The following is a 57,671-nucleotide window of genomic DNA, read 5'->3' on the forward strand; positions in this document are numbered from 1 at the left end:
GGTCGACTCGACGCGGAAGCGACTGCGTTCCTGCTCGGCGAGTGCCGAAAGCCCACGGTGAGTGACCATGACGCCTTTGGGGACGCCGGTGGAACCGGAGGTGTAGATGACATAGGCCGGGTTGTCCAGGGACACCGCAGCCAGCAGCTCCGAGGCATCTATCCGCTGATCACCGATCTGTTCGAGGGTTGCGAGTGTCTTTGCCTGATCGAGCAGAACGGCGTCTGCCTCGTCGGGGACGACACCCACATGCTCGGCGGTGGTGAGAACGACGCCCGCTCCCGAGTCGTTGATCATGTGGTGCACGCGGTCGACGGGATACGCCGGGTCGACGGGTACGAATGCAGCGCCGGACCGGGCAACCGCCCAGATCGCGACCACGGATTCCAGTGAGCGTGGTAATGCCAGGGCGACAACGGATTCCGGACCGACCCCGCGGCTGATCAACAGTCGTGCAAGCCGGTTGGCGCGGCGGTCCAGATCGGAGTAGGTCAGATGGCGGTCGCCGAAAATCAGTGCAGTCCTCTGCGGTTCGTCGACGTACTTCCGCTCGAGCAACGTCGAGAAGTGAACCTGCTCGGGAAGTTCCGGTGCGACGGCGCGAATCGTGTCGAGATCACTCACGAGATCGATGTCGCCGACCGGCGTGTGCGGTGATTCGGTGACAGCACCGAGAATCCGAACCAGGTGTCGAGCGAAACCTTCGACGGTCGACTCGTCGAACAGGGCGCTGGCGTAGGTGAACCCGGCCTCGATTCCCGCCGGCCGGCCGTCGTCGTCGAAGGTCTCGGCAAGCGTGAGTTGCAGATCGAAATTCGAGACGGCGGATTCGAGTTCGAGGACCTCGACGTCCAAATCCGTCAGACGAACTGCTGGCCGAGTGGTGTTCTTGAACTCCAGCATCACCTGGAACAACGGTGAATGCGACGTCGACCGCTCCGGAGCCAGCGCATCGACGACGCGCTCGAAGGGGACGTCTGCGTGAGCGAAGGCGTCGAGGTCGGTGCTGCGAACTCTGGCCAACAGATCGGTGAACGAGGCGGCGGGGTCGACGTCGGCGCGCAGGACCAACGTGCCGACGAACATACCGACCATCGGATCCAGCAGGGCATTTCCGCGCCCGGCGATCGGTGAGCCGATCGTGATGTCTTCCATGCCGGACAATCTCGCCACGAGCACTGCGTATGCGGCGTGTACCGCCATGAACATACTGCTTCGGTGTTCGATCGCGGTTTCGCTCAGACGACGGTGGATGCCGGCATCGATGTCGAATCGAACGACGCCGCCCGAGAGATCCTGCACACGCGGACGCGGTCGATCTGCGGGGAGCGCAAGAAGTTCGGGAACACTCGCCAGTTGACGTGTCCAGTACTCGAGCTGACCGGCAAGAGTGCTGTCCGCTTCGTCGATCCGACCGAGAGCCCTTTCCTGCCAGATGGCGAAGTCCGCGTACTGGACCGGAAGAGGAGACCAGTCGGGCGCCTCACCTCGATGCCTTGCCGAGTACGCGCTCATCACGTCGAACGCCAACGGTGCCATCGAGAATCCGTCGGCGCAGATGTGATGGACGACCACGGTCAGGACGTGATCTTCTTCGTCGACCTCGATCAGTTCCGCCCTGATCGGTGGAGCCTGCGTGACGTCGAAGCCCCTCGAGGTGAGACGTTCGATCTCCCCGAGTACCGCTTCGGCGTTCGCGGCGACAATCGGCAGCGCGCCCAACGCTTCACCGGGTTCGACGATCACCTGCGCCGGCACTCCCTCGATCATGGGAAACAGCGTGCGCAGCGATTCGTGGCGAGTAAGCACGTCGGTGATCGCGCCCTCCAACACGGCAACGTCCAACCGGCCTCTCAGCCTGATCGCTATGGCGACGTTGTACGCCGCGGACGTGACGTCGAATTGATTGACGAACCACATGCGCTTTTGTGCCAGCGACAGCGGGATCGTCTGTGGCCGCGGCAATGCCTCGAGCGGAAGGACTGCCGCTCCCCCTCGAGCCGTGGCGCACTCGACCGCCAACTGCGCAACGGTCGGCGCGTCGAACAACTCTCTGATCGACAAGTTCAACGACAGCGAATCGTTCACGCGCGCCACAGCGCGTGCAGCGACGAGGCTGTTTCCGCCGATCTCGAAGAAGTTGTCGTGAACACCGACTGCCCCGGATTCGAGAAGTTCCTCGAAGATCGCCGCCAACTGCGCTTCGAGCGGTGTTCGCGGCGCCAGATACGTCTGCGAACTGTCGAAGCTGGGCGCGGGCAGAGCCTTCCGATCAAGCTTGCCGGTCGAACCGAGAGGGAACACGTCGAGGGCGATGACCACCGCGGGAACCATGTAGGCCGGAAGGAGACCTCTCAACTCGGTGCGTAGACCGTCCGTGTCGATCGAAGTGCCGGTCTCGGCGATGACGTAGCCGACCAAACTGTCACCGACCACGTCGTCGTGATGGACGAGAGCAGCAGCTTGCGTGACACCGGGCAGCCTGAGCAACGCTGCTTCGACCTCGGCGAGTTCGATGCGCTGCCCGCGGATCTTGACCTGGAAATCGCGTCGACCGACATAGTCGAGCAGCCCGTCGGCGCGCCACCGGACGACATCACCGGTTCGGTACATCCGGGTGCCAGACGGGCCGTACGGGTCGGCCACGAACCTGTCGGCGGTGAGATCGCTGCGCCCGAGGTATCCACGCGCCAGTTGCACTCCCGCCAGATACAGCTCGCCGTGAACGCCGACCGGAACCGGATGCAGCCGCCCGTCGAGGACATAGAGCTGGGTGTTCCACACGGGCGCACCGATGGGAACGGTGACGGTCATGTCGGGGGTGAATTCGGCGGCGCTGACGTCGACGGCAGCCTCTGTGGGTCCGTACAGGTTGAACAGTCCCGCAGAACTCAGACGGGTGAACGCCTCCGCAGTGGTAGGCGCGAGGGCTTCACCGCTGCAGAACACCTGACGCAGGCTCGCACACTGCCCGGCAGTCGCGGCAGCGACGAATTCCGCGAGCATCGACGGAACGAAGTGCGCCGTCGTGACGCCTCTGTCGGCAATCAACGCCGACAGGTACCCGGGATCACGGTGCCCGTCCGGTTCCGCGATCACCAACTGCGCGCCGGTCTGCAGGGGCCAGAACAGTTCCCACACCGAGACGTCGAAGGTCACCGGGGTCTTGTGCAGCACCACGTCCGACGCGTGAAGGGGGTACGTGTCCTGCATCCACAGCAGGCGATTGACGATCGAACGGTGTGATACTGCAACACCTTTCGGTCGACCCGTCGATCCGGACGTGAAGATCACGTAAGCAGCATTGTCCGGGCGCAGGGGTCCGAGCCGATCAGCGTCGGTGATCGGCGCCGTCTTGGACACCTGACGATCGAGATCGACGTCCACGATCGGGACTCGCGCGGGAAAAGCGCCGTGGTCCTGGGGCCGGCTCAGCACGCAGATCGGTTCCGCGATGTCGAAGACGTACGCGATGCGCTCGGCGGGATGATCGGGATCCACCGGGACGTATGCCGCACCGGCACGGATCACGGCGTGGACCGCGACGAGTAGTTCCGGTGACCGTCGAATCGACACCGCGACGCGCATGTCCGGGCCGACCCCGCGGGCGATGAGGGTTCTGGCAAGTTCACCGACCCTCGCGTCGAACTCCGCATAGGTCAGTGTCCGCTCGCCGTAGACCAGCGCGGCCCCCTCGGGTGTCCGGGCTGCCTGCTCCGCCACCAGGTCCGAGAGGGTGGTGATCGGTACGGCGTGTTCGGTGGCATTCCAACGCTCGAGGACCAGTTCCGCCTCGCCCGGAGCTGTGAGATCGACGTCGCCGACGACGGATTCCGGGTAGGCAGCTACCGCGTCGAGGAGCATCGTGAAGCGATCAGCGAGGCCGGACATGGTGTCCGAGTCGAAAAGCTGGCTGGCGTAGTTCAACTGGCCGTCGAGATGGTCGCCGCGGTCGGTGAGAATGACCTGAAGGTCGAACTTTGCCGCGCCCGTCGACAGTTCGTCGACCGTGACCTCGAGTTCGGGCAAAGTGACCTCGGTGGGAGCGGCGCCCTGCATCACCAGCATCACCTGGAACAGCGGCGCCTGGTTGTCTGCGAGGCATTCGACGAGTACGTCGTACGGCACTTCGGTGTGCTGCAAGGCCGCCACGTCGACGTCGCGGACGCGGGTGAGAACTTCACCGAAGGTGAGTCCCCCCTCGAGAACCGTCCTCAGCACCACCGTGTTGACGAACATTCCGACGACGTCGTCGAGAGCGCGCTCGCTCCGCCCGGCCACCGGAGTGCCGATCGTGATGTCGTTCGCTCCGGATTCTCGGCTGAGCAGGACGGCCAGCGCGGCGTGGATCACCATGAACACGCTGACGTCGCTGCGCGCCGCGATCTCGCCGACCCGGCGGTACGTCGCGGAGTCGATCCGGAAATCGAGATCGTCACCGCGCAGCGAGACACCCGCAGGCCGCGGGTGATCCATCGGCAGTTCCGCGAGCTCACCGCGTTCGGTGAGCGTGTGCGACCAGAACCGCAACTGCTCGGCAAGAATCGAATCCGGGTCGGACGCTTCACCGAGCGCTCCGCGTTGCCACTCGCTGAAATCGCCGTACTGCACTTCGAGTGGCAGCCACGCCGGCACGCGTCCGCTCGCCCGCGAGGCGTACGCCACCATCACGTCACGAGCCAGCGGCGCCATCGACAGGCCGTCTGCTGCAATGTGGTGCACGACGAGGACCAAGGTGTGCTCGCGTTCGTTCACCTCGAGCAGAGTCGCGCGGATCGGCACCGATTCGCTGACGTCGAATCCCTCTCGCGCGAGCTCACTCGCCCGCGCCGAGGTCGCTGCGGCAGGCACCGTTTCCACCTCGAGATGATCGAACATCTCGTCCACACCGAGAACGTGCTGGACGGGGCCACGCGCACTCTCGGGGAAAACGGTCCGCAAGATCTCGTGTCGAACGATCACGTCCCGCAGCGCGGTGAACAGTGCATCGACGTCGAGATCGCCGGTCATCGAAACCGCGATCGGAATGTTGTACGCCGGCGAACTCGGATCGAGTTGATTGGTCAGCCACATTCGTTGCTGCGCCAGAGATACCGGTATCCGGTCAGGGCGATCGATACGCGTCAGTGCCGGGGCACGTGTGTTCCGCGAGTCCGCGAGGTCGGCACGTGCTGCCAGAGCGGAGACGGTCGGCGCCTCGAAGAGGTCGAGAACGCTCAGCGTCGTTCCGAGAGCTCCGTTGACTCGCGACACGACGCGGGTCGCGATCAACGAGTCACCGCCGAGGTCGAAGAAACTGTCGTCTGCTCCCGCCCGGGTGATACCGAGCAGATCGCAGAACACCGCCGAAATTCGCTTCTCGGTCGAGGTCTCAGGGGCACGGTATTCAGCCGACCCGCCCACAGAATCGATGTCCGGTAACGCTTTCCTGTCGATCTTTCCTGCCGGAGTCAACGGAATGGAGTCGAGGACGACGATCCGCGCCGGAACCATGTGGGCTGCCAACGAAGATCTCGCGTGGGCGACCAGCTCGGAGTTGTCGATGTGTGTGCCCGCAGCCGCCGTGACGTACGCCGCCAACAGTGTTTCCCCACTCGGGCCCGCAACTCCGGCGGTGACTGCCTGTGCGACGCTCGGGTGGCGGCGCAGCACGTCGTCGATCTCGCCGAGCTCGACGCGGAAACCGCGGATCTTGATCTGGAAGTCGCTCCGGCCGAGGTACTCCAGCTCACCCTCGCCGTTCCACCGCGCGAGGTCACCCGTGCGGTACATGCGCTCTCCCGCAACACCGTTGGGGTCGGCAACAAATCGTTCGGCCGTAATCGTGGCACGCGCGTGGTACCCGCGCGCCAAACCGACACCGCTCACATAGAGCTCGCCGGCGACACCGATCGGCACCGGTTGAAGCCGCGAGTCCAGGAGGACGGTTGCGGCTCCGCGCATCGGCTTCCCGATGGTGACGGGAACATCGCTGCTCAGCGGTCCGGTCAGAGTGGCGACGACGGTGGTTTCGGTCGGTCCGTACGCGTTGAACATCGAGCGTCCGTGTGACCACTGATCCACCAGCGCGGGTGAGCATGCGTCGCCGCCGGTCACGACCACTCGTAGATCCGGTAGGCCGGCGGGATCGACTGTTGCCAGCGCGGCCGGGGTGACGAAGGCGTGGGTGACCCGTCCGATACGCATCACCTGTGCCAGTTCGTCGCCGCCGTACACGGTGGGCGGCGCGATCACCATCGTTGCCGCGCCCCCGAAGGCAAGGAGGAGTTCGAGGACCGAAGCGTCGAAGCTCGGCGAAGAGAAATGCAGGGTGCGGTCTCCAGGTTCGACTCCGAACCTGACTCGTTCTTCGTCGGCGAAGCTGCTCAGCCCGCGGTGACTGACCACGACGCCTTTGGGGACACCAGTGGAGCCGGACGTGTAGATGAGGTATGCCGGATCGTCGTAGCTCAGGCGCGTACGCCGCTCGGCGTCGTCGACCGGTGCATCGGAATGGTGCGAGGTGTCCAGTTCGTCGAGGAGCAGCCAATCCACCGAATCGGCGAGCCCGCCGTGGTGCTCCCCCACACTGATTCCGACTACAGCTCCCGAATCGGTGAGCATGTACCGAATACGATCCTCGGGGTAGTGCGGATCGATCGGGAGGAAGGCACCGCCGGTCTTGGCCACCGCCCACGTCGCGGTCACCGATTCGAGAGACCTCGACAGCGCAAGGGCGACATAGGTGCCGGGGCCGACTCCCCTGTTGATCAGTTCACGGGCGAGTGTGTTCGACTCGGCGTCGAGATCCCGGTAGCTCACCTCACGATCACCGAAAACGAGCGCTGGGGCATCGGGGTTCACAGCCGAGGCCCGGCGGAGAATATCGGGGAGGGTCAACGGGGAGGACGCGGTCGCTCCCCGCGCCGGTACCAGGGACTCACGCTCGAAGTCGTCGAGGAGATCGAGGTCTCCGACCGGCGTTCGCGGGGCTGCTGCTGCGCCTGCAAGGATCCGCACCAGTCGCGAGAGGAAGGCTCGGACCGTGGATTCGGCGTAGTGCTGCGTGGAGTACGCAACCTCGAGGGCGCCGGTATCTGCGTGGACGTCGATCGCCACGTCGAGGCCGGCAATCGTGGTCTCCTGCGAGCCGTCGTTGAGGTGGACGTGCAACTCGGGCAGTGCGGGGACACCTGCCGCCGATCGAATCGACAACGTATCGCGTTCTCGAGCAAGAGAACTCACGAACTCGTCGAACGGCGCCGCCGGATCGACCTCGCAGCGCAGGGGCAGAGTTCCCCACTCGGTCCTCGTTCCGATCAGCACGTCCCGGCGCTCGGTCGATCTCGACAGCAACGCAGCAAATGCGGCATGGACAACGGCAAAGAGGGAGACGCCTTCCGTGCGCGCAAGTTCGGCGACCGCGGGATCGAGTGGGACGCTCAGCCGATTCGTACCGGTGGGCTCCGATTCGGCGTCGATTCGCTCGAGGCCCAGTGTCTCGAGGTCCAGTGTGGGGCCCTCGTCGGAGTCCCCCAGGTATCTCGCCCAGAACCGCTCGAGTTCCCTGCGCTGTGCACTGCGCGCCCCTACCTCGGCACTTGCCGGATGAATCCGGTTCATCGGCGTACCGGCCGGTGCTGCTGTCAGTTCTGCGACCAACTCGGTGAACGCCCGGTGGTGCTCGGCCAGTTCGTCGTGTCCGTAGCGATTGGGGTTTCCGCGAAAGTCGATCAACGTCTGCGCCGGATCGCCGCTCTGGTACACGTTGACCAGCAGATCCTCGACCGGACCCGACGTGACGATGTGATACTCACCGGTCAGTGGCCCGAGGGTTATCTCCTGCCGGAAGAGCATCACATTCATCATCGGGCCGGACAGACGCGCGTCGCCGACGGTCAGACCGGCATCACGCCGGATGTCCTCGAGGCTGCATCGCTGATGACGAAGCGCACCGAGAAGTTCGAGTTGCACGCGCCCGACCAGATCGTCGACACTTTCGTCCGGGTTTACGTGGATGTGTAGCGGCGCGACGTTGACCAGCATTCCGCCGGACCGCTGCAGCGGTGCCGTCGTCCTCGCGGAAACCGGCAGGTTGATCAGCACGTCGTCGTAGCCGGTACTGCGGGACAGGTAGCACGCCAGTGCCGAAATCAACACTGCGGCCGGAGTTGCACCGGAACGTGAATTCCACTCGTCCAAGGCAGCAAGGCTGTTCGTCGACATCGCGGCACTGACAAGTTCACTGCGTGCAGTCGGGGGTCCCTCACGGGTGGCCAACGTCGAACCGTGTTCGACGCCCGACACACGCTGGGCCCAGTACTCGCGGTCGGCTTCGAATCGACTCGATTCGCGGTACTTCTGGTCGAGCTCGGACAGCGTCGTGACGTCGAGCGCCTTGTTCACCGCAGGCTCTCGACCTTCGACGGCTGCGGTGTAGATCGCCGCAATCCGATTGACGATCGTCATACCGCTGTATCCGTCGAGAGCGACGTGATGAATCCTGGTGTACCACAGGTAATCCCGATCACCAGTTTGAAGAATTGTCATCTCGACGAGACGATCGCGAGTCAGATCGAGCGTCGTCGCGTAATCGTTGTCCATCCACTCCGAGGCAGCCTGCCGAGGGTTCTCACGCTCGCGGAAGTCGAAGTAGTCGATGCCCGGGTCGATCGTGAAGTCCACGATCTGGCAGGGCTCCCCATCCGGGTACATCAACCGTAGAAACGGTGATTCGAACTCGTGGGCAGCCTCCACCGCGGCGCGACTGAGCAGTTGCATGTCCAAATCGCCGTGGAACTCGATGTACTGCGCGATGAAGTACGGGACCGTCGGGTGAAGTTGCTGCGCAAACCACATGCTGCGCTGCACCGCTGACAGGGGGAACGCTCCTGCCGGCAGGCTTCGCGATCCGGTGAGCGGGTCGATCCTCTTGTCGGTATCCATCACGACCACCCCCACACAGCGTTGTGACGATCAGCGTTGCCACGATCAGCGCCGGGAAGTGTGGCTCGGGGAATGAAGAGAAACATCGCACCGCCTCGATATCGAGTGGAAACCATGTGGCGATCCTGCGAGAGCGCAGCCGAAGGTCATCGACCTCGACGAAGGGCCGCTTCGAAGTCCGAACCTCCCCGAAGGTCCGAACTCAGGATCAAAATTTGTCGTCGTCAGGCGTCAGGAGCACCGCAGTGTTGCAGTGCTCGACGCAAGGCTAGAAACCGGTTGCCCACACCTGCTCTACCGGAAACGTTCGGCTTCGCGGGCAAGCTCGGTCAACCGTTCACACAACTGTGTGAGCTCTGAACTCTCTGCGCCCTCGGCAACTGCTGTCGCCACATCTTCGGCAGCGCATCGGACCTCGAACATCCGATCCACGAGTTCGACCGCTTCGACTGCGGTCAAGATGACGGCGTCAGCCGGGATCGACGTGCCCTTGACGGCATTGCGCTGCTCGTACGCACGCTGTCGACAAGACTGGCTGCAGTACCGGCGTCGACGACCGACACCGGTCACCGCGACCTCTCGACCACACCACACACACGGGTTTCCCGAACGCGCAGACTGCGGTGATCCGACGCGTGTGCTCTCAGCCATGAATCGACACTGTACTCGAGATTCGGACGCCTTCGATGAACGCGCACGGTACCCGGTAAGATGGAGAGGTTGCGTCTTCTCGCCACACGGGAACCAATCGGGTGCTCGTGGCGTTGTAGATGAGTGTGAGCGTCTACTCCCCAAGTCAGGGCGCCCACCAGCGGTGACGAACGAAGAGAGGACACCACCATGGCAGATCGCGTACTTCGAGGTAGCCGACTCGGAGCTGTGAGCTACGAGACCGACCGTGACCATGACCTCGCGCCCCGTCGTATGGCCAAGTACAAGTGCGAGAACGGCGAGATCTTCGACATCCCGTTCGCGGACGAAGCCGAGATCCCCGGCACCTGGTTGTGCCGAAACGGCCTCGAAGGCACCCTCATGGAGGGGACTGCTCCCGAAGCCAAGAAGGTCAAGCCTCCCCGCACCCACTGGGACATGCTGCTCGAGCGTCGCTCGGTCGAGGAACTCGAAGAGCTCCTCAAAGAGCGTCTCGATTTGCTGAAGGCCAAGCGTCGCGGCGCATGAACTAGCACTTCGATCAAGACCGTCCGGTTCTACACCGGGCGGTCTTTCTCGTTCTTCGGGGAGTGATCGTTCACAAGTCGACGTCATACTTCGGCCCTTCTTCGACGTGGCAACTTCAGGATGCTTCGCGGTCCTCAAAGACGCTTCAGGGCAACGTCATTCAGCATCCAGGCGCACTCGCGGGCCGACAGTGCGCACATCCTGGACTTGCGCTGGAGAACCATCGGCACTGCTTCGTGCACCAGTGTGAGCTGTATCCCCCACCCCGCGACACACCAAACTTCGGTACACCAAACTTCGATACGGAGTGAACTGGTAGCCCAGTCACTCGGCCGGGTTGCTTGCCAAGTGACGATGGCAAGCAACCCCCGACTGGGGTGCGGGTGAATGATTTGCGGTGCTGAACGGTTCTTCCGCTACTTCCCGGTCACCGAGTGATGCTCTGTGCCGCGGTTCCTTGGCGGAGGCGGGTGATTTCGTTGCGTGATTCGACGACCTGGGGGCTGTCGTCGCCCTTGCTGACAGCTAGGTCGCTGCACAGATCCAGCGCGGCACGAACGATATGTCGTCGTTGGCGACGTTCGGTGCGAGTGGGTGCGGCTTTCGCGTAAGTGCGTTGTTGTCGCCATCCGCCGGCGGCTGTCACCTCGGCGTCGGTCAGGACGCCGGACTCGATTTCCGGGGCGAGAATGTCACGGACGAAGTGGGATTCACGTGGGTGCGCCCAGACGAACGCGATCCACAAGGCAGTGAACGCGAAGACGATGTCGCCGATCATGATGACGAACACGAGCGAACTGCTGCCGCCGGCGATCGCGAGCATGGAATCCCACACGCCGTGGATCAGGATGGGTGCCACGATCAACGCCAATCCGCGTCCGATCCGCCGGGGCTGGGCCGGGGTGCCGATCAGATAGATCACGCCGGCGCAGAAAAGGGCGGTGAAGAGGGGATGAGAGACGATGTCGGAGTAGGTGCGGGTGGCGATGGAACCGAGCAGGCCGTCGGTTTGGTGGGCGCCGAAGCCCTGTGTTGCGCCGGCAATCGAGTACAGAAAGTCTTCGCTGGTCTGAAATCCCAAGCCGATGAAAGCACCGAGGAGCAGGCCGTCGGTTGCGGTGCGCACCAGGCGTGGTGCAAGCGCGAGGAGGACTACGATGCCGATGCCTTTGGCGGTTTCCTCCACGAAGGGTGCAGAGAGGCCCGCATGCCAGTCCTGAGCCCATAACTGCCCGAAAATCTTCGATTAGAGCGAACCGACTGCTCCGTTCGCGGGTACTGCGATAGTGAACGTTGCTGCGGTGGCGCCCCAGATGAAGCCGGTGACCACTAGTCCTACGGGTTGGCGTTCGTAGCGGTCGATGTGCCGGAACCACCATGTCCAGACCGCGGCGCTGATGACGCCGACGATGCCGGCAACGAGGAGTGCGCGCCCGAAGTATCCGGCGAAGGGAGCAAACATCTGCCAGCCTTTGACGAGGCCGAATCCGCACATCCACAGGTATATCCAGAACACGACGTTGCGTGGCTGGAAGAAGTGAAATTTCTCGCCCCAGGCCGTCGTATCGAATGCGCGGGAGCGGGTTTCGAGGAGATCGGTGCTCACTTGGTGTCTCCCTCGTGTGTGCCGATAGAGGCGATCATGTCGGTGATTTCTCGACTGCGGGCGGCGATCTGACCGGGTGGGCCGACTACCTGTACCCGAATTCCCTTGCCGTCGACGACGAATGTGGTCACCGATCCGGCGGACCGCGGAGTGTCAAAGCTGACCTGGACGCCGCTCAGACCCCCGGCGGTGCTGATCGGCTGGCGCGCACCGGAGACCGCAAGCACGGAACTGCCGTTCGTCGCAAGACTCACGGCATCTGTTTGGGAGAGGAGTTCGTCGGCAGTTCCACTGAATGTGTCGGCGTCGACGCTCACGGTGACGGTGCCATCGGTCAACGTCACACGTGGGAGCGAATCGGACGCGCCATGTTGGTCGGTTCGGAAACCACTGTCGACATTCCAGCCCGCAGGTGCGGCGAAGGAGACCGTTTCGGTCACGGCCATCCGGTCTCCGGCGCCGGTTGGATCTTCGGAGGAGACAGCGGAATCGATGGCGGGCACGATCACGGTCCAGAGCATCCACACCGCCAAGATCGCGAGGGCGTGTGGAAAGACTCGTGTGTCGAATCCGAGGAAGCGGTGATCCGCTGGTGGACGTCTTCCGTGTAGGGGCTCGTGCTTGTGTGCAGTACTCGAAATAACGCTCAATTTCCCTCGTTTCCATTGCACGGCAGGTGCACTGACTATCGCAGAAACGGACAAATTCCGTGCATCAGCCGGCACCTGCCGGTCATCGAGACGATCGTGCACCAAGTTCCCGTAGGCGCGAGATCACCGAGAGCTCCTAGTCGACGGTGAACCGTCGCATCGCCAGATGTCCGAACACGCCGACCAGAATCAACGTGACGCCTGCGGTCACGGAAACGGAGTCGGTCACCAACCCCGCGATGCCGGTCACGGCTACGAACACCGGCAAAAAGTCGAACAGCCTGAAAATCGACTGCGGTGGTTCGGTTTCGAGGCCCTGAGCCTGAGCGGCCTTGTTCGGCGCATACTCGGGGTACCACTCGGTGAAGGAGATCGCGAAGAAGGTTCCGAGCAACTGCAGAATCCATCCGGTCCAGAAGTTGTCACCGTCGTGCAGCAGTGCGTCTCCGAACAGGCCCACTACGGCCGACCAGGTGAAGGCGAGAGCCCACACCGCCGTAATGACGTAGTTGATGCGCAGAAACAGTGGCGTCGTCCAATACTCTTCAGGCGTCGACTCTTTCGCGTACTGCAAAGTGAAAGGATTGCGGAGCAGGATCGATCCGAAGGCAAAGACCACCAGCGCGATGTTGGTCAGTTCGCCTCCCCAGAGTTCGAACCACCGAATCGTGTTCGCCGACGCGAGGAGGCCGATGGCCGCCAGAACGCCGAAGAACACGACGTCGAAGACCTCCAACAGCTTCACGGTGCCGCCGCGCCGGTGACTGGCCGCCAAGATCAGCAGCGACAACCCGAGGGCTGCGGCCGCGGATTCCTCGAACCTTCCCGGCCCGGAGAGCAAGGACAGCAAGATCCACGGCGACAGGCCGGCGAGCGGTGACTGCAGAACCGCGTCGACGACACTGGTTTTGTGAACTGCATCCCGGGTCTCGGACTTGTCTGGCTCGGTTTTCTCAGGCTCGGTCACAAGAAGCCGCCTTACGCAGGAACGGGTGGCACAGCGAGTACCCGCGTAGGCGCTCCTCGGAACATCGGCAGCCCTAATATCCGATGCTCGGCTCAGATTGCCGCAGTCTCCTCGGGTGAGTGCTCAGCCTGATCTCGGCGCCGGGCCAGCACTGCCATGGCAATCGCGCCGACCGCGATGATGCTGAGCACGATCTCCGGCACCGGACCTACTCGGCTGGCAAGGGTGGAGCTGGTCGAGAGCGGCACCTTCGCCACCAGGGCCGCCGGCACGAACAGGTCGGTTTGCGAAGTCACCGCACCGTCGGGAGCGATGATGGCGCTGACACCACTGGTTGCGGCGACAACGACGGCGCGGCCGTGCTCGACTGCCCGCACACGCGACATTGCCAGCTGCTGATAGGTCATCTCGGTGTCCCCGAAAGTGGCGTTGTTGGTCGGTACCGCCAGCAACTGTGCATCGTTGCGCACCGATTCCTGGAACGCCCGGTCGAACGCCACCTCGTAACAAGTCGCGACACCGATGGGCACCCCCGCTGCATGGACAACGCCGTTGCCCTCGCCGGGAACGAAATTGCCCGCGCGATCGGCGTACGAGGAGAAGTTCCGGAAGAAGCTTCGGTAGGGCAGGTATTCGCCGAACGGCTGAATGATCTTCTTGTCGTGCTGTTCCTGAGGACCGTTGGCGCCGTCCCACACGATCACCGAATTGGTGGTCGTACGATCGGCGTTCACGAGTACGGTGCCGACAAGAATCGGCGCTCCGATCGCTTCGGAGGCCCGGGTGATGTCGGCAGCGGCATCGGCGTTTCGCAGGGGGTCGATGTCCGAGGCGTTCTCCGGCCAGATCACGACGTCAGGCTGATCGACGCGGCCCGCGTCCACCTCGGCAGCAAGTTTCACGGTTTCGGCGACATGGTTGTCGAGGACCTGCTTGCGTTGCGAGTTGAAGTCCAAGCCCAACCTCGGAACGCTTCCCTGAATGGCGGCGACGGTGATCGTTCGATCACCGGAATCCATGGTGGACAAGAACGGCGACACCGCGAGAGCAATGATCACGGGCACGAGGGCAGCGGCAACAGCTCCGAAGAATCCTCGGTCCCATCGTTTGGCCGCGACAGCGACTGCAACTGCTGCCAAGCCGGTACCGGTCAGGGCCACCGCGAAGCTGAGCAGCGGCGCACCGCCGACACTCGCAAGTGGGAGGAGCCACCCTTCGGATTGACCGAATGCGAGCCTGCCCCAAGGAAATCCGCCGAAAGGAACGCTGGAACGAAGCCACTCGGTGAGCGTCCAGGTCGCGGCAATCCACAAGGGTGCCCATGGCAACCTCGCCACCAGAACCGCAAGCAGCCCGAACAGTCCGATGAACAACGACTCCACCGCGGCCAACGCGATCCACGGGACCGCACCTACGAACACACCGATCCACGGAAGCAACGGCACCAGAAATCCGAGACCGGCCAAGTATCCGTAACCGAAGCCGGCACGAAGGCGCAGTCCGCCGCGCCCGAAGTTCGTCAACACACACGTCAGAAGAGCGATCCCGACGGGCGCCAAGAACCACAGCGGGCGGGGTGGGAACCCTGCGAAGATCAGGAATCCACCTGCGGCCGCGTACAGCGAACGTAGCCATGCGGAACCGGTGAGCACAGCGCTCACACGGGAGCGATCACCGACAGACGCCTCTGCGCCGGCCTCACTCACTCGACGAGCCGCGCTGATAGACGACGCGTCCGCGATGCACCGACTTGATGCAGACCGGAATCGGCGCATCTTCCGCCAGCCTCGGCAGAGCGGGTACGCGCGAGCGCGGATCGGTAGACCATCGCTGAACCGAGTCGGCGGGTGCGCTCACTTCGAGTTCGCCTGCCTCCCACAACACGTAGGAGGCCGGTGCGCCCGGATTGAGGGTTCCCGCGGCGCCGTCCCGCACTCCGCCCGCGCGCCAGGCGCCGCGAGTTGCCGCGGAGAAGGCCGCACGCGGCGAGATTCCACTTCCGTCGGTGCGGTGCTGGACAGCGGCGCGCAGCATCGCCCACGGCTCGATGGGGGTGACCGGGGCGTCGGAGCTGAATGCGAGCGAGACACCCTTACCGGCAGCAGGTGCAAACGGATTCAACGCTGCTGCGCGCTCTACTCCCAGGCGCGTGGCGTAAAGACCGTCGGTGCCACCCCACAGTGCGTCGAACACCGGTTGGACGCTAGCGATGACACCCAAGGCGGCAAAGGTTTCCGCGTCGGCCATAGACATCATTTCCGCGTGCTCGAGGCGGTGACCCAACGCGGCGACCTTGGGGCCACCCAGTTCGTCGGCGACCCTGCGGAACGCGGCAGCTGCCGACGAGACGGCGCCGTCACCGATGGCATGGAACCCGGCCTGGACGCCCGCGAGGGTACAGGCCCGGATGTGTGCGGCGATCGCGTCGACGTCGAGGTAGGCATTGCCCGTCGAATCAGGTTGGTCTGCATAGGGTTCGAGCAACCACGCGGTATGCGAACCGAGCGAGCCGTCGATGAAGAGATCCCCGCCGAGTCCGTCTGCTCCGGTTTTGTCGAGGAGCGCGCGAGCATCCTCTTCGCTGTCGACACGCTCACCCCAGTAGCCCCGAACCTCCACGCCGTGATCGTGGGCCAACAGTTCCTGGAAATCGGTCAATCCCGAGATGTCCGGTCCCCCGCACTCGTGAACGGCCACGATTCCGCGTGAGGCGCAGAGATCGAGCGCAGCGGTACGAGCAGACGCGCGCTGAGTTTCCGTCAGCAGATTCCGAGCGGCATTGCGCGCCAGGTGGTGTGCGTCGAACGTCAACGGGCCTTCGGCTGAGTATCCAGCGGTGTCGGCGAGGCCGGAGATCCCGTCGCGCAATGCGCTCGAGCACGCGGCCGAGTGAACGTCGATCCGCGAGAGATACACCTTGCGGCCAGGGGCGGCCGCGTCGAGATCTGCGGTCGACGGCGGGGTCTGCTCGGCCCACTCGGTGTCGTCCCAACCGTGTCCCCAGATGACTGCGTCGGGATGGGCAGTTTCGGGGTTCGCGGCTGCGAATGTTCGTACTCGCGAGAGACATTCGTCCAGAGAGTTCGCGCCCACGAGATCGAGGCCGACGAGATTGAGTCCCAGTGCGGTGATGTGGACGTGGGTGTCGACGAACCCGGGAGTGACGAACGCACCACCCAGGTCTTCGATCTCCGCGGCGGGGTGCAACGCCCGTCCGGCGCGCTCGTCGCCGACCCACACGACGGTGCCGTCGGTGATGGCGATCGAGGTCGCGTCAGGTGCAAATGAACTGTAGATCCGGCCGTTGACCAGCAGACGAGTAGTCACGAGCACCCAGTCTGCCTGTTAGTACTGCGGCCCCCGCGAACGGGTGGGTGTATCCGTGTCCAGAATCTCACCCTCGAGGACGAGTTCCTTGCCGTTGCTGGCGACGTACTCGGTGGTTTCGGGTGTCTTGACGATGATCTCGCCGTCGATCACCTCGCCGTTTCCGCGCATCCGCGCCGCGTAGCCGACGGTTCCGGCGAAGGCGTCACCACCGGCGGCAAATGCTGCTGCGCGCTTACCTGCCAGGAGCACTGCAAGCGGGCGCAGCGCCCAGCGGGTCGGCGGAATCAGAAGCAGCAGGCCCAGAACCGAAGTCACGAGTCCGGGTACGAACATCAACGCGGAGCCCGCCGCGACCAGGGCGCCGTCGGCGACCGCCAGTGACGGCGATCCCTCACCCCGCGTGGCCTTACGGAACCCGTCCATGACCCGTCGCCACTGCGAGCGCATGAGGATCAATCCGACGAGCGATCCGGCGAGAAACAGCAGCACTGTCCAGGCGACACCGATGGCGTTGCCCACGATGACCAAGGCTGCGATCTCGACGATCACGTAGAGGAGAAATACGGCGGCGATCATGACGTCCCCTTTCAGACGGTCTATTCGTTCAACGCTCGAGGGGCCGGTTTTTCTCCCGACAACGACGCAGAGGTGCAAAACAGGTGGGTGCCGTGAGTCACACGGGCCTTCTCTCACGCACGTGCGACTTGCCTGGCGTTAACTAACGCTCCGCTAACGATTCTAAACCTCAAGTTGACGTTGAGACTCTGCGCATGGTCAAGTCACTTCGGGCCGCATTTCCCGGCCTCATGAAATGAAGGAGCCCGACATGAGCCGACTCCCCGGCAAGACACTCGCCCGACGCATTCCCGCTGCCATCGCCGGCACTGCCGCCGTCGTGGCACTCACCGCCGGCAGCGCGATGATCAGCGCGGGAACCGCGGCCGCAGAACCGGTGGTACCCGAAGGAATTGCCGCACTGATCGCGCAGGCCGCAGCCATCTCCCCCGAAGCCTCTGCTGCTGTTCAGCAGTTGATCGGCACGGCAGGCGCTGATCAGATCACGACCGCTCTCGATCTCCCGGACATCGGCGTCACCAAGCCGCAGTCGTTCATGTACCCCGCACCGACGGTCGGGTGTGGCGTGGCCGGTGAACCCGTCACCGTCACCCTCAGCTCCGCACAGGCCGGTCCGAACTTCCCGTTGCCGCCGTGGGTCGAGGCCGACCATCTCCGGTTCCAGGCAATCCCGGGTTACGTCGGCATACCCAAGACCTCCGGGTTGAGTGTTGCCTGGATCAACGTCGGCACGTTCAAGGGCGGCATCGTCCCGTTGGACGAGAAGTTGCCCGTACTCGATACGCCGTTGCTCTCGAAGGTCGTCGACACCGGTGACGGCAAGGTGTTTGCCGCTCTGTTCGGCAATGTCGATTACGCAGACGGGAAGACCTGCATCGTGCTGCCAACAGTGGGCGCTTTTGATGCTTGAGCAGAGCGAAACGCTCGCTGCCTGACAGGCGGCTGGCCTACGCGCCCGGAGTCACCAGTCCGGTCTCGTAGGCCAGCACCACAGCCTGCACACGATCACGCAGATCGAGTTTGGTCAGAATGCGTCCGACGTGCGACTTGATCGTCGATTCGGACAGGTACAGCTGCTGTGCGATCTCGATGTTCGACAGCCCCGTGGCCACGTGTCCGAGGACTTCGCGTTCGCGTTCGGTCAGGACGTCGAGAACTACCGGATCGCGCCGGGGCGCCGGACCGTCCACGATGAACCTCGACAGCAGACGACGTGTCACCTTCGGGGAAACAACCGCGTCACCGGCTGCCACGCTGCGGATTGCCGACACGAGATCCTCGGGCGGGGTGTCCTTGAGAAGGAAGCCGCTGGCTCCGGCGCGCAAGGCACCGAGAGCGTGTTCGTCCAGGTCGAAGGTCGTCATCACCAGGACCCTGGATTCGATCCCGGAGGCAAGAATCTGCTCGGTCGCTTTCACCCCGTCGACAATCGGCATCCGCACATCCATCAACACGACGTCAGGCTTCAGCGCCACCGCCGCTGCGACCGCCGCGGCCCCGTCGCCGGCCTCACCGATAACCGAGATGTCTTCATGTGCTTCGAGCACCATGTTCAGGCCCATCCGCATGAGTTCCTGGTCGTCGACTAGCAGCACGGTGATGGGCACGGCGTAAACCTATCGGGCCTGAGACGTCGGTGCCAATGCGATTGCGGCGAGCCGGTATCAATCGTGGATCTCGAGCGGCAGCTCTGCGTACACACGCCAACTGCCGTCGGGGCGTCGTCCGGTCTCGAGCGTCCCGTGCAGTACCGCCACCCGCTCACGCATTCCGACCAGTCCATTCCCCGAACCGTGGGAGAAGGTCGAACTCGACGTTCCGTTGTCGACGACCTCGAGTAGTACCGCGGTGTCGGTGCGGCGCACGGTGACTCGTGCCTTCGGGTTTGCGCCGGCGTGGCGGAGGACATTGGTCAGTGATTCCTGAACGAGGCGATGAATTCCCAGGCTGACCGATGGACTGACGTCGTCGAGCTCGCCGGTCAGCTCGAGGCGCACGCCGAGACCAGCGGCCCGCATCATCTCGACGACCTTGGCGATGCCGGCAGTTCCGTGTTGCGGCATCGCATCACTACTGACCTCGGTGCGCAGCAGCGAGACAGTACGGCGAAGCTCGGCAAGGGCGTCGCGTCCGGTGCTGGAGATGTTGCCGAGCGCCTTCTTGGCCAACGCGGGATTGGAATCGACCGCATACGACGCGCCGTCCGCCTGGACGATCATCACGCTGACCGCGTGGGCGACGACATCGTGGAGTTCGCGGGCGATTCGGGTTCTTTCCGTGGCCACCGCATCCTCGGCACGTCGATCCCGTTCGTATTCGGCCACTTCGAGTCTGGCGGCCACTTCCTCGTCGTAGGCGCGGCGGGCGCTCAAGAACTCGGCGGTGATCCAGGCCAGTGCATAGAGCAGGGTCGCGATGATGATCGTGAGGATCACGTCTTCGCGGATGACGAGCAACGAGAGTGTCATGTCCAGGGCAAGGAAGCACGCGAAAATCGCCCCGGTGCGTCGATCGACATACGCAACGAGTGTGTAGAGCGAGACCCCGAGCGCCAACAGGCCTGGATGTTCCGCAGCCGGATCCCCGGTCGCCCACATCATCAAGGTTGCGAAGTACGACATCGACAAAATGGACGCAGCGGATACACGCGGATATTTGCGACGCCACACGACGGGAAGGCAGATCAGAAATCCGACGACGAGCTGAGGCCACCGCTCCTCACGCGGCGAACTGACGAACGTGACTACCTCGAGCGCGAAGAACACGAGCGCCAGCGCGCTGTCCGCGATCATCGGCTTTCCTCGCAGCCACAGGCTGAACCTCCGCATGTGCTCAAGAGTGTCACAGCTGTGAAAGAGTCACCGCCGTGGATATTGCTGATTGGGGACTGCTGATGACGGCAGCGACGGCGGCGGGTTGGGTCGACGCCGTGGTCGGCGGCGGTGGATTGATTCTGTTGCCGGCGCTCTTTCTGGTCGCCCCCCAATTGACCCCACAGGCGGCACTGGCCACCAATAAATTGACGGCATTCACCGGGACGAGTGCTGCGGTGTACACGTTCTCCCGTCGAATCCCGATGGAGTGGCGGCAGATGGCGCCGGCAGCCGCGTTGGCTGCGGTGACGGCCGCGTGCGGGGCGGCGGCCGTTTCGCTGATCGACAAGAAGTACTTCATTCCGATCGTGATGGTCGTCCTCGTCGCCGTCGCCGTCTTCGTGACCATGCGTCCGACGCTGGGCACCACGATCGCGACCCATCGTCCGACGCAGCGCAAGACCGTCCTCGTCCTGCTGCTCTCCGCCGGACTCATCGGCCTCTACGACGGTCTGCTCGGACCCGGCACCGGCACCTTCCTCATCATCAGCTTCGCGACCTTCCTCGGAACCGAATTCGTTCGGAGCGCAGCGATGGCGAAGGTGATCAATCTCGGTTCCAATTTCGGCGCGCTCGCCTACTTCGCCGTCACCGGGCATGTCTGGTGGAGTTTGGGTTTGGCGATGGCGGTGTGCAACGTTCTCGGCGCGGTCATCGGTTCGCGGATGGCGCTGAGCAAGGGATCCGGATTCGTGCGGATCACGCTGTTGGTGGTCGTGATCGCCATGGTGATTCGCCTCGGATGGCAGCAGTTCGGCTGAGATCGGCGGTCGTCGGCTAGCGTCGTGTGCGTGACCGTCACCCGAGATGTCGATGCAGATTTCCTCGCCCTCCCGCTGCGAGCTGTCGCTGATGCGGCGCTGTCGGCAGCGAGAACGGCCGGCGCCCAGCACGCCGATGTTCGTGTCCACCGCGTGCTCACACAGTCGATCAGGTTGCGCGACGGCGTAGTTCAGGCGGTGTCCGACGGAGACGAGATCGGGGTCGCCGTCCGTGTGATCGTCGACGGCACGTGGGGATTCGCCTCGCACGCCGAGGTGTCCCCCGATGTCGCTGCTGCGCTGGCACGCCAAGCGGTCGAGGTCGCGAAGGCATTGCGCTCGCTCAATCGGGATCCGGTCACCCTCGCCGACGAGCCCGTCTACGCCGACGCGACGTGGGTGTCGCCGTACCTCGAAGATCCCTTCGCGACACCGACGGCCGAGAAGGTAGGCCTGCTGGTCGACTACTCCGGACGGCTTCAAGCCGCCGACGGCGTGGATCACGTCACGGCGAGTGTCCTCCAGGTCAAGGAGCAGACCTTCTACGCGGATCTGGCCGGTTCGTCGATCAACCAGCAACGGGTGCGTCTGCACCCCGAGTTCGAGGCGACCGCCGTCGACAAGTCGGCCGGCAGCTTCGAATCGATGCGCACCTTGGCGCCGCCGGTAGGCCGCGGATGGGAGTACCTCGGGGCGGAGAGCATATGGAACTGGGGCGATGAGCTCGCGCAGATCCCGGAGTGGCTGGCCGAGAAGACCAAGGCACCGACCGTCGGAGCGGGTCCGACCGACCTCGTGATCGATCCGACCAATCTGTGGCTCACGATCCACGAATCCATCGGACACGCCACCGAATACGACCGGGCGATCGGCTACGAAGCGGCCTACGCCGGTACGTCGTTCGCGACGCCGGACAAGCTGGGAACGCTGAAATACGGAACGCCACTCATGCACGTGACCGCCGATCGTAACGAAGAGCACGGCCTGGCCAGCGTCGGATTCGACGACGACGGCGTCGCCTCTCAACGGTGGGATCTGGTGGCAGAGGGAACACTGGTCGGGTATCAACTAGACCGCGTGTTCGCGCCGAGGCTGGGGCTGACGCGTTCCAACGGTTGCTCGTACGCCGACTCCGCACATCACGTTCCCATCCAGCGAATGGCCAACGTCTCGCTCTCCCCCGACCCTTCTACGGACACCTCGACCGCAGACCTGATCTCGCGAGTCGAGAACGGCATCTACGTCGTCGGTGACAAGTCCTGGTCGATCGACATGCAGCGCTACAACTTTCAGTTCACCGGTCAGCGGTTCTTCAAGATCCGTGACGGAAAGCTCGACGGTCAGGTGCGCGACGTGGCGTATCAGGCGACGACGACGGATTTCTGGGGCTCGATGGAAGCCGTCGGCGGTGAGTCGACCTGGCGTCTGCAAGGCGCATTCAACTGCGGCAAGGCGCAACCCGGTCAGGTTGCGGCGGTCAGCCACGGCTGCCCGTCCGCACTCTTCCGCGGAGTCAACATCCTCAACACTCGTTCGGAGGCTCAGCAGTGATCGATCCGCAGCAGGTCGTCGAGCGTGCACTGGCCGCGAGGACGGTAGACGAATCGTTGGTGATCGTGACCGATGCGAGTGAGGCGTCGCTGCGGTGGGCCAACAATTCGATGACCACCAACGGAGTTTCGCTGTCCCGGACGTGGACGGTGATCTCGATCGTGCGCGAGGGTGACATCGCGAAGGTGGGCACTGTCAGTTCCAGCAGTGTCGATCCGGAGCAGATTTCCGCACTCGTACAGGCAAGCGAAGAAGCTGCGCGCACAGCCACTCCGGCTGACGACGCGTCCGACCTGATCACGCAGTCGGCGGCGGAGACCGACTGGGACCTGCCGGCCGCCCTGACCGACATCGGTGTCTTTGCGCCGTTGGCTGCCGACCTGTCCACGGCCTTCGACGGCGGCGACCAGTTATTCGGCTTCGCTCACCACCAGTTGCACACCACCTGGCTCGGCACTTCGACGGGCGTGCGACGTAGAACGGCTCAGGCCACCGGCTCCGTGGAAATCAACGGCAAGCGCGGCGACGCCAGCGCCTGGGTCGGATCCGGAACTGTCGATTTCAGCGATATCTCGATACCGAAGCTCTTGTCGCAGTTGACCACTCGACTCGACTGGGCGGGTAACTCCGTCAGTCTGCCTGCCGGCCGCTACGAGACAATTCTTCCGCCGTCGGCTGTGGCGGACCTGATGATCTATCTGATGTGGACCATGGAGGGTCGCGGCGCCGAAGAGGGCCACACCGCACTGTCCACCACCGGTGGTACCCGGATCGGCGAGAAGCTCGGATTGCCACTGACACTCACCTCCGACCCCGGCGCCGAGGGCTTGCAATCCGCGCCGTTCGTGATCACGACGTCGTCGAGTGAATCCGTCTCACTGTTCGACAACGGTATGGAGATCGAACCCGTCGACTGGGTCCGAGACGGCGTCGTCAATGCGCTGGCGTACCCGCGCCACGCTGCACGAGAATTCGGTCGACCTGTCGCAGTTCCCGGCGACAATCTCATCCTGACCGGTGGTGACGACACCTCGATCGAGGACATGATCGCAGGTACCGAGAAGGGTCTACTGCTCACAACCCTCTGGTACATCCGTGAGGTGGATCCGACGACGCTGCTGTTGACCGGACTCACCCGTGACGGGGTGTATTTGATCGAGGACGGCAAGATCGTCGGCGCCGTCAACAACTTCCGTTTCAACGAGAGCCCTCTCGATCTCCTGCGGCGGGTCACCGAGGCTGGACGTACCGAGATCACGCTTCCCCGGGAGTGGAAAGACTGGTTCACCCGCACGGCCATGCCGCCCATGCGGATTCCCGACTTCCACATGTCCTCGGTCAGCCAGGCGCAGTGATGACGAAGGTCGTGATCGCCGGCGGCACCGGCGCTCTCGGCCGCCGGATCAGCGACGATCTCGCCGACCGTGGGTATGACGTCGTGGTCCTGACTCGCTCACCGAAACCCGGCAGGCACAGGCAGGTTCAGTGGGACGGTGTCACGGTCGGAGACTGGGCAGGAGAACTCGACGGCGCCGCGGTGATCAATCTGGCCGGCGAGTTGGTCGATCGCCGACCCACCCCGGCAAACATCGCACTACTCACCAGTTCCCGAGTCGATCCGACCCGCGCGCTGGTTGAAGCGTCGAAACTACTGGCGAACCCTGTTCCGGTGTGGATCCAGGCGAGCACGCTCGCGATCTACGGCGATGCGGGTGAGGCACGATTGGACGAGGATTCTCCCCTCGCTGACGGGCCACCTCAGATGACCGACGTCGCAAAGGACTGGGAGGCAGCGGTCGAGGGTGCAAACGCGTCACGAGTGGTGATCCTGCGAACCAGTGTCGTGTTGGAGAAGGGCACACCGGCGCTCGAGCGACTGCTGTTGCTCGTGCGTCTCGGTCTGGGCGGACGCGTCGCCTCGGGTAGGCAGTGGACCAGTTGGATTCATATCGAGGACTGGCTGTCGATCGTTCGTTGGGCACTCGAACCCGATTCGGCTGCCTCGGGCGTGGTCATCGCGACGGCTCCGGATCCCGTCCGCAATTCAGAACTGATGGCCGGGCTGCGCAAGCACCTTCACCGGCCACCTGCGCCGCCGACGCCCGCTTTCATGGTCAGAATCGGCGCGTTCCTTCTTCGCAGCGACGCTGCCCTGGGCCTGACGGGTCGTCAAGCCGTATCGAAAGTGTTGGCGGACAAAGGCTTCACATTCACCTATCCGCGCTTCGACTCAGCGTTGGACGATCTGCTCGGCAACTGACGCGCGGTCAGGCTGCAGTGACGGCAAGTCCGATCGTTCCGGTCTTGCCGCGGCGAAGGAGACTGCCCTTCATGGTGATCCAGCCGAGGATTCCGTACCGACGTGCTATCGCGTCGCGAGCATGATCGGTGCCCGGTCCGTCGAGGATCTCGGCGACGGCGGCCACCGGTTCACCCTTGGGATTTCCCCGAGCGTCACACGCAGCGACGGTGACCGACGGGTTTCGCCTGATCCGCTTGACCTTGTAGGAATCGGTGACGGTCCACATCAGGAGCTTGTCGCCGTCCGGCGCGGCCCAGAGCGGAGTCGCCACCGGCGTTCCGTCCTTGCGGAAGGTCGTGAGTAGGACGTACTTGGCCTCGGAGACGCGCTTGAAGTCGGAGTTCACTCCTCGAGGATAGGTGCGAGCGCCTCTCGCTGAACATCGACAGGTTTCCGCGACTATCTGGCGACCGATCAGTACCACCCAGGAAGTGCCACTTATGCACGTTTTATCCGGTTCTTCTTGACGTCGGACACGCCGTTTCGTCCCCGAACTCCATCTCGAGTTATTCTGAGGCAAACCGTCGAACTGGGGAGTCGAACTTACACATGCAGCGCCGTGACATGCAGCGTCGTGACTTTTTCAAAGCCGCCGGGGCGGGGGCAGCAGTTGCCGCCGCGACACCGCTCATCTCGACGTCGACCAGCCACGCCACCCCCGCACCACTGCGGGCGCTCCCGATGGGTGCTGATCACTACCGCGCGCTCGTCCCCGAGTTGTTCGCACCCTCTCCTACTCCCCCGGAGCATTCCGAAGCCATCGTCATCGGGTCCGGATTCGGCGCAAGCGCCACCGCCCTCAGACTGGCGCAGAGCGGCACCCAGATCACCATCCTCGAACGCGGACTTCGGTGGCCCCACGATCCGCAACGGGAGATTCACACGTCCGACATGCTGGCCGACGGCCGCGGAGTCTTCCGGCGAACATCGTTCACCAACCTCACCGGACTCCCCGTGGCGTGCGACTACTTCAGCGGCGTCCTCGATGCCACCGACTACCAACACATCTCGGTATGGCGCGGCGCTGCAGTCGGCGGTGGTTCCATCATCTTCACCGGCGTGATGATCGCGCCCGAGCGCCGATTCTTCGACGCAGTCTTCGGCAACTCCCTCGACTACGACGAGATGGCGTCCACCTGGTACCCCAAAGTGCGCCAGATGCTGCGTCTGAGCCCGTTGCCCGAAGACATTTACCAAACCCCGAACTTCGGTCACTCGCGTCGTTGGGATCAGGACGCTCGTCGTGCCGGATTCGATCCGCAGCGGATCGACGGGATCTGGAACTGGGACGTGGTGCGCTCAGAACTCGACGGCCGAACCCGAGCCTCGGCCACTGTCGGTGACAGCAACATGGGTAACTCCAACGGCGCGAAGTTCGACCTCACACAGAACTACATTCCCGCCGCCGAAGCCACCGGACGAGCCACCGTCTGTTACGGACATCAGGTGCTCGCGATCAGTCGCGAACGTGATGGACGCTACGTCGTCGACGTCGAATCGACGGATCCGACGGGTGGCGTTCTGGCCCGGAAGACTCTTACCTGTGACCGTCTGTTCCTCGGCGCCGGCTCGATCGGCACCTCCGAACTGCTGGTACGCGCCCAGGCGACGGGCGCGCTGCCCAACCTCAACGAACACGTCGGTAAGGGCTGGGGAACGAACGGCGACGCCGGGATGGTGCGCTCGTTCGGCTTCAGTGACGGCACTGCGCAAGCCGCACCGTCGGCATCACGCATCGTCGACGAGTCGGGAATGCCACTCTCCCTGGAAAATTGGTACGTCCCCGGCCTACCCGTCAACATCGGCATGCTCGGAACATTGGGGATGACCCTCGACTCGCAGCGCGCCGACTTCGCCTACGACGGCGGCTCCGATCGGGTGGTGCTGAACTGGCCGAAGAACGGCAACGACGCCACCGTCGAGGCACTACGCGCCGTCCAGAACAAGATGGCCTTCGCCGGCACCACGCTGCCGTCGGCATTGCCGTTCGCGAAGGACGTCAATTCCTCGTTCACCGCGCATCCCCTCGGCGGTGCGGTTCTGGGCAAGGCCACCGACGGTTACGGGCGAGTCAAGGGCTACGACGGCCTGTACGTGATGGACGGCGCTGCCATTCCGGGCAGCACCGGCACCGTCAATCCGTCACTGACCATCACTGCCCTGGCGGAGCGGAACATCGCTCAGATCATCAAGTCCGGACGCTGACTCACTTCAGCGCCCGGATCTGCCGGTGATGCTCGAGGTCTACTCCCCCTCGAGCTCGCCTTCGGTTTCGAGGTACACCTGACGCAAGCCGTCGAGTGTCTTCTGCTCGGGGTGCTCCCACATGTTGCGCTCGGCGGCTTCGAGGAGCCGCTCGGCGATTCCGTGTAGTGCCCACGGGTTGGATTGCGTCATGAACTTCTGGTTCTGCTCGTCCAGAACGTAGGTCTCGGCGAGCTTTTCGTACATCCAGTCCGCGACCACGTTGGTGGTGGCGTCGTACCCGAAGAGGTAGTCGACCGTGGCTGCCATCTCGAAGGCACCCTTGTACCCGTGACGGCGCATCGCGTCGAGCCAGCGGGGATTGACCACGCGCGCCCGGAAGACACGTGCGGTCTCTTCCGAAAGTGTGCGTGTGCGAACCGATTCCGGTCGAGTGCTGTCGCCGATATATGCCTCGGGCGACTTTCCGGTCAGCGCGCGCACGGTGGCAACCATGCCGCCGTGGTACTGGAAGTAGTCGTCCGAATCGGCGATGTCGTGCTCACGCGTGTCGGTGTTCTTGGCCGCCACGTTGATTCGACGGTAAGCACTGCGCATGTCGTCAGCTGCCGGGATTCCGTCGAGCCCACGGCCGTACGCGAAGCCGCCCCAGTTGGTGTACACCTCGGCGAGGTCGTCGTCACCGCGCCAGGTCTTGGAGTCGATGAGTTGCAGCAGGCCGGCGCCGTATGTTCCGGGCTTCGAACCGAAGATACGGGTGGTCGCACGCCTGGCGTCGCCGTGCTCGGCAAGGTCGGCCTGTGCGTGGGCGCGCACGTAGTTCTGCTCGTCCGTCTCGTCCAGTGCCGCGACCAGCTGAACGGCGTCGTCGAGCAGTGCGAGCACGTGCGGGAACGCATCACGGAAGAATCCGGAGATGCGGACGGTGACGTCGATGCGCGGGCGGCCGAGTTCTTCGAGATCGATCACTTCGAGGTTGACGACGCGTCGGCTCGCTTCGTCCCAGACGGGGCGAACACCGAGGAGCGCGAACACTTCGGCGATGTCGTCGCCGGAGGTACGCATGGCGGCGGTTCCCCACACCGACAGACCCACCGAGCGCGGGTATTCGCCGTGATCGGCGAGATAGCGAGCGGCGAGCGACTCGGCCATCGCCTGACCGGTCTCCCACGCCAGGCGTGAAGGAACTGCCTTGGGGTCGACGGAGTAGAAGTTACGACCAGTGGGAAGAACGTTGATCAGGCCGCGCAGCGGCGAACCGCTCGGACCCGCGGCGATGAATCCGCCGTCGAGCGCGTGCAGGACCTGCTTGATCTCGTTGTCGGTCTGCCGAAGACGCGGAACCACTTCGGTGGCCGCGAACTGCAGGATCTTCACGACGGTCTCGTCGTCGCTGAGTTGTTCTGCCGCAGCGGGGTTCCAATCGGCGTCGTACATGCCGCGAACCAGTGCGTGCGCCTTTTCCTCGACGTCGTCGACACGGTTGCGGGACTCGTCGCCGTCTTCGCTGAGCCCGAGAGCTTCGCGCAGACCAGGGACGCTCTGTTCGCCGCCCCACATCTGACGGGCACGGAGCATAGCCAGGACCAGTTCGATTTCGGCGTCGCCCTCGGGTGCGCGGCCGAGAATGTGCAGGCCGTCGCGGATCTGGACGTCCTTGATCTCACACAGCCACCCGTCGACGTGCAGGAGCATGTCGTCGAACACGTCTTCTTCGGGACGCTCCGCGAGGCCGAGGTCGTGGTCCATCTTGGCTGCCCGCATCAGCGTCCAGATCTGCTGGCGAATGGCCGGCAGCTTGGACGGGTCCAGTGCGGAGATGTTGGAGTGCTCGTCGAGCAGTTGCTCGAGACGGGAGATGTCGCCGTAGCTTTCGGCGCGGGCCATCGGTGGGATCAGGTGATCGACGAGCGTCGCGTGGGCACGACGCTTTGCCTGTGTTCCTTCACCCGGGTCGTTGACCAGGAAGGGGTAGATCAGCGGCAGGTCGCCCAGGGCTGCGTCGGTGCCGCAGTTGCTGGACATGCCGAGCGTCTTGCCGGGCAACCATTCGAGGTTTCCGTGCTTGCCGAGGTGCACAACGGCGTCGGCGCCGAATCCGCCGTTGTCCGGTGTTGCAGCGATCCAGCGGTAGGCCGCGAGGTAGTGGTGGCTCGGCGGCAGATCCGGGTCGTGGTAGATCGCGACGGGCTTTTCACCGAATCCCCGCGGCGGCTGGACCATGAGGACGATGTTGTTGAATCGCAGTGCCGCGATGACGATTTCGCCGTCGGGATCCTGCGAGCGGTCGACGTACAGCTCTCCGGGCGCTGCGCCCCAGTGCTCTTCGACACCGCTGCGCAGTTCCTCGGGCAGGGTGGCGAACCATTCGCGGTACTTTGCTGCCGAGATGCGGATCGGATTGCCCTCGAGCTGCTCGGCAGTGAGCCAGTCGGGATCCTGTCCGCCGGCCGCGATCAGGGCATGGATCAGCGCGTCGCCGTCCTTCGCCGCCAGGCCGGGAACTGCGTCCGGGCCGTCGACCGGACCGAGATCGTAACCGGCAGAACGCATTTCGGTGAGCAGGTCGATTGCGCTCGCCGGAGTATCGAGACCGACGGCGTTGCCGATGCGGGCATGCTTGGTCGGGTACGCCGAGAGCATCAGAGCAACGCGACGCTCGGTGGTGGGAATGTGGCGCAGCTTGCCGTGACGGACCGCGATCCCGGCGACACGGGCAGCGCGCTCGACGTCGGGGACGTACGTGGGCAGTCCGTCGGAGTCGATTTCCTTGAAGGAGAACGGGACGGTAATGATGCGGCCGTCGAATTCCGGCACCGCGACCTGGGTCGCGACGTCGAGAGGCGACAGTCCGTCGTCGTTCTCGTCCCAGGTGGCGCGGCTACTGGTCAGGCACAGCCCCTGCAGGATCGGGACGTCGAGTGCAGCGAGTGCGGCGACATCCCAGGCTTCGTCGTCCCCACCGGCGGACGCGGTAGCGGGCTTCGTGCCACCGGCAGCGAGAACTGTCACGACCATGGCGTCGGCGCGGCGGAGCGTGCTCAGAAGTTCGGCTTCAGCGGTTCGCAGAGATGCGCAGTAGATCGGCAGCGCGGTGCCACCGGCCTCGGCGACCGCGTCGCACAACGCCTGGATGTACTGGGTGTTGCCGGCCAAATGCTGAGCACGGTAGTACAGAACTGCGATGACCGGACCGCTCGCCGAGTCGAGATCGGGCGCGAAATCAGCGATGCCCCAGGAAGGCAGGTGAGCCGGCGGCTCGAAACCGTGGCCGGTGAGCAGGACCGTGTCGGACAGGAAGTGGTGCAGCTGTGCCAGATTCTGTGCGCCACCCTCGGCCAGGTAGTTGTGCGCCTCGGCAGCAACGCCGGCGGAGACCGTCGAGCACTCCATGAGGTCGGCGTCCGGCGCGTGCTCGCCGCCGAGAACGACTACGGGGAGTCCGGAGGCGAGGACCATGTCCAAGCCGTCTTCCCAGCTGCGACGGCTGCCGAGGATACGAACGATCACGAGGTCGACGCCGTCGAGCAAGGGCGGCAAGTCCTCCGAGACCAGCAAGCGTGAGGGGTTGGCCCAGCGGTAGGAAACTCCGTCGCCGGCTTCCTGGCTGGCGCGGGCGCTCAGCAGATCGGTGTCGGACGTGGAGAGCAGAAGAATCACGGGTGAAGCCTTCCTGGGGTTTCGCGCCCCGTGGCACAGATCTGTCATCGACGGCGGTTGAGGGTCTGACTCGTGTTTCCGGGCGGAAACACGTCCCGCTCGAGCAACACTCACAGTGGCGCGACCGCACCGGACTTTCACCGGTTTCCTCAACTGCCGTCACTGGTGGTGGTGATGCTACCGGTCCGCAGAAGGCACTCATGACAGGTCGTACCCTGGAGCCATGCCCACGGACCGTTCACAGCCAGACGCGTGCCCGGGTGCACTGCAAGTTCACCACGCCGCCGACGGCGCACTGGCACGCGTGCGCCTACCCGGCGGACTCCTCACCCCGGTCCAATTGCAGACGCTCGCCGACGCGGCGCGCGATCTCGGCAACGGGCAGATGGAACTCACCTCGAGGGGCAACGTACAACTGCGCTCGGTCTCGGACCCCGAAGCCTTCGCAGCGCGAATCGCGTCGGCCGGTCTGCTGCCGTCAGCGACGCACGAGCGAGTGCGCAACATCCTCGCGTCCCCACTGTCCGGCCGTATCGGGGGCGTCGCCGACATTCGTGAACTGGTCCACCGTCTCGATTCGGCGATCCAAGCAGATCAAGCATTGGCGGATCTGCCAGGGCGAACCCTGTTCACCCTCGACGACGGCCGCGGAGACATCACCGGGCTACGGGGCGATTTCGGACTCCATGCGCGCAGCGCCACCGAGCATTCACTGGTGCTCGCCGGTCACCACACCACTCATCTCGTCCAGGCGGACGACGCCGTCGAATTGCTCCTCGAGGCGGCTCGATCATTCCTCGACGTTCGCGACAAGCACTGGCGCCTGGCCGAGGTTCCGGACGGAATCGAACGCACCCTCGAGCAGCTGGGTCTGACCGCCGAGTCCACCGTTGCGGCGGACCTCACGCCGGATGCGCGGCCCACTATCGGCTGGCTCGAGCAGCGCGACGGGACCGTAGCTCTGGGCGGCGGCCTGCGATTCGGGCTGCTCGACGCTCGGCTGGCCGAGTTCCTCGCCGCCGTCGACAAGCCCGTCGTCGTGACACCGTGGCGATCGGTGCATATCTTCGACCTCGACGAATGGGCAGCCGAGCAGGTAGTCCGGGTGCTGGCACCCATGGGGTTGATCTTCGACGAGAACTCACCGTGGCTCGAGGTCACCGCCTGCACCGGAAGTCCGGGATGCGAGAAGTCGCTCGCCGACGTGCGCGCCGACGCGATCACCGCCGTCGAGCAGGCAGAACTTCCGGTTGTCGGGCGCCAGCACTGGGCCGGGTGCGACCGCAGCTGCGGACGTCCCCGCGGGGACGTAGCGGATGTGATCGCGACGGGTGACGGTTACCGGGTGAATCCGCCCGATCGGTGATGCCTCTATCGTGTGGCACATGATCGAGTACATCCGTGACGGCGCGGAAATCTATCGCCAGTCCTTTGCCACCATTCGGGCCGAAGCCGACCTGAGCCGTTTCCCGGCGGATGTCTCGCAAGCTGTAGTGCGCATGATTCATGCAAGTGGCCAGGTCGATCTCGTCGACGACGTCGCCTTCACACCCGGTGTCGTCTCGGCTGCGCGCGCAGCTCTGCGCGACGGCGCGCCGATTTTCTGCGACGCCCAGATGGTGGCTGCCGGCATCACGCGCAAGCGTCTGCCCGCCGGCAACGACGTCATCTGCACCCTCGGCGATCCGCGGGTTCCCGTGCTGGCGTCGACCATCGACAACACTCGCTCGGCGGCTGCTCTCGAACTGTGGGGAGCCAAGCTCGAGGGCGCTGTTGTCGCGATCGGAAACGCACCCACCGCACTGTTCCATCTCCTGAACCTCATCGAAGCCGGCGCACCCCGTCCGGCCGCCATCGTCGGAGGTCCGGTCGGCTTCATCGGCGCTGCCGAGTCGAAGGAAGCCCTCATCGAACACGCCAGCGGGATCGATCATCTCGTTCTCCGCGGCCGACGCGGCGGCAGCGCGATCACCGCCGCCGTCGTCAATGCGATTGCGAGCGAAGTCGAATGAGTGCAGGCAAGCTCTGGGGTGTCGGTATCGGCCCCGGCGATCCCGAATTGGTGACCGTCAAGGCCGCCCGCGTCATCGGCGAGGCCGATGTGGTTGCGTTCCACTCCGCGCGGCACGGCAAGAGCATCTCCCGCGGAGTTGCAGCGCCGTACATGCGCGAAGGACAGATCGAAGAACACCTCGTCTACCCCGTGACCACCGAGACCGTTGATCATCCCGGCGGATACCAGGGCGCGATGGACGAGTTCTACGAAGCAGCTGCCGAACGGCTGGCAGTTCACCTCGCGGCCGGTCGAACCGTCGCGTTGCTCGCCGCCGGCGATCCGCTCTTCTACAGCTCCTACATGCACATGCACAAGAGACTGGCCGATCGCTTCGACGCCGAAGTGATTCCCGGCGTCACCTCCGTCAGCGCGGCATCTGCTGCACTCGGAAAGCCGCTGGTCGAGGGTGAAGAGATCCTCACGATCCTGCCCGGAACGTTGCCGCAGGCCGAGCTGACCAGGCGGCTCAAGGAAACCGACGCCGCGGCCATCCTCAAGCTCGGACGTACCTTCCCGCCGGTCCTCCAATCGCTCGAGGATTCCGGTCGCCTCGGCGAGGCCCACTACGTCGAGCGCGCGAGCACCACACGTCAACGCGTCGAATCCGCTGCCGAGGTCGACCCGGACGGAGTTCCGTACTTTTCGATCGCCATCGTTCCGAGCCCGTCGAACAACCCTCGACCTGCGACCGAGTCTCGCGGCGAGGTGGTCGTGGTCGGACTCGGGCCGGGCGACACCGCCTGGACCACACCCGAAGTGGCGCATGAGCTTTCGTTGGCAACCGACCTCGTCGGCTACGGCCCGTACGTCGATCGCGTGCCGACGCGTCCGGGCCAGCGTCGCCATTCCAGCGACAACCGCGTCGAAGCGGAACGCGCCGCGATGGCGTTGGACCTGGCGAAGAACGGCGCCCGTGTAGCTGTCGTCTCGTCGGGAGATCCCGGCGTATTCGCCATGGCTGCAGCAGTTCTCGAAGTTGCCGCCGAAGACCAGTGGCGCGGCGTGCCGGTCCGCATCCTTCCCGGCATGACGGCGGCAAACGCTGTCGCCAGTCGCGTCGGTGCTCCCCTCGGGCACGACTACGCGGTGCTCTCGTTGTCTGATCGCCTCAAGCCGTGGGATGTCGTCGCGCGCCGTATCTCGGCAGTTGCAGCCGCGGACATGGCGTTTGCGGTCTACAACCCGGCGTCGAAGTCCCGGACGTGGCAGGTCCAAGCCATGAAGGACCTCGTGCTCGAGCACCGCTCCCCCGAGACTCCCGTCGTCATCGGCCGCGATGTTGCCGGTGCCGAGGAATCAGTTCGCGTCGTGACCCTCGGCGAGCTCGAGCCTTCCGAGATCGACATGCGGACGCTGCTCATCGTCGGTTCGTCGATGACAACCGTCGTCGAAACCGGTTCGGGCCGTCAGGTGTTCACCCCGCGGCGCTACCCGGAGTGAACGCCGCACGGCGATAGCATGGCGTCATGCCCGTCAACCGGACCCGGAAAGCAAGATACGCGCGTAAACGGAAACGCCGGATGGATTTGGTGGAGCACGATCTGTCCGTCGAGCAGTGGTCCGCGCTCAAAGCGGCCTGGGGTGGCTGCGCGTACTGCGGCGAGTCGGACGAGTCGCCGCAACGTGACTGCGTGCTGGCGATCTCCCGCGGTGGGCGCTACACACTCGACAACATCGCACCGGCGTGCCGCTCGTGCAATGCAAGCAAATGCAACAGCGAGGTCACTCTCTGGTTGCGGCGCAAGGGGTATGACGAGAAGGCCTTCCTCCTGCGACACGCGGAGATAGGGATCGAGATGAGGGCGCAGTTCTCGGAGCAGTCGTGACGACCCCACACGAGTTTCGCCCGATCCTCGACGAGTTGATGGAGTTCGAACCTCTGTTTCACCGAACTCGAGTAGCGATGTCACGAGACGAGTTCGATGCGGTCGTCGACCCGCAGTTCCGGGAGATCGGAGCCTCCGGCGCTCGATACACCCGCGACTACGTGCAGTCGGTAGTTGAGCGCCGACGCCTCCGCGGCGAGGTGAACGACGCCGCCGAACTCGGGTGGACGGCTGACCGGCCAGCGCTGAGCCGGATTGCGCCTGACACGTATCTGGTGACTTACCGGCTGGCGCAAGCGCAACGAGTTACCGAGCGATCATCCATCTGGCGGTTCACCGAGAATCGATGGAGCGTGTTGTTTCATCAAGGCACAGTCGTCGAAAGTGGTCTGGAAGCGTGAACGAATCGACCCCCAACCCCACCATTCCGCTTTGGATGGACATCACCCTCACCGTCTTCGTTCTTGCCTGGATCTTCATCACGATTAGCGCGCTCGTGGCGATCGTGCGCACCGATTTCGACCGCTTGGGGAGCAAATTCTGGTGGTCGGCACTGGTGATCGCCGTGCCTGTACTCGGTGCGCTCGTCTGGTTACTGTTCGGTCGACCCCCGCGTGACTCCAGGTCCCGAACCTGATCTACACCGACGGCCCGGCAGTAGTCTGAGTACGGTCCGGTGCTGTCACTCTGCGCGTATCAGGGGAGAACAACGAGATGAGACCACTTCGATACTCGATCAACGTCACCCTCGACGGCTGCTGCCATCACGAGGCGGGGCTTCCACCCGACGAGGAGTCGATGCGCTACTGGACCGCTCAGATGGAACGAGCCGATGCTTTGCTGTTCGGCCGGGTGACCTACGAGATGATGGAGTCGGCGTGGCGGCGGCCCGCAACGGGGGCGTGGCCTGACTGGATGGACGAGTGGGAGATCCCGTTCGCCGAGGCAATGGACCGGGCTAAGAAGTACGTCGTGTCGAGCACGCTGAGCGGGGTCGATTGGAATGCCGAACTAGTGCAAGGCGACTTGGGGTCAGCGATTCAACGGCTCAAGGAGCAGCCCGGCGAGGGTCTGTGGGTTGGCGGCGTGACACTCCCCCTGGCATTGGCAGACCTGGGACTGATCGACGAGTACGAGTTCGTTGTGCAACCGGTCCTCGCCGGACACGGACCGACGTTGCTCGCCGGTCTGCGCAAGCGCATCCAACTCGAACTCGTCGATCGCCACGAGTTCCAGTCGGGTGCAGTCGCCGTGCGATATCGGCCCACTTCAGTACCGCCCCCGGGTCAGGTATCGGACGGTTAGTCGACGCATGGCTGGACATGCGCGGTTGAAAGACATGTCGTCGCCTCAGGTCGGACACGAGAAAGTTTCCAGTCTTGTTCGATGTTCGGTATTGACCGGACACTCGGCACAGCACGAGCATTAGCCACCGAAGTCTCCGGACAACCCTCGACGAGATCGAAGCATCGAACTGGATCACGAACAAGTTCGTTCCGCCCGGCGGACAGAAAGGAGCATCGGCCGCCAGCGGTCATTCCGGCCGGCCTAGCTCCGTGCGCACTGCACGTCAGGCTGGTTGGTAACCGGTTGAAGAAGCCAGTGTCCAGTCTTCAAGGCCCCATATCTGAGCGCCCGTTATCGCCAACACATCAGCATGTACCAACAAGTCGACGAACGCGCCGCGCTCGCAGGGTGGACCACACAGTCTGACCTGGCGCAGATTTAGGGCTGCGATCTACGTTGATTTCCGTTCCGGTCGCGTTCCTGTGTCGCAGTGTACGCAGTCTTCTTCCTCGAGGTCGTTCGTGTGCCAGCAGTCCGTACAACGCCAGTGCGTTGCCTCGCTGTCGCTTTCCGCTGACCCTCCAGCTGCAATGCGTATTGTCAAGTCGCAATGGTTGCGAAGACGCCGGGTTGCCGCTAGTTCTCCACTCTTGTCGGCCAACTCGACAAGGATTGCTGTCGTGTGCGTCACTTCGGGCCGATCCATCGAAAGAAACTTGTCGAAGATAGCCGCCGGATCGGATGAAAGTTGGGAAGCTGCTGCGCAAACCCAAAAATGGCATGGCGCACGATCATTCTCGATGTGCTCTAAGAGATCATCGCTGAGGGCATCGGACTTTTCGTCCCAAACGAGTTCACACGCGGACCGTGCGATGAAGTCCGCTGGGGAACAAAGCAGGTGCACCATCTTCTCGTGCGCCGCCTGCAAGTCGATTTTGCCGCTAGCTAGTGGTGCTTGATGAGGTGGTAGGCGCTTGATGAAGCCGAGGCGCATGAGGTCTTCAAGGCCCGTATCGCCACTTGTGTCGCGGGCATGGTTAACGATCGTTGCCACGTTAGCTGGGTTGATATCAGCGGCTTCGCAGTACAGCACTGCCAGCTCTGTGAGGTCTTTACCGATCTCGTTGTGGGCTTGAACACCCATGCGCGAAGCCGACTCTGACCCGAGCTCCAAGACGTCCACGAGGTCCAAGACATCAGTGGACCACCATTTTTCGGATGTGGAGAGTGCAGATCCCGTAGTTGCGACGCGACCCAGTGATTCCATCTCGTGTGCTGACCAGCGTCTTCCATCTGGGGCTTCGAGAATGTGCTTCGGAAGCGATCTCAGGGGCGTCTCGCGAGCTATCGAAAAGCCCGCGCTTTCGAGTGAACTGAGTATGCGTTGGCGTAGTCTGGAACTCATCGATGCACGGCTCGCGCACTCTTCAGCATGTTTCGCCATGTCGGGTGTGAACTGGTTGACAAAATGAATCGCATCTACCGTCAGTTCGATTCGGCCGCTCAGTAATGGCTCACCGGAACGGATTTTGAAGACATGACCGCGTCGTCCTTTATCTATAATTGGTTTCGGGTATGCCGGAAACTCCAGTTCAAAGGCCGAACGCAGCTTATCGAGTTCTCTGTCAGTCAATGTCCTACCATCGACACGTGCATCTGTGATGACTGCGAAAGACGTTGCGACAGCGCGTTCATCGGCGCGTTCAGCTTGCGCCGTTACGGCATCTCGTCGAGTGCGAAGTTCCAGTGGACAACGGAGCCGCGCTGCCGACAGCACGAAGGGCCAACGAGGGCCGTCGCGTAATTGTCGCGCCGCATTGCTGTCGATCAGTTCCCAGTCCACCCTGATATGGTCTCGCTCACGGGTTTCAGCAGTCGCCGCGTCGCAAAGTTTCGCCAGGCACCGTTGGACAGTCGAGGTCGGCAGGTCATTCTTGGTGCCGAAGGTCGAGACCCAATCCAGCGCGCGCTCGGGTCTCGTTCCGTCGTTTAGAAATAGTTCAGCGAGCTCTTGGTCCTTACCGATTGCGAGCAAGGCGGTGTCAACCATTGATTCGTCGGCGAGTGCGTGAGCGACCCAGCCCTTCTTTGCATCTGCGCTAGCTTTGGTGACCCACAGTGCATCAGCCAGTTCTGCGAATTGACGACTGCGAGGTTCGATCAGATTGGATTCAGATATGACGAAGACACTCATACGTTCGTCCCAGAATTCTACTGCGTGCGTGGCAATCTCGTCCGCTTCACGCGCACCTAGTTCCCAAAACTCTACATACATCCTCCCCACAGATTCGATAGCATTTTGCACACTCACAGGCCCTGACCGGGCGAGGGAGTGTCCTATCACGGTGAAGGCGTCTAGGAGCATTCGTGGAGTGAGTAATCCGTTGTCATAGTCGATAAGAATGCCGGCAGAACGTTGACGCTCCCAGGTCTCGATTCCAAGTCGAACGGCATCTTCGAGGATAGATGCGGGTGAGGATGCTACCGAAACATGTTCTGCGGCGATCAGACTCGCAATCGTCATCGCAAGTAGGGGGACCTTCGATATCTGCTCGGAGTCCGTGAGGACGTTCTCAAGTGCGCGGATCTTAGCTGCCTGCCATCTTTCTCGGCAGTTCACCAGATCCTGAGCGGACAGCGCGTGAATCAGTGCGATCGGAATCGTCTGCGGTGACTCCGGAGGGGCCAACTCAACCGAGGGCAGCCCTAGGTGCTTCACCTGGACGAGAATGCTAGGTCGCGTCGTCACCACCACACCGTTGCCGCGGAGGTGCCCGTCGAGCAGTTTCTTCAGGCCAGCTAGCACATGTCGAGTTGCAGTTCGGCATTCGTCGACCCCGTCGAGAACCACAAAAAGTGCTCCGTCGGACGCGTGTTCCTCGATGATTGAGATGAGGTCCTCGTCATTGGCGAGATGATCGGCGCACGACAGGACTAGTCGGAGGTTGACATCTGATTCGTGCTCGACTTTCTTCGCGAGTTTCCGGAGTCTAATGACGACCGGAACCGGCGCATTGCGATCGGAAGCCAATGACGCTGCGAGCTGATCGATCGCTGTCGATTTCCCAGCACCGGGCCCTCCATACAGGACGTAGCGCTTTAGTCGCCGAGTGACATCCATCAGCGGATAAGAGCGGCTGCGCTGGTCACTCTCAGGGGCGTCCATCGTTCCTTTAATCTGACGCATCAACCCTTCTATGCGCAGAGTCGGAAGTTCGCAGCCTATCGGCGGTTGAATTGTGTCGCGAACTGCAGAGACCGCCTCCCTGTAGTCGTCAATTAACTGACGTTGAGCGGTGAACCGTTGAGCAGGTGCGCCTGAAGTATCTGAGATGATGTCGATTCCCCCGTTCGACAGTTGCCGCCATAGGTCGGGGATGGTGCACGCTGACGCGGTGCCAGCAAGATGATGGGTAAAGGTCTTGAGTATCCCTATTGCGGACTCGACTTGAGTGTTTGCCTTCAGAATCGTACTGATCCATGCAGTAGTTGACTCGTATCCAGGGGAAGTGACGTCGGTGCAATCGATCCGCCAAGCATGCAGCGTGTCGAGCAATAACTCCCGCTCGATGCCGTCGAACTCTTGTAACTCTTCCCGGATAGCTTGTAGTGCACCACTCTCGTCCGCACTAAGAGTTCCACCCGTTCGGCGTTTCCGCAGCGCAGTATTGAGTTCACGGACTTCGCCGACAAACTCGGCCGCCGCGATCACCAGCTGATCGTCATACCCATTTACCCTGCAGTGATTGGCAACTTGCTTCAGCGAGTCACGTAGATGCTTGTTGCGGCCACATGTGCGCTTGCATTGGAAGTACGCTCTGGATCCGTCGCGATTTGTAACAACAAGATCGTCGACCGGGTCGATCGACTCGAATTCAATCTTCGTCGGCTCCTGACCGGCGCCATACTCGAGTGCCAGGACGGGGCGTCCAATTAGACCAAGGACTGCCACTACTGTCGCCACGCCACCCCGGTAGGTACTACCAGCCTCGTTCGCTTGTCCGCCTCGGTTCTCCACAGTGCATTTGTACCCGCACACGACAATCGAGAATGTAGAAGGTCTGACGCCGGGAACAGGGCCAAGTATGGACTCCTCGACTCGGCAAGCTTGAACCGCGACTGGTACGCAGGTGACCAACCCTGGTGGGCCGAGGATTCGATCGGTGACGGCGGCCCCTATGTACTGCTCACGCCGGGCGGAGCTGGCAAGGCCACGCTGGTCAATGAACTGAAGCGTCGCGAACCCGACAGTATTTCGTTTGACCTGCGGCTACAACGATCCCTCACCGAGCTACTCAACTCCTTTTCTCCAGGCGAGTCCTCGCCTGGAAAACACCCCGGATCCACCGGCTCCGTCGACGCTGTCGACGAAGCACTCCAGGTCGACGCGGGCATTCTGACCGAAGAATTGCGCGAGCAGGCGTGGAATCATCTCCCTAACATGCACATCGAGGTTATCGTCGTCCTTGACATCGGCCCGCGGGCCTGAGCGCGCTCGATGCCGGCGTCCGGAAGCCGCATCGTGAGTTCCGAGTACCGCAATCGGATCTGGACCATGAAAACCACGTCAGGACGTCCACTGTTGAACGGTCTGTACTTGCTGTAGTTCCAACCGTCGAGGGCGCAGTTGTCGTTCCATCGAAGGCGCGCGACAGGGACGAATCCGGGTTTCGCGTAGATGTCGGGCAGCAGAGTACCGAAGCAGTCCACGTATCGGCGTCCGGCGGCGCCGGACGCCGATACGTGTTCACGTCAGCTCACAGGAGCGCCACCGCTCCCGCCGAGGTGGCGGGCGAAGAACCGAGCCGAACTGTCGCGCTCGTAGTCGGGCACCGGATAGTGCCTGCCCGAGTAGGCGTGCAGCGTCTTCTCCTTCGAGCCGAAGGCATCGAACAACGCTATCCCCGACGTGCGGTCGTAATCCTTGTCGTCCCAAGGGACCCGGTACTCGACCGGGACCGTGAGCTTTCGCGCTGCCTCGATGAGGGAGTCGTCCACAAAAACTCCCCCGAAGCTCACGGCAGCGATCCTGGATTCGACCGGGGCCAACATGAGCCCGGTCACGACCCCTAGCGACACGCCGCCGAAGCCGATCGGAGCGTCGGCGTCGACGGCGGGCAGCGTTTGCAGAGCGTCGATGGTCGCCTGCCATTCCGGCACTGCACGCTCCGCCAGCGATCGGTTGTACTCGACGACGATCGGGGCGATCGGCTCGTGGGCCGCCCTAGCCTGGTGGATCGCCTCGACCCACTGTTCGTCCTGTGTGTTCCGCGGCCGGTCACCGTGTCCGGGCGCGTCGATCGCGGCGACTGTGAACCCGTGGGAGCTCACGCTGTGGAGTGCGCTGGCAACCAGTCCCGGCGCCTTCTTGTGCATGCCGCCGGAGTGCCCGGACAGCAGAAGTGGTGATCCGACGGATCCCGATGGCGGTGACCAGAGCACGCCGGTGATGTCGTCTACAACGAAATGGCGTTCGATGACACCGTTCGACGTTGTCTCGGAAGTGAATTCGATGGTCGGAGAATTGGATTGCATGGTGTTACCTTTCGGGATTGCCTACTCGAGGCGCTCCCGGCGACACCTACGTCGATCGCCGATCCGTGAACACGAGTGGGAGCACCCACATGGTTACTGCGTTCATGGGTCTCACCTCCTGGCGTGTTGTCACGGTCTCGCACAAGCTATCAACCCGAACCGAAGCTCGTCCAATCATTTTTCCAGCGCGCCCGGCAGCGGTCAGACCCGCGATCGGGCGACGCTCTGGCGGACGGCACGGATGTAGCGGCGCGTGACAAACGCCTGTACTCGACGTCCGATCGGAGCGCCGAGACGCACCCACCACGTTCCGGGCTTGGAGAACGCAACGATCTCGATACGAACCGCTTGGCTGGCCTCGTCGAACTGGACGACAAACAATTCCTCCCCGCATTCGGGGTGGCCCGCGCGGGTTCCGTACGCGAAGCCCTTGCGATTGGGTTCGTCTACGACATAGACGATCCGAACGGGGATAGTTACCGGACCGAGTCCGAAGGTCGCATCCTGACCCGCCACGGCGGTCGGGGCTGCCGTCCGTACGGCCAGTCCGGCTCCGCGGTGCATTCCCCAATTCGCGACGGTTCGAGCGGCAACCTCGAAATCCTCCCGTCCGGATCCGACCGTCGCGCTCTCGTGAACGTGGTGATAGCCGGCGGGGAGAACGCCTGACGTTGCGCCCACCTCGAGGTACGTCAGCCCGCCCGGGCGGGACGCCATCATTGCTCGCGTCGGTGGCTGAGGATGTTGATCACGTGGCCGTCGGGGTCGGCAGCGAAGAACCTGCGGATACCCCACGGCTCCTCGGTGACGGGATAGACGATGGTGTCGCCGCGCTGCACCGCGGCCTCGTACGCCGCGTCGAGATCGTCCACCTCGACGGAGACGTCCGGTACTACGGGCGCATGAGCGTCGTGCGTCATGACGCTGATCTGCAATGACGGATCCGTCGGCGAAGCCAACGTCACGATCCACCCGTGATCCATGACAACTTCGAGGCCCAGCACTTCGGTGTAGAAGCGCTGCGCGGCCTCGAGCGAGCTACTCGACAGATCCGAAACTATCCGCGTGACGGCCATGTCCCGCAGGCTACGCCGCCGCCGGAGTCCACCGCGACTTGACGAGGCGCTCGATGTCACCGGAAAGTTCGTCGCTGACGATTCCCGGAAGCAGGATCTGCCACATCTCGTCGACACGATCCGGAAGATCCGAGCGTCGGGTGAGGACGTTCGAAACCAGCTGTACCCCCGTGAATGCCGAGGGCATGAACCTGCCGAACGATTCTGCGCTGACCGATTTTCGGATTTCACCTTCCGCCTGAGCTCTGGCGGTGAGATCGGTGATTGCCGAGATCCATTCGGCGTACGGTTCCACCGGCCCCTCGTACGTGCTCAGTTCCAGCGTGAGGCGAATGCCCGCGCGAACGATCGGCTCGTCGACAATCTGGCGTGCCATTTCGTGCGTGAGCATGATCATCTGTTCCAACGGGTCCTTGCCCGTCGCGGAAATCGCCTGCACCGACTCGATCGAGAGCCGATGCTGTTCGGCAATGATGAATTGCGCGAGCTCGTCCTTCGACGCGAAATGGAAATACAACGCGCCCTTGGTAGTACCGGCCCCCGAGACTATGTCGGCCATGCTGGTGCTGCCGTAACCAGTCTTCTCGAACTGCGCGGCCGCGCCGGCAACGATTTGCTGCCGAGTCAGCTCGGCGCGTGCTTGCTTGACCACTGAATCCCTCTCGTCCTCCAAAGGCCCCCGCCCAGCAAACCCCACGGTTCGCGCCACATTCCAGCTATACCCAAAAACTTCACAATTGCCCCACATTACCAGCGCTCCTTCCATTGCTTCAATTACGAATGCAACAAAGTCGCTGGTCAGACGTCCGATTTAGAGGGAATCTCCTCTCCCCAACGTGCTTTCGTCAACCCGCGCACGGTCCACCAACTCTCCGACGAGGAGCGTCAACTCCATCATCTGGTCGGTGATTTCCTCACGCAGCTGCGTTGCATCCGCCTCGGAAATCGCGCTGGACTTGGTATCGAAAGACATCAACAACTCGATATTGGTGCGAAGTGCAGTCAAAGGAGCCAGAAGGTCCTGGCCCGCTTCGGTGATCAGACTTCTCTGGCGTGCCCGCGATTCCGACAACGTCCCGAGCATCCGATTGAAACTGACTGTCAACGACGCCAACTCGTCGTCACCGGTCACCGGGATCGGCGCAAGATCATCCGTTTCGGCGACCCGCCGCGTCGCCGCAGTAAGTCGCGCAATCGGCCGTAATCCTGTGCGTGCCACAGCATCTCCGGCCGCGTAAGCTAGGGCGATTCCGGCCGCCCCGAGTGCCGCCAACACCACTGCCAGTCGCTTGAGTACCGAACGCGTCGGCCCCAGGGATTGCGCGACAACCAAAGTCTGGCCCGCAACCGAGGGCTCGACAAGAATTCGATACGCATCAACCGTCGCGATTGTCTGCGACGAATTGCCGTCTGCGATCGACCTGATGGCGTCTGCGCTCGTGCTGAACGGCGGCAGACCGGGAGTCGCCGTCACCAAGGCGCCGTCGGCAGTGAGAAGCCCCACCGCCTGGATGACCGCTGTATCCGCGCCGGCCGTCAATCCCAGAACCGGTGTGACACCGCCGAAATTGACGGTGTCGGTGATCGCGTCACTCGTGCGCTCGAGTTGTCGATCGACGTTGCCTTGCAAATACGCGTTGAACACTATGTACACCGCCGACGCCGACACGATCACCGCGATCGCCACCAGGCCTGCAGTCAGCAATTTCACGCGAGCATGGAGCGTCCGCACGTGAATTCCCGATGGTTTTCGACGGCTCATTCCGGGAACCGACACTCTCATGCGCGGTCCCGCAGTGCGGCGTCGAAAAATCCCAACATCCCTCCAGTATGGTCACGGAACCTTAGACGAACCTGAAGCGAACGCGATGTCGGCCTCACAGCGCCGTTCCACGACCGAAAGCCGTGAGCCAGTCCATCGCCTCGGCTTCGGTATCGAATGCCGGGACGGTCGCCGGGATCGGTGGTCGTTCGACGACGATCACCGGGATCGACAATTGCCTGGCTGCGGCGATCTTTGCGTACGTCTGCTCGCCGCCACTGTTCTTGGTGATCACGACGTCGATGCTGTGAGTTCGCATCAGATCGACTTCCGCTTCGATGTCGAATGGACCACGTGCGAGCAGCAATTGCGAGTGAGGCGGCAATGTCCCTGAAGGCGGATCGATCGAGCGCACGAGAAACGAGACGCTCTTCACGCGGTCGAACGCCGAAACTCCTTGCCTCCCGATCGTCAGAAAAGCGCGTGAGCCGACCGTCGGCACCAACTCTGCGGCGTGATCGAGATCGTGTGCCGGAAGCCAAGTGTCACCGAGTTGCTCGCGCCAGGGCGGGCGTCGGTACATGGCGTACGGCACGGAATTCGCAAGGCACGCTTCGAACGCATTCTGGGTGATGCGAGCGGCAAACGGATGCGTGGCGTCGAGCACTGCACGAATATCATTGGCCGACAACCACTCCGACAGCCCTTCGGCTCCCCCGAACCCGCCGATACGCACTTCCCCCTCCGGCCATCGAGGATCACGAACCCGGCCGGCCAGCGATGTGACAACCTCGAGGTCGGCTGAACCGGCCAAGCGAGAAGCGATCACTCGACCTTCGCCTGTGCCGCCGAGCAGGAGCACGCGACGACGAGTACCTGTCGAGGTCAGTGTGTGCTTCTCTCGCGCGCTGCCGAGTAGAGGTAGCTGTCCGGAAACCCCTCCGCAGTCAACACTCGGCCGACGATCACGACGGCCGTCTTCGTGATGCCGGCCGCATGAACAAGTTCGACGATCGTCTTCAAAGTGCCTCGAACAACGATCTCCTCGGGCCGTGAGGCGAAGGCGACCACCGCGACCGGGCAGTCCTCGCCGTAATTGTCGGCCAACTCGGATGCGATCTGTTCGATGCGATGAGCGCCGAGGTGAATCACCATCGTCGCGCCGCTGCGGCCGAGGGACCGCAGATCCTCGCCCTCCGGCATCGCCGTCGACAAGGTGGAGACTCGGGTGAGAACAATGGTCTGCGAGACGCCTGGGACAGTCAGCTCGCGCCCCAGCGCGGCTGCAGCCGCGGTAAATGCAGGAACACCGGGAATCATGTCGAAATCGACTCCTGCGGCGTCCAGGCGACGAGCTTGCTCTGCCACTGCACTGAAGATCGACGGATCACCGGAATGCAAACGCGCGACGTCCAGCCCAGCGGAATCCGCTTCGACAAGAATCGCGGTGATCTCGTCCAGGCTCAGCCGAGCAGTGTCCACGACCTGAGCTCCGACCGGGCACCACTCGAGCAACTCCGCTGGAACAAGGCTGCCTGCGTACAAGCACACAGGGCTCGCAGCGATGATCCGTTGCGCGCGGACAGTGATCAAATCTGCCGCACCGGGACCCGCACCGATGAAATGAACGGTCATTGTGTGGATTCCTCCGGCGTATCTGTGTCTGCGCCTGCAGACGGCTGACGTTTTGTGACGGACCATTGGACCACCGGAAGTTGCGGTCGCCAAACGTTGAACGTTCCCAACGGCTCGGCGCGCTGCACCTGAAAGCGTCGCAGCGTCCCACCATGGCGACTCATCCAGCCGAGCAGCAACGATTCGGACTCGGCGGTCACGGCGTTCGCGACCAGACGACCACCCACGCTCAACTGCTCCCAGCATGCTTCGAGCATTCCCAGTTGCGTGACGCCGCCGCCGACAAACACCGCATCGGGACGTCGGACTTCGTCCGCAAACGCCTCCGGCGCGGCCCCTTTCACGTTCAACGCGGGCACGCCGAGATTGAGTGCATTGGCACCGATCTGCGACACGCGGCTCGCCATCTTCTCGAATGTTGTTGCAGTGCAACGTGGGTGAGTTCGCATCCACTCGATGGCGACGGTTCCCGACCCACCGCCCACGTCCCAGAGGTGTTCTCCCGGCGCCGGTGCGAGTGCACACAACGTCAATGCGCGGATCTCCTGCTTGGTCATCTGACCGTCGCCGACAAACGCAGCATCCGGTAGCCCCGGGATTCGAGTCAGCCGCAAGAGAGGATCGGCCGCGATGCACTCGACGGCCAGAACGTTCAACGCGTCCACGTCCTCGTCCGCGTGATCCCACTCGTCTGCGACCGTGACGGTCCGCGATTCCTCGGCCCCGCCCAGCTGGGCCAGCACGGTCACGATCGATCGTCCGAAGCCCGCGCCGGACAACAGACGTGCCACCTCCCCCGGTGTCGAGCGCCCGTTGCTCAGAACCAACAGGCGCGCGCCATCGACCACTGCCGCCAAGACGGTCGCCGAGTCTCGGTTCACCAGGCTCACGACGTCGACCTCGGCCGATGCCCATCCCATTCGCGCGCTCGCCAACGCCACCGACGACGGGTGCGAGATCACTCGCACGTTGTCCGCGCCGAGCAGCCGGACCAACGTGACGCCTAGGCCGTGGAACATCGGGTCACCACTGGCGAGAACACATACTCTGCGGTCCGCGTTCTCGGCGAACATCGACGGCAACGCCGGAATCATCGGAGACGGCCAGGTGAGCCTGGTGGGCGCACGCCGTGCCCCGAGATGTGTCGCCGGGACCAAGTCCAGCTGGCGCGGCGACCCCATCAGGACCTCCGCACCGAGGATTGCGCCCTTTGCGCTCTCGGACAGCCCGTCCCAGCCGTCGGCGCCGATGCCGACGATCACCACCGGGTGTGCGGTCATCGCGGCATCCGGCGCCAGATCGTCTGAGGCAGAAGCCGCATGACGAAGAACACCGGCTGCAGAATTCGCGGAACCCACACACGCGTCGCCCCGGATTTCAGTCCCCGTACGACGGCGTCGGCGACCTGCGACGGAGTGCTCGACATCGGGGCAGGCGACATTCCCTCGGTCATCTTCCCGATGACGAACCCTGGCCGTACCAGCATCAACTGGACGCCCGAACCGTGCAGCGCGTCGCCGAGACCGCTGGCAAAACCGTCCAAGCCGGCCTTTGCGCTCCCGTAGACGTAGTTGGCGCGGCGAACCCGGACGCCGGCGACGGACGAGAACACCACGATCTTTCCGGTTCCCTGTCGGCGCATGATCTCTGCGAGGTGGGTGAGGATGCTGACCTGTGCCACGTAGTCGGTGTGCACCACCGCGACCGCGTGCGCCGAGTCGGTTTCGGCACGCGCCTGATCGCCGAGAATTCCGAAGGCCAGCACTGCAACCGAAATCCGACCGTGCTCGGCGACGACGGCGCCCAGGAGCTCTCCGTGAGTGTCCACGGCGTCGGCGTCGAACTCGACGGTGGAGACGTCGACAGCGCCGGCGTTTTTGAGCATCTGCTCCTGCTCCGACAGCTCTCCGCTGCGTCTGGCAGCCAGAACGATGTTGCGGCCCGGCGCGAGCCTGACCGCGATCTCGAGGCCGATCTCACTTCGTCCGCCGAGGAGCAGTACCGTCTCGATGTCATTCACGTTCGCACCCGCAGTCACCGCTCCAGTGTCCTGGATTACCGTCGTGGCATGACGCTCACCCCCTCCACCACGCCATCGTCACAGCAGACTCTCACCGAAGACGGGCTGAAGTTCGTCGGTGAATACCACCTCGCGACACTCACGACGTTGCGTCCGAACGGCACCCCACACGTCGTTGCCGTCGGGTTCACCTGGGACCAGGAAGCCGGAAAGGCGCGCGTGATCACCAGCGGTGGCTCACAGAAGGCGATCAACGCAGCGCGTGGCGGATACGCCGCCGTCAGTTCGGTCGACGGTGGCCGTTGGCTCACGCTCGAGGGGCCGGCACGCGTGCTCACCGACGCGGACTCCGTGGCCGACGCCGTTCGGCGCTATGCCGAGCGGTACCGCCAGCCACGGGTCAATCCCGCGCGCGTGGTCATCGAAATCGACGTCACACGCATACTCGGGTCCGCTGCGTTCAAGGAAAGCTGATCAGGCGAGGACAGTCAGGCCGTGCGGACGGTTGTTGAACGACTCGCAACCGTCGGCGGTCACGACGACGATGTCCTCGATACGGGCACCCCAACTGCCGCGGAAGTAGATTCCCGGTTCGATGCTGAAGGCCATACCTTCGACGAGTTCGATGGCGTTGCCCTCGACGATGTACGGCTCCTCGTGCACGGACAGCCCGATACCGTGACCGGTGCGGTGAACGAATACCTCTGCAAGCCCTTGTGCGGCAAGCACTTCGCGGGCTGCAACGTCCACGGATTCTGCGGAGACTCCTGGCCGCACCGAATCGACCGCAGCCTGCTGCGCCGCCTCGAGTACCGCGAACTGTGCGGCAACCTCCGCGGACGGCTGCCCCATGCTGTACGTGCGAGTGGAGTCCGAGTTGTATCCGGGCTCGACCGGTCCGCCGATATCGATGACCACGATATCGCCCCTCTCGATCACCCGGTCCGAAACCTCGTGATGCGGATCGGCGCCGTGCGGGCCCGAACCGACAATCACGAACGCGGCCTCGGTATGCCCCTCTTCGAGAATCGCCGCCGAAATCGCTTCGCCTACTTCAGCTTCCGTACGTCCGACGACCAAGAACTCGGCCATGCGGGCGTGGACACGGTCGATGGCCGCACCGGCTCGCCGCAACGCCTCGATCTCGGCGCCGTCCTTGACCATCCGCAATTCGCGCAAGACGCCGGTGGCGAGAATCGGCAACGCGCCCAAGGTGTCTGCGAGCGGGATCAGATGCAGCGCAGGCATCGCATCCGTCACCGCAACCTTCGCGCCGGTCGGGAGTTGCGCCGCCACAATCGCATACGGGTCGACACCGTCGACCCAGTCGAGGACGGTCAACCCGAGATCGCCCACTGCCGATTCCTTCAGCGACGCCAACTCCAGCCGAGGAAGTACGACGGACGCCTTCGCCGTGTCCGCGGCGATGACCAACGCGGTCAAGCGCTCGAACGAGTCAGCCCGAGAACCCGTCAGGTACCGCAGATCCGGACCTGGAGTCACCACCAGACCGTCGAGACCTGCTGATCGAGCCAACTCGGCGGCACGAGCGATACGTGCGCCGTACACGGCGCTGGAGAATCGGGAATCCTGTTCGGCTGGAGACGTCATGGCTTACAGGTTAGTGCCGACTGGCAGGATGGTGACCATGAGTGGGCCATTGCTTCTCCTCGACGGTGCCAGCCTGTGGTTTCGTGCGTTCTACGCGCTGCCCGAATCATTCGTCGACCCCGACGGAAGACCTGTCAACGCGGTGCGCGGTTTCACCGACATGGTTGCTTCCCTGATCACCAAACACCAGCCGAGTCGTCTCGCCGTGTGCCTGGACTTGGACTGGCGACCGCAGTTCCGCGTCGATGCAGTCCCGACGTACAAAGCGCATCGCGTCGAGGAAGGCTCTGACGGTGCGTCCGAAGAAGTTCCGGACACGTTGACGCCTCAGGTCGACATGATCATGGACGTGCTCGCTGCAGCGGGTATCGCGACGGCGGGTGCAGTCGGACTCGAAGCCGACGACGTACTGGGAACGCTTGCCGCCACCGAGCGCGAAGATCTCACCGTCGTCGTCAGTGGTGACCGAGACCTACTGCAGGTCGTCACCGACGAGTACGTGCCCGTCCGTGTCCTGTACGTGGGCCGTGGCCTGTCCAAGGCGGAACTCTTCGGACCGGTCGAGGTTGCGGAGAAGTACGGAGTACCCGGTGACCGTGCGGGCGAGGCTTACGCCGAACTCGCGGTACTGCGCGGAGACGCCTCCGACGGTCTACCCGGCATCAAAGGTGTCGGTGAGAAGACTGCGTCGACACTGATGCTCCGTTACGGCTCGTTGGCCGGACTTCGGGCGGCCGCAGCTGATCCTGAATCGGATATGGCCAAGGGGATTCGCGCAAAACTGACCTCACCTGAGGCAATGGCTTACCTTGATGCTGCGTTGCCGGTCGTACGAGTGGTTCGCGACGCGGACGTTCAGTTCTCGAAGGACGACCGACTCCCGGCGACCCCCGTCGATCCCGCACGCCTCGAGGAAGTGGCGGCCTCGCTGAACATCGAGCGCTCGGCCGGCCGGCTTGCCGCCGCGCTCGAGGCTGCGGCGGCAGGCCGTTCCGACCAATAGGGCGTCAGCTCGGGCGGCTGACCTCGTACGTGCCGTTGTCGTCGACAAACGTCACGGTCACGTTCGACTTCACACCCGCGATCGAAAGCGTGCAGGTGAACTTGTTGCCTGACTTGACTTCCTGGTCCGCGGGGCACTGAACGTTGCTCACGTTCTTCGCCCCGTAGGACTCGGTGACGATCTTCTCGACGCCGGCCTGAGCCGCGCTCTGATCGAGTGTGTTCTTGCCGAAGACTCCGAACACCAGGGCCACCACGACAGCGGCAAGAACGACGAGAACGCCGATCGCACCGAAGATCAGGGGCTTCTTCGACTTACCCGACTGGTTTCCGGGCGCACCGGGACTCGGGAACGGCTGAGCCTGGTTCCACTGGTTCTGCTGTCCCGGAGTCTGCCCGGGGGCCGTGGCGCCCCACGCCTGCTGCGGTGCGGCAGCCGGAGGCTGACCCCACGCCTGGGTTGCGTCAGGTGACTGCTGTTGCCCGGGCTGACCCCACGGCTGTGCGGGAGGTTGTTGCTGGGGTTGTCCCCACGGCTGTTGCTGGCCGGGTTGTCCTTGTCCAGGCTGTTGCGGCTGACCGTACGCAGGCTGACCACCCGGCTGGCCGTAGGCAGGTTGTCCCCACGGCTGTTGCTGGCCGGGCTGCTGACCGGGCTGCGGTGTTTGACCAGGCTGACCCCACGGCTGTTGCTGGCCGGGCTGCTGACCAGGCTGCTGTTGTCCGCCCGGCTGCTGAGGATTCTGCCCCCACTGCTGCTCGTTCGGCTGCTGCTGATCACCAGGACCCCATTGCCGATTCGGATCGTTCGGTCCGTAAGGCCCGCTCATGTTCGCCTCCCACTCGAAATACCAGTCTGCGAATCAAACCACATAGTTGCGGTCATGCTGCGTCGACAGCAACTACCCCGCGACGAATTGCAGCTACCGCCCGCGCCGCAGTCTTCGCGACGTCGGCATCCGTCGAAGTCAGGCGGACCTGATCGAGGAGATCGATCACCTGACGACACCAACGTACAAAGTCACCCGCAGACAGCGCACGACCCTGCACTCCAGCCGCGATCAGTGCGTCGACAAGCGAGTTCTCGCTCGCCCAGTGATAAACGGCAGTGACGAATCCGAGATCCGGTTCCCGCGTCGGCGGCAGCTTGTGGCGAATCTCGTCCGACCGCAGTTCGCTCCACAATCGTTGAGTGTCGTTGAGGGCGTGACGAAGCGCCGCTGTCGGCACCCGATCGACGGTGTCCCCGTCCCGACGTGATTCGTAGACCACCGAGGACACGACGGCCGCCAACTCAGCCGGGCTGAGTCCTGTCCACGCCCCGGTCCGCAGGCATTCGGCGACCAGAAGGTCGCTTTCCGAGTAGATGCGGCTGAGTCGTCGTCCGGATTCGGTGACTTCGGGCGCTGCTTCGGCAGTCATGTACTCACGCTCTTTGAGTAGCGCAATGATGCGGTCGAACGTCCGCGCCAACGAGTTGGTGGTGGCCGCAGCCTTTTCCCTCATCGACTGCGTTTCCCTGGCCAGCCGGTTGTAGCGCTCACCGATCCGGCTCAGATGTTCACGATCGGGCCAGCTGTGGCACGGATGCGAGCGAATAGCACGTCGCAAAGTAGCGACCTCGGCATCTTCGGATGCGCCCGCCTTGTGGCGCTTCTTTCGCCGGGGGGCACTGATCCCGGTACTACGCAACGCCGAGGCCAGATCGCGCCGGATCCGGGCGGTGTGGTGATCGACATGCTTGGGCAGTCGCATCTTTCCCAGAACGTCGGCTGCTTCCGGGAAATCACCCGAGGAGAGTCGGCCGGCCCACTGATCGGCCGTCAGAACCAGCGGACGCGGGTCCTTCGGATCGTTGTCCGGGACGAGGACCACTGCCACCCCTGAATGACGACCGATGGGAATTGCGATCACGTCACCGCGGGCGAGTGCACGGAGGGACTCCACCGCATCTCCGCGTCGGTCTTCGCGGCCCTTACGTTCGAGCGCGCGCTCGCGCGCACTGAGCCGCTCACGCAACGACGCGTATTCGAAGTACTCACCGTCCGCACCGCCGAGTTTCTCCTGCAAACCCTTCAGTGCTTCTTCGTTCCGCTCGATGCCACGCACCAGGCCGACCACCGAGCGATCCGCTTGGAACTGCGCGAAGGAACGCTCGAGCAGCTTCCGTGAATCCGCCGCGCCCATGCGTTCGACGAGATTGATCGACATGTTGTACGAGGGGCGGAACGAACTGCGGAGCGGGAACGTCCGTGTCGACGCCAAGCCGGCGACATCCGTCGGCTCGACCCCGGGCTGCCACAGGACCACAGCGTGGCCTTCGACGTCGATGCCGCGTCGGCCGGCCCGACCCGTCAGCTGCGTGTACTCCCCCGGCGTCAGTTCGGCGTGCGATTCACCGTTGTACTTGACCAGACGTTCGAGCACCACCGTGCGTGCCGGCATGTTGATGCCGAGGGCCAGCGTCTCGGTCGCGAAGACCGCCCGCACGAGCCCCTTGACGAACAGTTCCTCGACTGTCTGGCGGAATGCCGGCAGCATGCCGGCATGGTGAGATGCCAGTCCGCGTCGTAGTGCCTTGCACCAGTCCCGATATCCGAGAACTTCGAGATCCTCTTCGGGTAGTTCCCCGGTGTGTTTCTCGATGATGGTGTCGATCTCGCGGACCTGCTCCGGCGAAGTGAGATCCAGTCTGGACCGCAGGCACTGTGCAAGAGCCGCATCACAACCGGCGCGGCTGAAGATGAAAGTGATGGCCGGGAGCAGTCCGGACTGATCGAGCTGAGCGATGACGTCAGGTCGTGGCAAGGGCCGGAAATCGTTGGAGCTCTGGTAGCTGCCGCGTCGTCCGCGGCCACGCGGCTGCCAGCTCTCGACGCGTTCGAGAGCCTGACGCTGCTTGACGTGGCGAACCAGATCCTGGTCGACGAGCACGGTCTTCGGCCCGGCAGCAGGATGACTACGACTGTCGAAGAGATCGAAGATTCGCCTACCGACCATGATGTGCTGCCACAGCGGGATCGGCCGAGTCTCGTCCACGACCACAGTGGTGTCGCCGCGGACGGTTTCCATCCAGGCACCGAATTCTTCGGCATTGCTCACGGTCGCCGACAAACTCACCAGGCGTACGTCCTCGGACAGGTGCAGGATCACTTCCTCCCACACCGCCCCGCGGAACCGGTCGGCAAGGTAATGCACTTCGTCCATGACGACGTGCGAAAGCCCGCGCAGTGCCTCGGAGTTGGCGTAGAGCATGTTCCGCAGGACTTCGGTGGTCATGACGACCACCGGTGCGTCGGAGTTGATACTCGAATCACCCGTCAGCAGACCGACTTCGCCGGGGCCGTACCGCTCGACGAGTTCGGCGTACTTCTGATTGCTCAACGCCTTGATCGGCGTCGTGTAGAAACACTTGCGGCCCGCCGCGAGAGCCAGGTGGACAGCGAACTCGCCGACCACGGTCTTGCCTGCACCGGTCGGCGCGCAGACAAGGACGCCGTGGCCCGCTTCGAGCGCAACGCATGCCTTCACCTGGAATGGATCGAGTTCGAACTTCAGGCTGGACGCGAACGTGCTCAGTTCACTCTTGTTCATAACCACCTCGTCAGGGTTTCACACGCCGCCGACGTGGTGGCACGGCGCTCAGAGAGTGTCAGTGAAATCCTGGCCGGGCGCGTTGTCGCCGGCGGTGTCGGATTTCTCCGCGACCGGAGCCTTGGACTTGGACTTACGTCCGAACAATCCACTCGATTCGGCCTTGGGTTTGGTCGGATTGTCGAAAGCCTCGTTCAGATCGGACGGAGCCGAGATGGAGGAAGCTTCCTCGTCGGACAGTGCGCCCCAGTCTTCACCGGCTCGCTTGGCCTTACGTTTGTCGTTGAGGCGAGCGATCTGGACCGCGACCTCGAAGAGAAGCGTCAGAGCCAGCGCGAGCGCCAACATCGAGAACGGATCCGACCCTGGCGTGGCAACTGCAGCGAATACGAAGAGCCCGAAGATCAATCCTCGACGCCAGGCCTTCAAACGCTCGTACGTCAGAATGCCGGCAAAGTTCAACACGACGACGAGCAGTGGGATTTCGAAGCTGACGCCGAAGATGAGCAGCAGATTGATGATGAAGCCGAAGTACTCCGAACCACTGAGCGCGGTGATCTGGACGTTGTCACCGATGGTCAGGAGGAAGTGCAAAGCCTTCGCCACGACGAGGTACGCCAGGATTGCGCCGAGAATGAAGAGAGCGGCACCTGCGGTGACGAATCCGACCGCGTAGCGACGCTCTTTGGCGTATAGGCCCGGGGTGATGAATGCCCACAATTGGTAAAGCCACACCGGGCAGGCAAGAACGATGCCGGCGGTGAGCGCCACTTTGAATCGCAGCATGAACTGCTCGAACGGCCCGGTCGCCAGCAATCGGCACGCGTCGTCGGTGCTGAGGTTGGCGCGACTCTCGGACGGAAGCTCACAGTACGGTCCGCGAAGCAGATCGCCCAGACTTTCGAGACCGAGTATCGAGTGTGAATACCAGAAGAAGCCGAACGCCGTGGTGATGATCACGCCGAGGAATGCGAACAACAAACGAGTCCGCAATTCGTACAGGTGGTCGACCAACGACATGGTGCCGTCTGGGTTGACCTTCCGCTTGCGGTTACGCGGGTCTAACGGAATACGCACTGTGCATCCTGGTCTTGGTCAGCAGACAACCGGGGTGAACGAATATTTCACCCCGGCTAGAACGCAGTGTGTACTAGAGCGGCTTGACTTCGGTCGGCTGCGCAACAGGTGCTGCTGCACCGTTTGCGACCACCGCGGTGTTGGCCGTCGGCAACTGTGCTGGAGCAGGCTGTGCGACCGGCGCGCTTGCGGGCGCCGCATCGTCGTTCTGCATTTCCTTGACTTCGCTCTTGAAGATGCGGAGGGAACGACCCAGACCGCGTGCTGCATCGGGAAGCTTCTTCGACCCGAACAGAATTACGACGACAACAGCGACAATCAGCCAATGCATCGGCTGCATTGCACCCATAACGACCTCCCATGATCAGATTCCTCGATGCTACCGGACACAACCGGCGCTCGGAGGTGCCAAAGCACTTACTTCAGCTACCTTTTACCTGTTTGTTTCCTGCGAACTCACTGAACGTGAAGTTTCCCGAAGTTTTACGAACCGATTACGTCATAGGCGTCGAGCGCCGCAACGGCTCGATCATGGACTTCGGAGACCAGTTCCGGCGGATGAAGGACCCGAACGCCCTCACCGAATCCCAACACCAGCCTTGCCATCCATTCAAGTGTTCCGAAACTCATCGTCGCCTCGACCGACCCGTCGTCGTTCACGTGCTCGACGTCCAACGGGTAGTAGTCGAGCATCCACACCCACTCTTTGGTGATGAACAACCGCGCTTCCGGAAGGGAACCGTCGCCGCTGAACAATTCGAGATTCGAATCCTCCTCGAGGGCCTGCGGCGGCGGGTCGGCGGGCTCGTCGAGTTGGACGGCGGCGTCGATCCGATCGAATCTGAACAACCGCACGCCCTCGGCTTGACGGCACCACGCCTGGAGGTAGCTGTAGTTGTCGACCAACACGATACGAACGGGGTCGACGATGCGCTCGGAGACCGCGTCGCGCGAGGCGGAGTAATACGTCAATCGCAGGGCGGTCTTGTCTGCGAGCGCGGCTCTGACCGTCGCGGCTATCGGGTCTTCGGCGATGTCCGGCGCAGGCGATGTGTCCCGGTCCTGACCGATGGCTCGTGCCGCGGCCGAGCCTGCTGCGTCCTCGATCTTCGCGATGGCACGCTGCGCCGAGGACGGATCGACCATGCCCGGCATTTCCACCAAGGACCGCAGGGCGATCAGCAACGCCGTCGCCTCCGTCGAGGTGAGGCGCAACGGGCGATCGATCCCGGCCGAGAACGTGACCTCGATACTTTCCTCGGAGAAGGACAGGTCGATGAGATCACCGGGACCGTAACCGGGCAGTCCGCACACCCACAGTTGATTGAGGTCGGTCATCAGTTGAGTGGTGCTGACACCGAGCTCCTCGGCGGCCTCGGCGGGACTGATGCCAGGATTCGCGATGAAGTACGGCACGAGGTTGAGCAGCCGTGCCAACCGCGACGACAGTCGATTGCTCATCAGTGGTCCCCCTGTCCATGGCCGGTGATCGGGCTCGCCGCGGCGGCGCGCAGCTTCGCGACGACCTCAGCACGCAAATCCGGTGGGTCCAGCACCAATGCGTCCAACCCGTGACCGGCGATCAACCGAGCGGTCCATTCCCAGGATCGAACGGGGATGGCCAGCACGCTGCCGTCGCGATCGGTCAACCGCCGTTCGGACGACGACGTCGCAAGCCGCCGAAGCTCATGGGCGCGGCCGTCTGCGACCCATACCGTAGCCGTCCCGGTCACGACGCCCGAACCGGTCACGCGATCGACGACCTCGCGAAGGTCGACACCTTCAGGTTTGTGAACCGAACCGGCCGGGCCGAACTCCCTGACGTCGTCACCGATCCGTGAGAGCCGGAAGGTCCTCACCGCATCACGGTCGACGTCGTGCCCGACCAGGTACCACTTGCCGTTGTGCGTGACGACGCCCCACGGCTCGACGGTGCGCTCGGTGAACGGTTCGTTCAATGCGCCGCGGTGCTGAAAATGAACTGCTCGGCCGGCGTCGACCGCTGCAAGAAGCTTGCCGAGCGCGGGCTCCGAACCGCGGGTGCGCGCGGGAATCGCGGTGACCGGGGCGGCACTGACTTCTGAGTCGACCTGGACGCCGGCCGCTCGGAGTTTGAGTAGTGCACTCTGGGCTGCCGAAATCAGTTCCGGCGACTCCCACAACTGCACCGCGACGGCGACTGCAGCAGATTCCTCGCTGGTGAGGTCCACGTCCGGAAGCTCGTAGGCATTGCGATTGATCCGATACCCCTCGACGGTCGAGAACCGTCCTGCCAGACCGGTTTCCAACGGGACACCCAGGTCACGAAGTTCGTTCTTGTCGCGCTCGAACATGCGACTGAACGCTTCGTAGTTCGCGGAATCGTTGTACCCGGCCACACTGTCACGGATTTTCTCCGCCGTGAGGAACTGTCTGGTGGACAGCAATGCGATCACCAGGTTCATCAACCGCTCGATTTTTGATGTCGCCACGCCGAAATCCTAGTGGCTATCCGATAACCGAACGCGCGCCGGACACTTTCGTGCCCGGCGCGTCGCCGCAAAACAGACCTGCCGTCTTGTACATCTCGAAATTGAGTGACCTACATCGAAGCGATCAAACGCTC

General features: G+C 63.4%; 48 protein-coding genes and 1 riboswitch (2 of these 49 only partly in view). Of the genes, 17 read left to right on the forward strand and 31 right to left on the reverse strand.

Annotated features, from left to right (window positions below):
• Positions 1 to 8,925 carry the 5' end (the start) of a non-ribosomal peptide synthase/polyketide synthase gene (locus RHP72_RS15050; RefSeq protein ID WP_311093550.1) on the reverse strand. The gene continues 17,652 nt to the left of window position 1, outside the view, so only the first 8,925 of its 26,577 coding nucleotides appear in the window; it begins with the start codon at positions 8,923 to 8,925; the stop codon falls past the left edge of the window.
• Between the two features lie 294 nt (positions 8,926 to 9,219).
• Entirely contained in the window at positions 9,220 to 9,576 is a 357-nt protein-coding gene (locus tag RHP72_RS15055) for a hypothetical protein (protein ID WP_042450945.1), read from the reverse strand.
• Positions 9,577 to 9,765: 189 nt separating this feature from the next.
• On the opposite strand from RHP72_RS15055, the gene RHP72_RS15060 reads away from it, so the two are divergent.
• Entirely contained in the window at positions 9,766 to 10,104 is a 339-nt protein-coding gene (locus tag RHP72_RS15060; RefSeq protein ID WP_003944971.1) for an RNA polymerase-binding protein RbpA, read from the forward strand.
• Between the two features lie 427 nt (positions 10,105 to 10,531).
• Here RHP72_RS15060 and RHP72_RS15065 read toward each other — a convergent pair whose 3' ends face one another.
• From RHP72_RS15065 to RHP72_RS15095, 7 genes are all read right to left on the reverse strand, one after another.
• Positions 10,532 to 11,344, reverse strand: coding sequence for a PrsW family intramembrane metalloprotease (locus RHP72_RS15065; RefSeq protein ID WP_311094862.1), 813 nt, complete (start codon positions 11,342 to 11,344; stop codon positions 10,532 to 10,534).
• Positions 11,345 to 11,350: 6 nt separating this feature from the next.
• The gene (locus RHP72_RS15070; protein ID WP_311093551.1) at positions 11,351 to 11,710 is read right to left on the reverse strand and encodes a hypothetical protein; all 360 of its coding nucleotides are present in this window, start codon (positions 11,708 to 11,710) and stop codon (positions 11,351 to 11,353) included.
• Positions 11,707 to 12,360 carry a hypothetical protein gene (locus tag RHP72_RS15075; RefSeq protein WP_311093552.1) on the reverse strand — a complete coding sequence of 218 codons (654 nt, stop codon included), beginning with the start codon at positions 12,358 to 12,360 and terminating at the stop codon, positions 11,707 to 11,709. The genes RHP72_RS15070 and RHP72_RS15075 overlap by 4 nt, the downstream gene beginning before the upstream one ends.
• Before the next feature lie 136 nt (positions 12,361 to 12,496).
• Positions 12,497 to 13,327 carry a hypothetical protein gene (locus RHP72_RS15080; RefSeq protein ID WP_064074779.1) on the reverse strand — a complete coding sequence of 277 codons (831 nt, stop codon included), beginning with the start codon at positions 13,325 to 13,327 and terminating at the stop codon, positions 12,497 to 12,499.
• Between the two features lie 92 nt (positions 13,328 to 13,419).
• A complete protein-coding gene (lnt, locus tag RHP72_RS15085; RefSeq protein ID WP_311094864.1) occupies positions 13,420 to 14,988 on the reverse strand; it encodes an apolipoprotein N-acyltransferase in 1,569 nt (522 codons plus the stop codon).
• Between the two features lie 37 nt (positions 14,989 to 15,025).
• Complete coding sequence (locus RHP72_RS15090; protein ID WP_003944830.1) at positions 15,026 to 16,660, reverse strand: amidohydrolase; 1,635 nt, start codon at positions 16,658 to 16,660, stop codon at positions 15,026 to 15,028.
• A gap of 12 nt (positions 16,661 to 16,672) precedes the next feature.
• Complete coding sequence (locus RHP72_RS15095) at positions 16,673 to 17,233, reverse strand: FxsA family protein (protein ID WP_311093553.1); 561 nt, start codon at positions 17,231 to 17,233, stop codon at positions 16,673 to 16,675.
• A gap of 250 nt (positions 17,234 to 17,483) precedes the next feature.
• Between RHP72_RS15095 and RHP72_RS15100 the strand changes: the two genes are divergently transcribed.
• Complete coding sequence (locus RHP72_RS15100) at positions 17,484 to 18,143, forward strand: hypothetical protein (RefSeq protein WP_003944837.1); 660 nt, start codon at positions 17,484 to 17,486, stop codon at positions 18,141 to 18,143.
• A 37-nt stretch (positions 18,144 to 18,180) separates the two neighbouring features.
• Here the strand turns inward: RHP72_RS15100 and RHP72_RS15105 are convergent, their stop codons facing one another.
• On the reverse strand, positions 18,181 to 18,840 hold the full coding sequence (locus RHP72_RS15105; protein ID WP_003945024.1) for a response regulator transcription factor: 660 nt from the start codon (positions 18,838 to 18,840) through the stop codon (positions 18,181 to 18,183).
• Between the two features lie 57 nt (positions 18,841 to 18,897).
• Entirely contained in the window at positions 18,898 to 20,025 is a 1,128-nt protein-coding gene (locus RHP72_RS15110) for a sensor histidine kinase (RefSeq protein WP_080712739.1), read from the reverse strand.
• Between the two features lie 74 nt (positions 20,026 to 20,099).
• Here RHP72_RS15110 and RHP72_RS15115 point away from each other — a divergent pair, with 74 nt between their 5' ends.
• From RHP72_RS15115 to RHP72_RS15130, 4 genes are read left to right on the forward strand one after another with little or no spacing between them, the layout of a single operon-like run.
• The gene (locus RHP72_RS15115) at positions 20,100 to 20,867 is read left to right on the forward strand and encodes a TSUP family transporter (protein WP_030536361.1); all 768 of its coding nucleotides are present in this window, start codon (positions 20,100 to 20,102) and stop codon (positions 20,865 to 20,867) included.
• A 30-nt stretch (positions 20,868 to 20,897) separates the two neighbouring features.
• Positions 20,898 to 22,418, forward strand: a complete 1,521-nt coding sequence (locus RHP72_RS15120; protein ID WP_311093554.1) for a TldD/PmbA family protein — start codon at positions 20,898 to 20,900, stop codon at positions 22,416 to 22,418.
• The gene (locus RHP72_RS15125; RefSeq protein ID WP_007729834.1) at positions 22,415 to 23,773 is read left to right on the forward strand and encodes a metallopeptidase TldD-related protein; all 1,359 of its coding nucleotides are present in this window, start codon (positions 22,415 to 22,417) and stop codon (positions 23,771 to 23,773) included. Before RHP72_RS15120 ends, RHP72_RS15125 begins: the two co-directional genes overlap by 4 nt.
• Positions 23,773 to 24,678, forward strand: coding sequence for a TIGR01777 family oxidoreductase (locus RHP72_RS15130; RefSeq protein ID WP_037131792.1), 906 nt, complete (start codon positions 23,773 to 23,775; stop codon positions 24,676 to 24,678). Before RHP72_RS15125 ends, RHP72_RS15130 begins: the two co-directional genes overlap by 1 nt.
• A gap of 7 nt (positions 24,679 to 24,685) precedes the next feature.
• Here the strand turns inward: RHP72_RS15130 and RHP72_RS15135 are convergent, their stop codons facing one another.
• The gene (locus RHP72_RS15135) at positions 24,686 to 25,066 is read right to left on the reverse strand and encodes a PPOX class F420-dependent oxidoreductase (RefSeq protein ID WP_042450954.1); all 381 of its coding nucleotides are present in this window, start codon (positions 25,064 to 25,066) and stop codon (positions 24,686 to 24,688) included.
• 203 nt (positions 25,067 to 25,269) lie between these two features.
• Here RHP72_RS15135 and RHP72_RS15140 point away from each other — a divergent pair, with 203 nt between their 5' ends.
• Positions 25,270 to 26,925 (forward strand): GMC oxidoreductase, encoded by a 1,656-nt coding sequence (locus tag RHP72_RS15140; RefSeq protein ID WP_082661451.1) that lies wholly within the window; start codon positions 25,270 to 25,272, stop codon positions 26,923 to 26,925.
• Positions 26,926 to 26,964: 39 nt separating this feature from the next.
• On the opposite strand, the gene cobN is transcribed toward RHP72_RS15140, so the two are convergent.
• Complete coding sequence (gene cobN / locus RHP72_RS15145; RefSeq protein WP_311093555.1) at positions 26,965 to 30,585, reverse strand: cobaltochelatase subunit CobN; 3,621 nt, start codon at positions 30,583 to 30,585, stop codon at positions 26,965 to 26,967.
• Between the two features lie 63 nt (positions 30,586 to 30,648).
• Positions 30,649 to 30,734, reverse strand: a riboswitch (cobalamin riboswitch).
• Between the two features lie 74 nt (positions 30,735 to 30,808).
• Between cobN and cobG the strand changes: the two genes are divergently transcribed.
• The 7 genes from cobG (at position 30,809) to RHP72_RS15180 (ending at position 35,772) form a co-directional block, all read left to right on the forward strand.
• Positions 30,809 to 31,951 (forward strand): precorrin-3B synthase, encoded by a 1,143-nt coding sequence (cobG, locus tag RHP72_RS15150; protein ID WP_030536357.1) that lies wholly within the window; start codon positions 30,809 to 30,811, stop codon positions 31,949 to 31,951.
• A 19-nt stretch (positions 31,952 to 31,970) separates the two neighbouring features.
• Positions 31,971 to 32,597 carry a precorrin-8X methylmutase gene (locus RHP72_RS15155; RefSeq protein ID WP_007729839.1) on the forward strand — a complete coding sequence of 209 codons (627 nt, stop codon included), beginning with the start codon at positions 31,971 to 31,973 and terminating at the stop codon, positions 32,595 to 32,597.
• On the forward strand, positions 32,594 to 34,081 hold the full coding sequence (cobJ, locus tag RHP72_RS15160) for a precorrin-3B C(17)-methyltransferase (RefSeq protein ID WP_030536355.1): 1,488 nt from the start codon (positions 32,594 to 32,596) through the stop codon (positions 34,079 to 34,081). The genes RHP72_RS15155 and cobJ overlap by 4 nt, the downstream gene beginning before the upstream one ends.
• A gap of 26 nt (positions 34,082 to 34,107) precedes the next feature.
• Complete coding sequence (locus tag RHP72_RS15165; protein WP_076948440.1) at positions 34,108 to 34,467, forward strand: HNH endonuclease; 360 nt, start codon at positions 34,108 to 34,110, stop codon at positions 34,465 to 34,467.
• Positions 34,464 to 34,868, forward strand: coding sequence for a hypothetical protein (locus RHP72_RS15170; RefSeq protein WP_007729842.1), 405 nt, complete (start codon positions 34,464 to 34,466; stop codon positions 34,866 to 34,868). The genes RHP72_RS15165 and RHP72_RS15170 overlap by 4 nt, the downstream gene beginning before the upstream one ends.
• The gene (locus RHP72_RS15175; protein ID WP_311093556.1) at positions 34,865 to 35,104 is read left to right on the forward strand and encodes a PLDc N-terminal domain-containing protein; all 240 of its coding nucleotides are present in this window, start codon (positions 34,865 to 34,867) and stop codon (positions 35,102 to 35,104) included. Before RHP72_RS15170 ends, RHP72_RS15175 begins: the two co-directional genes overlap by 4 nt.
• 77 nt (positions 35,105 to 35,181) lie before the next feature.
• Positions 35,182 to 35,772, forward strand: a complete 591-nt coding sequence (locus RHP72_RS15180) for a dihydrofolate reductase family protein (RefSeq protein ID WP_311093558.1) — start codon at positions 35,182 to 35,184, stop codon at positions 35,770 to 35,772.
• Positions 35,773 to 36,205: 433 nt separating this feature from the next.
• Here the strand turns inward: RHP72_RS15180 and RHP72_RS15185 are convergent, their stop codons facing one another.
• Positions 36,206 to 39,718, reverse strand: a complete 3,513-nt coding sequence (locus RHP72_RS15185; RefSeq protein ID WP_311093559.1) for an NACHT domain-containing protein — start codon at positions 39,716 to 39,718, stop codon at positions 36,206 to 36,208.
• Between the two features lie 144 nt (positions 39,719 to 39,862).
• On the opposite strand from RHP72_RS15185, the gene RHP72_RS15190 reads away from it, so the two are divergent.
• Positions 39,863 to 40,243, forward strand: coding sequence for a hypothetical protein (locus RHP72_RS15190; RefSeq protein ID WP_311093560.1), 381 nt, complete (start codon positions 39,863 to 39,865; stop codon positions 40,241 to 40,243).
• A gap of 263 nt (positions 40,244 to 40,506) precedes the next feature.
• Here the strand turns inward: RHP72_RS15190 and RHP72_RS15195 are convergent, their stop codons facing one another.
• The 9 genes from RHP72_RS15195 to RHP72_RS15235 form a co-directional block, all read right to left on the reverse strand.
• Complete coding sequence (locus RHP72_RS15195; RefSeq protein WP_311093561.1) at positions 40,507 to 41,289, reverse strand: alpha/beta hydrolase; 783 nt, start codon at positions 41,287 to 41,289, stop codon at positions 40,507 to 40,509.
• Positions 41,290 to 41,490: 201 nt separating this feature from the next.
• Positions 41,491 to 42,006, reverse strand: a complete 516-nt coding sequence (locus tag RHP72_RS15200; protein WP_007729847.1) for a DUF1990 family protein — start codon at positions 42,004 to 42,006, stop codon at positions 41,491 to 41,493.
• A complete protein-coding gene (locus tag RHP72_RS15205; RefSeq protein ID WP_311093562.1) occupies positions 42,006 to 42,365 on the reverse strand; it encodes a VOC family protein in 360 nt (119 codons plus the stop codon). Before RHP72_RS15205 ends, RHP72_RS15200 begins: the two co-directional genes overlap by 1 nt.
• Before the next feature lie 10 nt (positions 42,366 to 42,375).
• The gene (locus RHP72_RS15210; RefSeq protein ID WP_019748499.1) at positions 42,376 to 43,017 is read right to left on the reverse strand and encodes a ScbR family autoregulator-binding transcription factor; all 642 of its coding nucleotides are present in this window, start codon (positions 43,015 to 43,017) and stop codon (positions 42,376 to 42,378) included.
• Positions 43,018 to 43,176: 159 nt separating this feature from the next.
• Positions 43,177 to 44,097: a HAMP domain-containing protein gene (locus tag RHP72_RS15215; protein WP_283383835.1), complete on the reverse strand. Its 921-nt coding sequence runs from the start codon at positions 44,095 to 44,097 to the stop codon at positions 43,177 to 43,179.
• 145 nt (positions 44,098 to 44,242) lie between these two features.
• A complete protein-coding gene (locus RHP72_RS15220) occupies positions 44,243 to 44,989 on the reverse strand; it encodes a cobalt-precorrin-6A reductase (protein WP_058226718.1) in 747 nt (248 codons plus the stop codon).
• Positions 44,990 to 45,012: 23 nt separating this feature from the next.
• Positions 45,013 to 45,762: a precorrin-4 C(11)-methyltransferase gene (gene cobM / locus RHP72_RS15225; RefSeq protein WP_003944967.1), complete on the reverse strand. Its 750-nt coding sequence runs from the start codon at positions 45,760 to 45,762 to the stop codon at positions 45,013 to 45,015.
• Positions 45,759 to 47,042, reverse strand: a complete 1,284-nt coding sequence (gene cbiE, locus RHP72_RS15230) for a precorrin-6y C5,15-methyltransferase (decarboxylating) subunit CbiE (RefSeq protein WP_283377428.1) — start codon at positions 47,040 to 47,042, stop codon at positions 45,759 to 45,761. The genes cobM and cbiE overlap by 4 nt, the downstream gene beginning before the upstream one ends.
• Entirely contained in the window at positions 47,039 to 47,800 is a 762-nt protein-coding gene (locus tag RHP72_RS15235) for an SDR family NAD(P)-dependent oxidoreductase (RefSeq protein WP_007729858.1), read from the reverse strand. Before RHP72_RS15235 ends, cbiE begins: the two co-directional genes overlap by 4 nt.
• Positions 47,801 to 47,830: 30 nt before the next feature.
• On the opposite strand from RHP72_RS15235, the gene RHP72_RS15240 reads away from it, so the two are divergent.
• Positions 47,831 to 48,256: a PPOX class F420-dependent oxidoreductase gene (locus RHP72_RS15240; protein WP_030536346.1), complete on the forward strand. Its 426-nt coding sequence runs from the start codon at positions 47,831 to 47,833 to the stop codon at positions 48,254 to 48,256.
• On the opposite strand, the gene RHP72_RS15245 is transcribed toward RHP72_RS15240, so the two are convergent.
• The gene (locus tag RHP72_RS15245) at positions 48,257 to 49,393 is read right to left on the reverse strand and encodes a Xaa-Pro peptidase family protein (RefSeq protein ID WP_283377429.1); all 1,137 of its coding nucleotides are present in this window, start codon (positions 49,391 to 49,393) and stop codon (positions 48,257 to 48,259) included.
• Between the two features lie 37 nt (positions 49,394 to 49,430).
• Here RHP72_RS15245 and RHP72_RS15250 point away from each other — a divergent pair, with 37 nt between their 5' ends.
• The gene (locus RHP72_RS15250) at positions 49,431 to 50,396 is read left to right on the forward strand and encodes a 5'-3' exonuclease (RefSeq protein WP_003944862.1); all 966 of its coding nucleotides are present in this window, start codon (positions 49,431 to 49,433) and stop codon (positions 50,394 to 50,396) included.
• A gap of 4 nt (positions 50,397 to 50,400) precedes the next feature.
• Here the strand turns inward: RHP72_RS15250 and RHP72_RS15255 are convergent, their stop codons facing one another.
• The 7 genes from RHP72_RS15255 to pafA all read right to left on the reverse strand — a co-directional run.
• On the reverse strand, positions 50,401 to 51,225 hold the full coding sequence (locus tag RHP72_RS15255; RefSeq protein WP_003944884.1) for a DUF4333 domain-containing protein: 825 nt from the start codon (positions 51,223 to 51,225) through the stop codon (positions 50,401 to 50,403).
• Positions 51,226 to 51,277: 52 nt separating this feature from the next.
• Positions 51,278 to 53,989, reverse strand: coding sequence for an RNA helicase (locus RHP72_RS15260; RefSeq protein ID WP_003944907.1), 2,712 nt, complete (start codon positions 53,987 to 53,989; stop codon positions 51,278 to 51,280).
• A gap of 48 nt (positions 53,990 to 54,037) precedes the next feature.
• Entirely contained in the window at positions 54,038 to 55,066 is a 1,029-nt protein-coding gene (tatC, locus tag RHP72_RS15265) for a twin-arginine translocase subunit TatC (protein WP_003945030.1), read from the reverse strand.
• A gap of 73 nt (positions 55,067 to 55,139) precedes the next feature.
• Positions 55,140 to 55,415: a Sec-independent protein translocase subunit TatA gene (gene tatA, locus RHP72_RS15270; protein ID WP_003944836.1), complete on the reverse strand. Its 276-nt coding sequence runs from the start codon at positions 55,413 to 55,415 to the stop codon at positions 55,140 to 55,142.
• A 134-nt stretch (positions 55,416 to 55,549) separates the two neighbouring features.
• Positions 55,550 to 56,527, reverse strand: a complete 978-nt coding sequence (locus RHP72_RS15275) for a YafY family protein (RefSeq protein WP_030536343.1) — start codon at positions 56,525 to 56,527, stop codon at positions 55,550 to 55,552.
• On the reverse strand, positions 56,527 to 57,537 hold the full coding sequence (locus tag RHP72_RS15280) for a YafY family protein (protein ID WP_042919732.1): 1,011 nt from the start codon (positions 57,535 to 57,537) through the stop codon (positions 56,527 to 56,529). Before RHP72_RS15280 ends, RHP72_RS15275 begins: the two co-directional genes overlap by 1 nt.
• Before the next feature lie 110 nt (positions 57,538 to 57,647).
• On the reverse strand, positions 57,648 to 57,671 hold the final stretch of the coding sequence (gene pafA, locus RHP72_RS15285; RefSeq protein WP_007729869.1) for a Pup--protein ligase. It continues 1,335 nt past the right edge of the window; the window shows 24 of its 1,359 coding nt (coding positions 1,336-1,359); the start codon falls outside the window, past its right edge — the gene reads right to left on this strand; its stop codon occupies positions 57,648 to 57,650.

It is taken from the genome of Rhodococcus sp. SG20037, assembly GCF_031763325.1.
Classification (GTDB): domain Bacteria; phylum Actinomycetota; class Actinomycetes; order Mycobacteriales; family Mycobacteriaceae; genus Rhodococcus_F; species Rhodococcus_F qingshengii.

Bases quoted from the DNA above. Each gene is read 5' to 3' on its own strand.
- RHP72_RS15055 (WP_042450945.1), bottom strand. From the start codon at position 9,576: ATGGCTGAGAGCACACGCGTCGGATCACCGCAGTCTGCGCGTTCGGGA.
- RHP72_RS15060 (WP_003944971.1), top strand. From the start codon at position 9,766: ATGGCAGATCGCGTACTTCGAGGTAGCCGACTCGGAGCTGTGAGCTAC.
- RHP72_RS15095 (WP_311093553.1), bottom strand. From the start codon at position 17,233: ATGATCGCCGCCGTATTTCTCCTCTACGTGATCGTCGAGATCGCAGCC.
- RHP72_RS15100 (WP_003944837.1), top strand. From the start codon at position 17,484: ATGAGCCGACTCCCCGGCAAGACACTCGCCCGACGCATTCCCGCTGCC.
- RHP72_RS15110 (WP_080712739.1), bottom strand. From the start codon at position 20,025: ATGATCGCGGACAGCGCGCTGGCGCTCGTGTTCTTCGCGCTCGAGGTA.
- RHP72_RS15130 (WP_037131792.1), top strand. From the start codon at position 23,773: ATGACGAAGGTCGTGATCGCCGGCGGCACCGGCGCTCTCGGCCGCCGG.
- RHP72_RS15140 (WP_082661451.1), top strand. From the start codon at position 25,270: ATGCAGCGCCGTGACATGCAGCGTCGTGACTTTTTCAAAGCCGCCGGG.
- cobG (WP_030536357.1), top strand. From the start codon at position 30,809: ATGCCCACGGACCGTTCACAGCCAGACGCGTGCCCGGGTGCACTGCAA.
- RHP72_RS15155 (WP_007729839.1), top strand. From the start codon at position 31,971: ATGATCGAGTACATCCGTGACGGCGCGGAAATCTATCGCCAGTCCTTT.
- cobJ (WP_030536355.1), top strand. From the start codon at position 32,594: ATGAGTGCAGGCAAGCTCTGGGGTGTCGGTATCGGCCCCGGCGATCCC.
- RHP72_RS15165 (WP_076948440.1), top strand. From the start codon at position 34,108: ATGCCCGTCAACCGGACCCGGAAAGCAAGATACGCGCGTAAACGGAAA.
- RHP72_RS15180 (WP_311093558.1), top strand. From the start codon at position 35,182: ATGAGACCACTTCGATACTCGATCAACGTCACCCTCGACGGCTGCTGC.
- RHP72_RS15195 (WP_311093561.1), bottom strand. From the start codon at position 41,289: ATGCAATCCAATTCTCCGACCATCGAATTCACTTCCGAGACAACGTCG.
- RHP72_RS15200 (WP_007729847.1), bottom strand. From the start codon at position 42,006: ATGGCGTCCCGCCCGGGCGGGCTGACGTACCTCGAGGTGGGCGCAACG.
- RHP72_RS15205 (WP_311093562.1), bottom strand. From the start codon at position 42,365: ATGGCCGTCACGCGGATAGTTTCGGATCTGTCGAGTAGCTCGCTCGAG.
- cobM (WP_003944967.1), bottom strand. From the start codon at position 45,762: ATGACCGTTCATTTCATCGGTGCGGGTCCCGGTGCGGCAGATTTGATC.
- cbiE (WP_283377428.1), bottom strand. From the start codon at position 47,042: ATGACCGCACACCCGGTGGTGATCGTCGGCATCGGCGCCGACGGCTGG.
- RHP72_RS15240 (WP_030536346.1), top strand. From the start codon at position 47,831: ATGACGCTCACCCCCTCCACCACGCCATCGTCACAGCAGACTCTCACC.
- RHP72_RS15245 (WP_283377429.1), bottom strand. From the start codon at position 49,393: ATGACGTCTCCAGCCGAACAGGATTCCCGATTCTCCAGCGCCGTGTAC.
- RHP72_RS15250 (WP_003944862.1), top strand. From the start codon at position 49,431: ATGAGTGGGCCATTGCTTCTCCTCGACGGTGCCAGCCTGTGGTTTCGT.
- RHP72_RS15255 (WP_003944884.1), bottom strand. From the start codon at position 51,225: ATGAGCGGGCCTTACGGACCGAACGATCCGAATCGGCAATGGGGTCCT.
- RHP72_RS15260 (WP_003944907.1), bottom strand. From the start codon at position 53,989: ATGAACAAGAGTGAACTGAGCACGTTCGCGTCCAGCCTGAAGTTCGAA.
- tatA (WP_003944836.1), bottom strand. From the start codon at position 55,415: ATGGGTGCAATGCAGCCGATGCATTGGCTGATTGTCGCTGTTGTCGTC.
- RHP72_RS15275 (WP_030536343.1), bottom strand. From the start codon at position 56,527: ATGAGCAATCGACTGTCGTCGCGGTTGGCACGGCTGCTCAACCTCGTG.